General features: G+C 41.4%; 47 protein-coding genes and 1 riboswitch. Of the genes, 26 read left to right on the top strand and 21 right to left on the bottom strand.

Annotation, left to right across the window (positions count from 1 at the left end):
• The first annotated feature begins 170 nt into the window (after positions 1-170).
• Both sodC and CWC04_RS05840 read left to right on the top strand, forming a co-directional pair.
• A complete protein-coding gene (sodC, locus tag CWC04_RS05845) occupies positions 171-740 on the top strand; it encodes a superoxide dismutase family protein (protein ID WP_096740151.1) in 570 nt (189 codons plus the stop codon).
• 13 nt (positions 741-753) lie between these two features.
• A complete protein-coding gene (locus tag CWC04_RS05840; RefSeq protein ID WP_054982821.1) occupies positions 754-987 on the top strand; it encodes a ChaB family protein in 234 nt (77 codons plus the stop codon).
• 78 nt (positions 988-1,065) lie between these two features.
• On the opposite strand, the gene CWC04_RS05835 is transcribed toward CWC04_RS05840, so the two are convergent.
• Positions 1,066-2,394, bottom strand: a complete 1,329-nt coding sequence (locus tag CWC04_RS05835) for a sodium/glutamate symporter (RefSeq protein WP_004587582.1) — start codon at positions 2,392-2,394, stop codon at positions 1,066-1,068.
• 311 nt (positions 2,395-2,705) lie between these two features.
• Between CWC04_RS05835 and CWC04_RS05830 the strand changes: the two genes are divergently transcribed.
• The 4 genes from CWC04_RS05830 (at position 2,706) to CWC04_RS05815 (ending at position 5,622) form a co-directional block, all read left to right on the top strand.
• Positions 2,706-3,296, top strand: coding sequence for an acyl carrier protein phosphodiesterase (locus CWC04_RS05830; RefSeq protein ID WP_138684887.1), 591 nt, complete (start codon positions 2,706-2,708; stop codon positions 3,294-3,296).
• Between the two features lie 118 nt (positions 3,297-3,414).
• Complete coding sequence (locus CWC04_RS05825) at positions 3,415-4,224, top strand: NERD domain-containing protein (RefSeq protein ID WP_138684886.1); 810 nt, start codon at positions 3,415-3,417, stop codon at positions 4,222-4,224.
• A gap of 15 nt (positions 4,225-4,239) precedes the next feature.
• Positions 4,240-4,881 carry a hypothetical protein gene (locus tag CWC04_RS05820; RefSeq protein WP_138684885.1) on the top strand — a complete coding sequence of 214 codons (642 nt, stop codon included), beginning with the start codon at positions 4,240-4,242 and terminating at the stop codon, positions 4,879-4,881.
• 63 nt (positions 4,882-4,944) lie between these two features.
• Complete coding sequence (locus tag CWC04_RS05815) at positions 4,945-5,622, top strand: glutathione S-transferase family protein (RefSeq protein ID WP_138684884.1); 678 nt, start codon at positions 4,945-4,947, stop codon at positions 5,620-5,622.
• 66 nt (positions 5,623-5,688) lie between these two features.
• Here CWC04_RS05815 and CWC04_RS05810 read toward each other — a convergent pair whose 3' ends face one another.
• Positions 5,689-6,837, bottom strand: a complete 1,149-nt coding sequence (locus tag CWC04_RS05810) for a PA0049 C-terminal domain-containing protein (RefSeq protein ID WP_138684883.1) — start codon at positions 6,835-6,837, stop codon at positions 5,689-5,691.
• A 206-nt stretch (positions 6,838-7,043) separates the two neighbouring features.
• On the opposite strand from CWC04_RS05810, the gene CWC04_RS05805 reads away from it, so the two are divergent.
• Complete coding sequence (locus CWC04_RS05805) at positions 7,044-8,411, top strand: alkaline phosphatase PhoX (RefSeq protein ID WP_138684882.1); 1,368 nt, start codon at positions 7,044-7,046, stop codon at positions 8,409-8,411.
• A 250-nt stretch (positions 8,412-8,661) separates the two neighbouring features.
• On the opposite strand, the gene dps is transcribed toward CWC04_RS05805, so the two are convergent.
• Positions 8,662-9,177, bottom strand: coding sequence for a DNA starvation/stationary phase protection protein Dps (gene dps / locus CWC04_RS05800; protein ID WP_004587573.1), 516 nt, complete (start codon positions 9,175-9,177; stop codon positions 8,662-8,664).
• 612 nt (positions 9,178-9,789) lie between these two features.
• On the opposite strand from dps, the gene CWC04_RS05795 reads away from it, so the two are divergent.
• Positions 9,790-10,569 (top strand): nucleoside-binding protein, encoded by a 780-nt coding sequence (locus CWC04_RS05795; RefSeq protein ID WP_126008133.1) that lies wholly within the window; start codon positions 9,790-9,792, stop codon positions 10,567-10,569.
• An 88-nt stretch (positions 10,570-10,657) separates the two neighbouring features.
• On the opposite strand, the gene CWC04_RS05790 is transcribed toward CWC04_RS05795, so the two are convergent.
• On the bottom strand, positions 10,658-11,437 hold the full coding sequence (locus CWC04_RS05790; RefSeq protein WP_126008131.1) for a DUF2189 domain-containing protein: 780 nt from the start codon (positions 11,435-11,437) through the stop codon (positions 10,658-10,660).
• 256 nt (positions 11,438-11,693) lie between these two features.
• Here CWC04_RS05790 and CWC04_RS05785 point away from each other — a divergent pair, with 256 nt between their 5' ends.
• The 3 genes from CWC04_RS05785 to CWC04_RS05775 all read left to right on the top strand — a co-directional run bounded on the left by CWC04_RS05785 (position 11,694) and on the right by CWC04_RS05775 (position 15,408).
• Complete coding sequence (locus tag CWC04_RS05785; protein WP_004589490.1) at positions 11,694-12,527, top strand: mechanosensitive ion channel family protein; 834 nt, start codon at positions 11,694-11,696, stop codon at positions 12,525-12,527.
• Positions 12,528-12,757: 230 nt separating this feature from the next.
• Positions 12,758-14,830: a catalase gene (locus tag CWC04_RS05780; RefSeq protein ID WP_138684881.1), complete on the top strand. Its 2,073-nt coding sequence runs from the start codon at positions 12,758-12,760 to the stop codon at positions 14,828-14,830.
• Positions 14,831-14,937: 107 nt separating this feature from the next.
• Entirely contained in the window at positions 14,938-15,408 is a 471-nt protein-coding gene (locus CWC04_RS05775) for a GFA family protein (RefSeq protein WP_138684880.1), read from the top strand.
• A 66-nt stretch (positions 15,409-15,474) separates the two neighbouring features.
• Here the strand turns inward: CWC04_RS05775 and CWC04_RS05770 are convergent, their stop codons facing one another.
• Positions 15,475-16,491: a substrate-binding domain-containing protein gene (locus tag CWC04_RS05770; protein ID WP_138684879.1), complete on the bottom strand. Its 1,017-nt coding sequence runs from the start codon at positions 16,489-16,491 to the stop codon at positions 15,475-15,477.
• A 170-nt stretch (positions 16,492-16,661) separates the two neighbouring features.
• Here CWC04_RS05770 and CWC04_RS05765 point away from each other — a divergent pair, with 170 nt between their 5' ends.
• Positions 16,662-17,135, top strand: coding sequence for a VOC family protein (locus CWC04_RS05765; RefSeq protein ID WP_138684878.1), 474 nt, complete (start codon positions 16,662-16,664; stop codon positions 17,133-17,135).
• A gap of 31 nt (positions 17,136-17,166) precedes the next feature.
• Here the strand turns inward: CWC04_RS05765 and CWC04_RS05760 are convergent, their stop codons facing one another.
• A complete protein-coding gene (locus CWC04_RS05760) occupies positions 17,167-17,934 on the bottom strand; it encodes a DUF6515 family protein (protein ID WP_138684877.1) in 768 nt (255 codons plus the stop codon).
• Positions 17,935-18,371: 437 nt separating this feature from the next.
• A complete protein-coding gene (locus tag CWC04_RS05755) occupies positions 18,372-19,667 on the bottom strand; it encodes a YHYH protein (RefSeq protein WP_249326057.1) in 1,296 nt (431 codons plus the stop codon).
• Positions 19,668-20,042: 375 nt separating this feature from the next.
• Here CWC04_RS05755 and CWC04_RS05750 point away from each other — a divergent pair, with 375 nt between their 5' ends.
• The 5 genes from CWC04_RS05750 to CWC04_RS05730 all read left to right on the top strand — a co-directional run bounded on the left by CWC04_RS05750 (position 20,043) and on the right by CWC04_RS05730 (position 25,896).
• Positions 20,043-21,875 carry a tetratricopeptide repeat-containing diguanylate cyclase gene (locus tag CWC04_RS05750; RefSeq protein ID WP_138684875.1) on the top strand — a complete coding sequence of 611 codons (1,833 nt, stop codon included), beginning with the start codon at positions 20,043-20,045 and terminating at the stop codon, positions 21,873-21,875.
• Between the two features lie 246 nt (positions 21,876-22,121).
• Complete coding sequence (locus tag CWC04_RS05745) at positions 22,122-22,967, top strand: enoyl-CoA hydratase/isomerase family protein (RefSeq protein ID WP_138684874.1); 846 nt, start codon at positions 22,122-22,124, stop codon at positions 22,965-22,967.
• Between the two features lie 94 nt (positions 22,968-23,061).
• The gene (locus tag CWC04_RS05740; RefSeq protein ID WP_138684873.1) at positions 23,062-23,670 is read left to right on the top strand and encodes an NAD(P)H-dependent oxidoreductase; all 609 of its coding nucleotides are present in this window, start codon (positions 23,062-23,064) and stop codon (positions 23,668-23,670) included.
• A gap of 2 nt (positions 23,671-23,672) precedes the next feature.
• On the top strand, positions 23,673-25,520 hold the full coding sequence (locus CWC04_RS05735; protein ID WP_138684872.1) for a monovalent cation:proton antiporter-2 (CPA2) family protein: 1,848 nt from the start codon (positions 23,673-23,675) through the stop codon (positions 25,518-25,520).
• A 136-nt stretch (positions 25,521-25,656) separates the two neighbouring features.
• Positions 25,657-25,896 carry an HP1242/YdcH family protein gene (locus tag CWC04_RS05730; RefSeq protein ID WP_138684871.1) on the top strand — a complete coding sequence of 80 codons (240 nt, stop codon included), beginning with the start codon at positions 25,657-25,659 and terminating at the stop codon, positions 25,894-25,896.
• Between the two features lie 87 nt (positions 25,897-25,983).
• Here the strand turns inward: CWC04_RS05730 and CWC04_RS05725 are convergent, their stop codons facing one another.
• Positions 25,984-26,880 (bottom strand): LysR family transcriptional regulator, encoded by an 897-nt coding sequence (locus CWC04_RS05725; RefSeq protein WP_024033248.1) that lies wholly within the window; start codon positions 26,878-26,880, stop codon positions 25,984-25,986.
• A gap of 172 nt (positions 26,881-27,052) precedes the next feature.
• Here CWC04_RS05725 and CWC04_RS05720 point away from each other — a divergent pair, with 172 nt between their 5' ends.
• Positions 27,053-28,390: an MATE family efflux transporter gene (locus CWC04_RS05720; protein ID WP_138684870.1), complete on the top strand. Its 1,338-nt coding sequence runs from the start codon at positions 27,053-27,055 to the stop codon at positions 28,388-28,390.
• Positions 28,391-28,557: 167 nt separating this feature from the next.
• Positions 28,558-29,085, top strand: coding sequence for an acyloxyacyl hydrolase (locus tag CWC04_RS05715; RefSeq protein WP_024033246.1), 528 nt, complete (start codon positions 28,558-28,560; stop codon positions 29,083-29,085).
• Between the two features lie 37 nt (positions 29,086-29,122).
• On the opposite strand, the gene atzF is transcribed toward CWC04_RS05715, so the two are convergent.
• From atzF to CWC04_RS05660, 11 genes are all read right to left on the bottom strand, one after another.
• The gene (gene atzF / locus CWC04_RS05710; RefSeq protein ID WP_138684869.1) at positions 29,123-30,910 is read right to left on the bottom strand and encodes an allophanate hydrolase; all 1,788 of its coding nucleotides are present in this window, start codon (positions 30,908-30,910) and stop codon (positions 29,123-29,125) included.
• 4 nt (positions 30,911-30,914) lie between these two features.
• Positions 30,915-34,517, bottom strand: a complete 3,603-nt coding sequence (gene uca, locus CWC04_RS05705) for an urea carboxylase (RefSeq protein WP_138684868.1) — start codon at positions 34,515-34,517, stop codon at positions 30,915-30,917.
• A gap of 105 nt (positions 34,518-34,622) precedes the next feature.
• Positions 34,623-35,261 carry an urea amidolyase associated protein UAAP2 gene (locus CWC04_RS05700; protein WP_138684867.1) on the bottom strand — a complete coding sequence of 213 codons (639 nt, stop codon included), beginning with the start codon at positions 35,259-35,261 and terminating at the stop codon, positions 34,623-34,625.
• A 2-nt stretch (positions 35,262-35,263) separates the two neighbouring features.
• Positions 35,264-35,983 carry an urea amidolyase associated protein UAAP1 gene (locus CWC04_RS05695; protein ID WP_031289807.1) on the bottom strand — a complete coding sequence of 240 codons (720 nt, stop codon included), beginning with the start codon at positions 35,981-35,983 and terminating at the stop codon, positions 35,264-35,266.
• Positions 35,980-36,759 (bottom strand): ABC transporter ATP-binding protein, encoded by a 780-nt coding sequence (locus CWC04_RS05690; RefSeq protein WP_024033241.1) that lies wholly within the window; start codon positions 36,757-36,759, stop codon positions 35,980-35,982. The genes CWC04_RS05695 and CWC04_RS05690 overlap by 4 nt, the downstream gene beginning before the upstream one ends.
• Entirely contained in the window at positions 36,756-37,523 is a 768-nt protein-coding gene (locus CWC04_RS05685; protein WP_249326054.1) for an ABC transporter permease, read from the bottom strand. The genes CWC04_RS05690 and CWC04_RS05685 overlap by 4 nt, the downstream gene beginning before the upstream one ends.
• Before the next feature lie 69 nt (positions 37,524-37,592).
• Entirely contained in the window at positions 37,593-38,627 is a 1,035-nt protein-coding gene (locus CWC04_RS05680) for a putative urea ABC transporter substrate-binding protein (protein WP_138684865.1), read from the bottom strand.
• 56 nt (positions 38,628-38,683) lie between these two features.
• A riboswitch (guanidine-I (ykkC/yxkD leader) is annotated at positions 38,684-38,847 on the bottom strand.
• Between the two features lie 235 nt (positions 38,848-39,082).
• Positions 39,083-40,150: a cytochrome-c peroxidase gene (locus tag CWC04_RS05675; protein ID WP_138684864.1), complete on the bottom strand. Its 1,068-nt coding sequence runs from the start codon at positions 40,148-40,150 to the stop codon at positions 39,083-39,085.
• Positions 40,143-42,821, bottom strand: a complete 2,679-nt coding sequence (locus CWC04_RS05670) for a TonB-dependent receptor (RefSeq protein WP_138684863.1) — start codon at positions 42,819-42,821, stop codon at positions 40,143-40,145. Before CWC04_RS05670 ends, CWC04_RS05675 begins: the two co-directional genes overlap by 8 nt.
• 16 nt (positions 42,822-42,837) lie before the next feature.
• Positions 42,838-45,582, bottom strand: coding sequence for an Ig-like domain-containing protein (locus CWC04_RS05665; RefSeq protein WP_138684862.1), 2,745 nt, complete (start codon positions 45,580-45,582; stop codon positions 42,838-42,840).
• Between the two features lie 194 nt (positions 45,583-45,776).
• On the bottom strand, positions 45,777-46,469 hold the full coding sequence (locus CWC04_RS05660; RefSeq protein WP_249326052.1) for a hypothetical protein: 693 nt from the start codon (positions 46,467-46,469) through the stop codon (positions 45,777-45,779).
• 153 nt (positions 46,470-46,622) lie between these two features.
• Between CWC04_RS05660 and CWC04_RS05655 the strand changes: the two genes are divergently transcribed.
• The 7 genes from CWC04_RS05655 (at position 46,623) to CWC04_RS05625 (ending at position 55,274) form a co-directional block, all read left to right on the top strand.
• On the top strand, positions 46,623-47,984 hold the full coding sequence (locus CWC04_RS05655) for a TolC family protein (protein ID WP_138684860.1): 1,362 nt from the start codon (positions 46,623-46,625) through the stop codon (positions 47,982-47,984).
• Positions 47,981-49,126: an efflux RND transporter periplasmic adaptor subunit gene (locus tag CWC04_RS05650; protein WP_138684859.1), complete on the top strand. Its 1,146-nt coding sequence runs from the start codon at positions 47,981-47,983 to the stop codon at positions 49,124-49,126. Before CWC04_RS05655 ends, CWC04_RS05650 begins: the two co-directional genes overlap by 4 nt.
• Positions 49,126-52,311 carry an efflux RND transporter permease subunit gene (locus tag CWC04_RS05645; RefSeq protein WP_138684858.1) on the top strand — a complete coding sequence of 1,062 codons (3,186 nt, stop codon included), beginning with the start codon at positions 49,126-49,128 and terminating at the stop codon, positions 52,309-52,311. The genes CWC04_RS05650 and CWC04_RS05645 overlap by 1 nt, the downstream gene beginning before the upstream one ends.
• Entirely contained in the window at positions 52,311-52,994 is a 684-nt protein-coding gene (locus tag CWC04_RS05640; protein WP_029772931.1) for a response regulator transcription factor, read from the top strand. Before CWC04_RS05645 ends, CWC04_RS05640 begins: the two co-directional genes overlap by 1 nt.
• Positions 52,991-54,277: a sensor histidine kinase gene (locus CWC04_RS05635; RefSeq protein ID WP_138684857.1), complete on the top strand. Its 1,287-nt coding sequence runs from the start codon at positions 52,991-52,993 to the stop codon at positions 54,275-54,277. Before CWC04_RS05640 ends, CWC04_RS05635 begins: the two co-directional genes overlap by 4 nt.
• Positions 54,278-54,486: 209 nt before the next feature.
• Positions 54,487-54,945, top strand: a complete 459-nt coding sequence (locus CWC04_RS05630) for a hypothetical protein (RefSeq protein ID WP_138684856.1) — start codon at positions 54,487-54,489, stop codon at positions 54,943-54,945.
• A gap of 65 nt (positions 54,946-55,010) precedes the next feature.
• Entirely contained in the window at positions 55,011-55,274 is a 264-nt protein-coding gene (locus CWC04_RS05625; protein ID WP_138684855.1) for a PDZ domain-containing protein, read from the top strand.
• A 246-nt stretch (positions 55,275-55,520) separates the two neighbouring features.
• Here the strand turns inward: CWC04_RS05625 and CWC04_RS05620 are convergent, their stop codons facing one another.
• Together CWC04_RS05620 and CWC04_RS05615 are read right to left on the bottom strand one after the other, a co-directional pair.
• A complete protein-coding gene (locus tag CWC04_RS05620; RefSeq protein WP_138684854.1) occupies positions 55,521-56,468 on the bottom strand; it encodes an alpha/beta hydrolase in 948 nt (315 codons plus the stop codon).
• 107 nt (positions 56,469-56,575) lie between these two features.
• Positions 56,576-57,433 (bottom strand): MBL fold metallo-hydrolase, encoded by an 858-nt coding sequence (locus tag CWC04_RS05615; RefSeq protein ID WP_138684853.1) that lies wholly within the window; start codon positions 57,431-57,433, stop codon positions 56,576-56,578.
• Positions 57,434-57,671: the final 238 nt, after the last annotated feature.

Below are 57,671 nucleotides of genomic sequence, written 5' to 3'. Positions count from 1 at the left end.
AAGTATGTGTAGTGGTTAATTATCTAGTCTTGTTTATTTTATTTTTAATCAATGCGTTACGTTTAGCGCAGGTGAAATTTTTTGCCTACAGTGAGCTTGGTATAGAGATTGTACCTAATAACTGAGCAGTCGCGTTATTTACAAAACAGATACTACATAAGGAGAGCACGATGAATTGTTTACACTTTGATTCAACCGCTAAAAAAAGCGTAACACGTATTTTTAAACCAGCTTGCGCCATATTATTTACCGCTGCAATGCTACAAAATAGCGCATTGGCGAATGTAGATGTTGATATGCATGCAGTAAGTAAGTCGGGGCAAGGTGAGTTACTTGGCACCGTTACACTGACAGAAAATGAGCACGGGGTGGTATTTACCCCAGCGCTTAAAGGCTTAACGCCTGGGCAGCATGGCTTTCATGTTCATCAATATGCTAGCTGCGAGCCAAAGCAAAAAAACGGTAAAGTTGTACCGGCCGGTGCTGCTGGTGGGCACTTTGATCCTAACAGCGCTAAACACCACGATGAACCGTGGAGTAATGGCCACCTAGGCGATTTACCTGCGTTATTTGTAAATGAGCGCGGCGAAGCTAAATCGCCTGTTTTAGCGCCAAGGCTCAAGCTTGAGCAGCTTAAACAACACGCAGTGATGATCCACAAAGGGGGCGATAATTATGCCGACGAACCCAAGAAATTAGGTGGTGGCGGTAAACGTGTTGCGTGCGGCGTAATTAAGTAATACGGAAATTATTATGCCTTATCAAAACACAAACGAGTTACCGGATTCGGTAAAAAGTAACTTACCTAAACATGCCCAAGAGATATATCAAGAGGCGTTTAATAGCGCGTGGGATACCTACGAGGACCCAAGCGATAGAAAAAACGACGACGACCGCGAAACCACAGCGCATAAAGTGGCTTGGTCTGCGGTTAAAAATAGCTACAGTAAAAATGATAATGGCAATTGGGTTAAGTCGAGTAATTAGTTACTGGTAAAAGTAAAATACCAATGCATAAAAAAGCCGCTACAAAAGTTGTAGCGGCTTTTTTATAGCACAATTAGGCTACTCGCTTTTGTGTTTGCGGCGTTTATAAAAGGCAAAACCACCCACTACACAGGCTAATATAACCGCCATAATAATAGTAAATGCCCACGGCCCAAAATTAGCAATGGCAGGAAGTGCAAGGGCTGTAACAATACCGCCGCCAACCACGGGCTCATAAAGTGGTTGTTTGTAACTAAAGGGGCGAATATGCTCGCTTGGGTTTGAGGTAGCCTGTTTTAGCATTAACAGCCCAACCGCCGTAGTGCCCATAGATTGCCCAAGCTCGCCAATTCCTCTCACTTTCCAATCTTTTGGGAAAAACCACCCACCAAAGAAAAAGTAAATAGCCGCGCTATAGGCAACCCCCACCGCGCCTAAAATTAAAATACTTTGCCAATATTTAGCAAGTACCGATAAGTTAAGCGCACCCAGTGCGGCAATTATTAGTAAATCGAGGGAGAGGTTAGAAAGCAGATTTATTTGATAGTGACTAATTAAGTTACCCATGCCTGATTTATTAAGCACTATTTGCACCACTAAACCCACCATCATCGCAATGGGGAATAAAGGCATGTACTCAAGTATTTTTACCGATGAATCGGCAAAAAGGTTTTTTTCGGCTACTTGTAAGCCACTAAGAATAAGCCAAGCAACAATTACAACCGTGCCTAAAATAGCAAAGTGCAGGCCAAATGGGCGGTCTTTTACTTCTACTTTTTCGTCGTGGCTAATTTCAAGTTCTTGGTCGCCCCCATCGGTGCGGTTAGACATAATAGTCCCTAATATGATGGCGCTTATAAGGCCTATTGTTGCTATACCTAACCCCAAGTCCATACCTTTTGCAAAATCGATACTTTCAAAAGTGGATTGCAGGCCAGCTACGGTGCCATGCCCGCCCTGAAATCCCACCGCAATGAGTGCGCCGGCAACTTCGTTGGTATCAAATAAAGGGGCAAGTACTAATAATGCCGTGATCATACCCACCACATATTGGCCTATGGCAATGCTGTAGCCAAAGCTTAAATTGGGTAGGCTTTGGTTTAGCGATTGTTTAATTGTAGGTATTTTTTTACCTAAAAATAAACCTGCAAACACCACTACAATTAAATACCCTGGTAGCTCCTTCCATATGCTTGTGACCTTTTCATCTATCCATAAATTAGTGCCTTGGAGCGACAAATTAATATGCTCACCGAGTAATTGTGGCCCTAATAAAAGAGCCAATACGCCAGCAATTAACGATGAGGGCACAATTAAGCCCCTTAAAAGTGTGTACTTAATTAAATTACCTAGCGTTAAAAAAAAGGCCAGTAGTAGTAACGACTTAAAAAATATAGCTATATCCATAACTGATTTAACCTATGTTTTATGCTCCTTTAAACTACTCACTAATAAAAAGAACTATACATGTTTGAGTGCTAAATACGCTAAGTAGCAATATATATTCCAGCGATTTTTAAATTTTAAGTGATTGATAATTCTATTTTAAATATTTAATGCTGAATTGAGTGCAACGGCTTTACAGAGTGTTTGTATAATTTTCAAACTAAAGTGTTAGGTAAATACACAGAGAGTGCGCTAAACACTCGTGTGAGTTTCGCTTAAATGTGCGTTACTATTTGGCAAAATTAAGTTTGTTTAAACCCATTGGGATTACGTTGAATTATTTAGCTCACCTTTACTTAGCAAAGCCTACAGCCGATTCACACTTTGGCAATTTATTAGGTGATTTTGGTGGACGCAGGCACGCAGAATACCTGCCCAATAGCGTTAAAAGCGCGCTAGAAAACCATTACTTAGTTGATAAATTTACCGACTCACACGCTTTAGTAAAAACCACTAAACAGTACTTTTCGCCCGAGCGAAAGCGCTTTGCAGGCGTAGCGATTGACGTGCTGTTTGATCACTTTTTAATTAGGCATTGGCAGCAATTTAATAAACACCCTTTAAATGATTTTAAACGCAGCAGCTACGCACTTTTAAATGAGCGCATAGCAGTTATGCCACCGCGCATGCAGCATGTTGTAACCAGCATGACTACAAACGATTGGTTTAAAGAATACGAAACTATAGAAGGGGTAGGGCTTGCGCTTGATAACATAGCCAAACGCATTCGTTTTACTAATAACTTTACCGGTTCCGCTGAGGATATAGCGCAAAACTACCATGAGTTAGAATCGGTATTTTTAGCATTTTTCCCTGAGTTAATTGAACATGTTAATGAACACGCCTTAGAAAGGGCATATTAAAAACAATGCTTAAATGTGTTTAATATTGAACGTGCATTATTACGTGTACTGCTAGTTTATTTTTTAAATTTCGCGGCTCTATTATTGCCATTTGTATAGCTTAAAGGATTAACTAAATATGGGTTTTTCTACGATTTTGGTCACGTTATTAGGCCAGCTTTGGTATTTTATACCGCTGTTTATTTGTATTGGGGTTTTTAAAACACCTTGGTTTAAAGGAGCGATGGGAGAGTGGCAAGTTAATGTGCTAATTAAACTGTTTTTAAATAAGGCAGATTACACGTTAATTAAAAATGTGACACTGCCTACTTTTGAAAACGGCATTGAAAATGGCACTACGCAAATTGATCATATTATTGTGTCTGAGTTTGGTGTGTTTGTGGTGGAAACTAAAAACATGAAAGGTTGGATTTTTGGTTCAGCGAATCAAAAAATATGGACACAAAAAATTTTTAAACACTCATCAAAATTTCAAAACCCACTGCATCAAAACTACAAGCATTTAAAAACACTTGAGTCGTGTTTAAACATAAACAGTCACGCATTATTTTCGGTTATTATTTTTATTGGCGACAGCACATTTAAAACTAAACTACCTGAAAATGTTAGGTTTGCACGCGGCGGTATTGAGTACATTAAAAGTAAAACCGAGCGAGTACTTAGTGCTAATACTAAAAACGATATAGTAAATACAATTGAAAGCGGAAAATTAAAACCAAGTTTTAAAACAAATCGCCAACATGTAAGCCATGTAAAAACGCTTATTGAACAAAAGCAGGCGCTAAAAAAAGAACGCTCAGAAACTCAGGTATGCTCACGTTGCGGTGAGAAAATGGTACTACGTAAAGCAAAGAAAGGTACTAATATAGGAAATACGTTCTTTGGCTGTAGTGCATTTCCTAAATGTAGAAATAGTGTTGAGATTTAAAAGGAAGTAGATTTTATGCCTGATGTAACGGCACTGTTTTATATAGCTATTATGGCTTTTTATTTATTACACAAAAACGAAGAAGCCAAAATATTAGTTCCCGTTATTGGCTTTGCAGCAATCCCCCTTTTTAGTAACGATTACTGGCAATGGTTTCAGCTTAGTGCGGCACTGAGTGTTGTGGTTATAGTGATTGAAAAAGAGAAAGCAGGGTATACCGGCGGCGGTGCTGTTTCGGCATTTGCTGCATTTTTTATCGGCGCTTTATTAGTTAGTATTTTTATACACGCGACTTCGTCTGCGGTTACTAGTTTAAACTCTACAAACTTTAATTTTAAACATCCACTAAGTTACGCGTGGCCTAGGGAGGTTGTAATTTTATATGCGTCTGCGTTTATAGCTGCATTGCTTGGGATATTGTTTAACGTTCGTATGCTTGTAGCTTTTTATGGCGCAGTAATTATTGCGTGTTTACTTGCTGTTTTACCTCACTTTTGTGGCTCTTTTTTATATGGCTTAGCATTAAGTGTAATTATTATTGTAGTTACTTTTGCCGTGGCATTTATTAAAAAGGCACAAGAAGAAGCACGCTTTATATTTGCTTATATTGGTGTAGGGTTAATACAAGTGAGCTGTTTGGTTAAGTACTTTAGCTAACTATTTTTTGAACGACTGCTCAAGTTGTGGTTTAATTGTAGCTACTACTTTTAGGAGCGTTTTATGATCAAATTTTATTTTCACCATACACCTAACCCAATGAAGGTTGCTTTGTTTTTAGAAGAAACAGGGCTGCCGTTTGAACTTGTGCCACTTGATACTTTAAAAGGTGAGCAACACACACCTGAGTTTAAAGCCATCAATCCTAATGCAAAAGCACCAGCCATTGTTGATGGTGAAACTCGTGTGTTTGATTCGAACGCTATATTAATGTACCTAAGTGAAAAACACGGTAAGTTAGCAGGTAAGCCAGAGAATCGCGCCGAAATGCTTTCATGGTTAATGTTTATTGCATCTGGCCTTGGGCCGTATTCGGGGCAAAGTGTACACTTTAGACACATGGCGCCTGAAGGGCTTGATTACGCCGTTAACCGCTACTTGCGTGAAGCGCAGCGCCATTACGAAGTGCTTGATGCACACCTTGAAGGTCGCGACTTTATTGTGGGTGGTGAATACACCATTGCTGATGTATCTGCTTGGGGTTGGATTGATAAAGCGCCAGTAGTACTTGGTGAAGAAGGCCTAGCACCATACCCTAATTTAAAACGTTGGTTTGAAAGCATTGATAGCCGCCCAGCGGTTGCGCGTGCACGCAAAATTGGCACCGATGTCGCCTTTAAAAAAGAGTTTGATGAAGAAGCCAAACGTGCGTTTTTCCCATCTAACTACCCGAAGAGCTAACGCTTAAAAGTAAAAAAGGGCAATTAATATTGCCCTTTTTTTATGTATATTAATTGCTTAGCTTTATTATAATGCCACTAAGCTTTGCGTGAGCATTGCTTTAATTTGTTTAACTATGTTGGCTTCTGTTTCGGGTTCAAATTGTTGAATACGCGGGGTATGGATATGCCCAGTAGGAATGCTTGAATTTAGCGCGTCACGCAGTCGAATACTACGATACGATATTTCGTTAGACAAATAACCACCCCCGCCGCCATTTACCGCAACACTGTTTTTAAGCGCGCCGTACGAGCCCGCTTTAAAGGTTTTATTAAGTGTAGTTACTTCGAGGTTGTCGATTACTTTATATGGGCCTTTGGCGTTTTGCATGGCGCTTACTGGTAGGCTAAATTTTACAAATTCATTACCAGGCAGTGGGCGGCCATTTAACTTGGGAATAACAGGGCTTGTTTGCGTACCGCCGTAGACAATATTGGCGTTATCTGGCGCGGTTACGCTGCGGCGTTTACCAGGAAAGTGCTCTAAATCAAACTCGGTTCTGCCCATGCTAACCGTTACAACCATGTCGACGTTATTAAGTGCGTAGTAGGGGGCAAGGAGTGATTCTATTATACCTTGGTCAAAGTCTTCGTAGCGTACTGGTACCATAACCGTGTTAATTTCGGCGCTAACGCCATTGTAATTAATAACTTGGCCGTCGAGTAACAATGCGGCGACCCCAGATGGGTTACTTTGGTTGATATTTTTGTCGAGTAAAAAAGGGTCAAATCCGGTAAGTATAATTTTTTTATCACTACCTGATGAAAAAGCTAAATCGGTGCGGCCTCGGCTGCCCTCTTCAAGCATGCTTAGCAGCGTATTTATTTGCGCGTCAGATAGCTCAACGTTAGCTGCGGTTGTACGTATTATTTTGCTTGAAAGCAAGCGCGCCCAGTAAAGTGCTCGGTCGTCGTAATTGTTAGTTTTAATGATGCGTTGCTTAGCGCTTTCCCACAGCTCAAAACTATAGGTTTGAATGAGCTGCTTTGCCTCTTTAAAGTTATTGAGTGCTTTAAACTGTTGCTCAAAGGTGGTTACTTCTTTATTAAAGGCGTTTAACACAGTGGGCATAGCTGTTTGTGCTTTGCTGATGCGTTGTTCTTCAACGGTGAGTGGATTACTTAAAGCTGCGAATGAAGAGGCAATTAAGCTGGTTGCTAGTAATACTTTGATCATGATACTCCTAATTAAGCCGTTGTTATTTGAGTAACTTACTATCCTACTATTAAACAGTGAGGGCAATTATTTAAAGTTGAATTAACTGATATCTGGTACGGATGGAATGTTACATTATTACATTTTGATGAATTTAGCAAAGCGCCGCACTTCTAGCGGGTTATTTCCTTTACTATAGATTTAATAAAAAACACGGGAATAAAATAATGGTTTCTAGAAGAGAGTTTTTATTTAGTGCAGGCTCGCTTGCGTTTATCGGCTTATCGCGCAGCGCAATGGGTAACGCTGCTTTACCTGAAGTAACGACTAAGTTGCCAGCTTATGGCCCATTAATAGCCGACCCTCAGGCCTTATTAGATTTACCTAAAGGCTTTAGTTATCGGGTTATATCGGCACTTGGCGATAAAATGGATGATGGTTTAGACGTACCCGACCGTGCCGATGGCATGGGTTGTATTGCATTAGATAACGAACGCGTAGCCCTTATACGTAACCATGAGCTACAACCTAAACACATTAATAAAGCATCTGATTTAATTAGTAACCACAAAACCCCCTTAGCCTATGATTCATTTAAAAATGGTGTAGCTTTGCCTGGGGGCACTAGCCATATTATTTATAACTTAAAAGAGCAAAAACGCGAACAAGAGTATTTATCGCTGTGTGGCACAATAAGAAACTGCTCAGGCGGTGTAACGCCGTGGGGTAGTTGGCTAACCTGCGAAGAAACCGTTATGGATAAAAGCGATGGCTTGTCTCAATCTCACGGTTACATTTTTGAGGTACCAGCCAGCGCCAAAGGCTTAATTAAGCCTGAGCCATTATATGATATGGGCCGGTTTAATCATGAAGCCGCCGCAATAGACCCACAAACCGGTATTGTTTATTTAACTGAAGATAGAGGCGATAGTTTGTTTTATCGGTTTATTCCTCATCATCGCGATAAGTTAAATAAAGGCGGCATATTGCAAGCTATGGTAATTAAAAACCAGCCTCAGTTTGATAGCCGAAATTGGGATTCACCGGCCATGCCATTACACAGCGACCTTTTAGTTGAATGGATAACGCTCACAGATCCTAAAAGCCCAAATGATGACCTACGTAAGCAAGGTTATAAAAAAGGTGCAGCCTTATTCGCACGAGGAGAGGGAATACATTGGGGTAAAAATGAGCTTTATTTTTGCTGTACTAATGGGGGCAAAAAGCAGTTAGGTCAGGTAATGAAGTACACACCTTCAAAAAACGAAGGCACTGAGTTAGAGCAAAATGAGCCTGGTAAAATACAACTATTTGTAGAAAGTACAAACGAGTCGTTATACAACTTTGGTGATAATTTAACGGTAGCACCTAACGGGCATTTAATTGTATGTGAGGATCAATACACAGACACGGTGAATAACCATTTACGCGGGGTGACACCCAAAGGAGAGGTGTATAACTTTGCTAAATTGCATGCGCAAACAGAGCTTGCTGGGGCGTGTTTTTCACCTGACGGGCAAACCTTGTTTGTAAACGTATACATGCCAACTAAAACGTTGGCTATTACTGGTCCTTGGGATAGTTTTAAGCTTTAAAGTGGTAAAAAATACAAACGCTTAGTATAGGTATACTAAGCGTTTGTATTTTAACAATCCTTGTAGGTTTACCAAATCCGTTAGCAAGCTTTAATCATCCTTGGTGCATTTACTACATCCTCTATGTAATAAGCAACGAGTCCTTGTAGTTTGCACTTCATCCTGTACCTACTTTTGTAACGTGTCCTTGTATCTTTATTAGTCCTTTAACTCTTATTAACATTCCTTGTATGGCAAAGTGGGTAATAAATTAATGATTTAGTTTACCTGCAGACGATTCAATGTGTGCACGTACAAACCATTGAAACTGCTCTAAGTCACCTAGCTGGCTGGTGATCATATCCTCTGATACTGGGTCTAATTCAGACAGCGTGCCAATGGCTTTGCGGTGGTCGGCGTTTACGCCGCTGTATACTTTGTCTAATGCACCTAAATGCTCTACTACAAAGGCTTTACCTAATGAGTATTCTTCCCATGTGCGGCGATCTACAATTGACTTAGGTGTACCTTGTGGCGTACCGCCTAATGTAGCAATACGCTCTGCGATGGTGTCGGTCATTTCGCGAATAGCATCGACTTGTGGGTCTAACATTTCATGCACACCAATAAAGCTTGGGCCTACTACATTCCAGTGAATATGCTTTAAAGTAAGTTGTAAGTCTAAAAGCGCTACGAGTCGGTTATCGAGTGTTTCAATTGTTTTTTTTGCTGATTCGTTATCCATACCTGGGGCTGTAAATTCAATTGGGTGTTGTGAGTTACTCATAATGTCTCCCGTTGTGTAATTTGTTGTATGTAGCCATTGCTACCATTTAACTTGCAATACATGAAGCAAAGCCTATGCCTACCAAGTTTATTTGTTTAAATTGTTGATATTTAATGCTTTATTTTTGATTGGGTACGTAAGGTTAAAAAGGGAGAGACGTAGAATATGAATTTTATGCACTTATTTTTGTAAATTGTGCACAGTAGTAAAAAAGCTGTGGCTGTTTATCGATTGAGTTGAAATTTGTTTATGCTCAATAAGGCATAGTCTGTGTAATACAGCTAACTAAAGTACCTAGCCTTACAATTCATGCCGTTATTAAATTGCCTTTAAAAGCCCATCTTAATATTGCACGCGCTACAACCTCTAAATAAAACCCAGTAAATAAGCTATGCAAGGGTATACAAAATATAAAGGTGCTTATTTATTACCTGCGTAATGATTAATTCAGGTGTTTTATAAAGGGCTAACGCTGCTCTTTTAAAGCCGCGCTATTGGGCTTTACTGCTTAGATTTTAAAAATCAGCCTTTGTACTTATTTAATCTCTTTAGTTGGTGAATGCTCACTGATATACTCCCGCCGCATTTTAATTGGGGTTATGTAAATAAATCATGAATTTTTTAAAAACACTGTTTACAATATCTATACTGCTTTTGTCTCACTCAGCACTAGCAGAAAATTGGAGCGTCACACAGCTTCACACAAATTTTGGCGATGCCTTAAATCCCTTCACCGGGGAGTCGTCATTTACACGCACCTACACCATAGAGCATGCCTCAGAGCATGACTTAGGTGATAACTACTTTTTTATCGACTTTTTAAACGACAGCCTTAGTGATGGTTTTCAAGATACGGGTATATATGGCGAGTGGTACACAACGCTTAGCTTATCAAAAGCCTTTGATACCTCAGTGCGTTACGGTGCAATAAAAGACACAGGTTTAGTGTTTGGTATAAACGCCGGTGAAGAGGGGTTAATGAAATACACCCCAGGCATCAAGCTCAGTTGGGATGCCCCAGGCTTTGATTTTTTAACAACTACTTTTGCAGGTTACATTGATGCCAACGGCGGCGTGCAAAAAGATCAGCTAGCCAAGCAAGACAACAGTATTTTTATAGACCTTGCATGGGGTGCACCTTTTACACTAGCTAGCCAAGCATTTTATTTTACCGGCCACGTAGAATATATTTCTGGGCGTGATGACGAACTAGGCAATAAAGTTAATGAGTGGTTGCTTGCTCAACCCGCTGTGCATTGGGATGTAGGGCAAAACTTTAATTTAAACCCGCAACAGTTAATGGTAGGGGTGGAGTGGCGCTATTGGTACAACAAGTTAGGGACTAATAAAATAGAAAACCAGCCCTTTTTACATGCTATTTGGGTATTTTAAGCACAGCTTGCTTTGCTAGGTTGATAAAAAATAGCGCCTTTTGGCGCTATTTTTAGTCAGTGTGGTTGGAACTTTAAGTGGTTGGTTGTTACTCGTAACCGCGAGGTTTTTTGGTTTTAATAACTGCAATATAAGCATGCCAACTGGCGTAACTAAGCAAAGGCATAATTACAATAAAGCCCGTGGCGCCGGTAGCAAAACCAACAGCTACCAATACAAATATACAAATTGACCATACCACCATAGCGGCAAAGTTAGTTTTTACAGCGTTCATAGAGCTTATTACAGCGGTCATAATATCTACTCGGCGCTCCATCATTATTTGTGGAGCAAAAGCAGAAAGCGAAAATACAGTCACCAGTAATACCCCTCCTATTATGCTGCCTAACGTTAAAAACGCCGATAACTCTTCAAAGGTGGGATTGGCGTGGCTAGGATACAAAGCATGCACAAGTGCGGCTAAACGCATCCAAGCAATCATGATAACCATTAGCATTATTGCAAAGCCCCATTCGCCTACTGGGTTTCTAAACATCGACTTTATAGAGTGGCTAAGTGTGGGTTTATGGCCTTTTTCAAGCTCCCATGCTACATCGTAAAGGCCTGCCGCAAAGGCTGGGCCTATCAATGCAAACGCCACGGTTGCAGGCAGTATTACTAAATATGTACCTGTAAACATTGCCCAGTAAACAATAGCAACAGGAATAAGGGTAAATATTACCCCGTAAATAAGGCTCAATATGGGCGCACGGGTCATGTCTTTAAATGCCAGTGCTAGCCAGTGAAAAGCCGCAAATGTGTTTACCTTATTGCATTCAATGCAGCGGGCAAATTCAGAGTGTTTATTAATCGTGTTTGTTGTTGGCATAACAACGCTCCTTAACAAGGTGTCTCTTAAAGGTTTAGAACACATTGGCTTTATTTACAAATTGAACAATATATACGCAATAAAAAATATTTTCGGTCAGTTTATATACTGATTTGATTTTATAACTGTTATTGGTGATAAAAATGAAAGGCAAATACAGCGAATAAGTAAAAATTCGTAATTTAGTTAATAAAAAGTTAATATTAAGTGTTTAATATGCTTTTATATTTACAACCAGTCTAATAGGAACAATAAAATGGACGAGATAATAAATAATATTGATGTAAATCAGTATTTGCCGGCAGCAGTAATGTGGGCAACAAATATTCTAATGGCAATTGTCATATTACTAATAGGCTTATGGCTTGCGGGTAAAGTGCGTAATATGATTATTAGTTTATGCCATAAATACACTCACTTTGATGACACGCTGTTTCGCTTTTTAGGCAGTATGGCGCGCTATGTTATTTTAGCGTTTGTATTTATTGCCGTGTTAAACCGCTTTGGTGTGCAAACAGCTTCAATAATTGCGCTATTAGGTGCGGCAGGTTTAGCTATTGGGTTAGCGCTGCAAGGTGCTATGTCTAACTTAGCTGCAGGTGTAATGTTACTTATATTTAGACCTTACAAAGTAAACGACTTTATTGAAGCCGCAGGGCGCTTTGGTAAAGTTACCGAGGTTGATATGTTTACAACTATTTTGCAAACGTTCGATAATCAGCAAGTTATTATCCCAAATAGCCAAATATGGGGAGCGCAAATTATTAATCATTCGCATCATCCTATTCGTGGCGTAGATATGCACTTTGGTGTGGCATACGATGAAAACACCGACGCTGTTCGCAAAGTTATTGATAGCGTACTTGAGGCTCATCCACACATACTAAAAGACCCAGCTCCTTTTGTTGAAGTAGAAACACTAAACAATAGCTCGGTAGACTTTTTAGTAAGACCTTTTTGTAAAGGCGAGCACTACTTCGAAATTTTATACACGGTGCCAGAGCTGATTAAAAAAGCCCTTGATGAAAACAATATCGAAATTCCATTCCCACATCGTAAAGTTATTTTAGTTAACGAGAATAAAGATTAAGGCTTAAGCCTAAGAGCACTTTATAAGTGCTCTTTTTTTGTCTGAAAAAGTTACACGCCTGTGTAATTTTTTCTTTTATAAATTACCTCAAATACTACTTTTTTGTCTGTACAGCCCTTTTTTACTAGGTTGGATGGCTGGTCTTTATTTTGCATTTGCATAGTCGCTTTTAGTTTTAAAGCTCATAAAAACTATCGACCCATTAAATCAAATTGTATGAAGGACTAAACATGGCTGAATCATTTAAATACTCAGGCAATAAAGGGCATGGTGGCGAATTACACCAAAAGGCTTCTGATGAATACCCAACGATGACCACCGCGCAAGGGTGCCCTGTTAGCGACGATCAAAACTCATTACGTGCAGGCAAGCGCGGCCCAGGTTTATTAGAAGATCATGTAATGCGCGAAAAGCTGTTTCACTTTGATCACGAGCGCATTCCAGAGCGTGTGGTACATGCCAGAGGCTACGGTGCTCATGGTTATTTTGAAACCTACGATACGCTTGAAGATTTAACCTGTGCTGATATTTTTCAGCGCAAAGGTGAAAAAACACCGGTATTTGCACGGTTCTCAACTGTGGCAGGGAATAAAGGGTCCCCCGATTTAGCACGTGATGTTCGCGGGTTTGCTGTTAAATTTTACACCCAAGAAGGAAACTGGGATTTAGTGGGTAACAACATACCTGTATTTTTTATTCAGGATGCGATGAAGTTTCCTGATTTAATTCACTCAGCTAAGGCTGAACCAGACCGTGGTTTTCCACAAGCGCAAACCGCGCACGATAACTTTTGGGACTTTGTAAGTTTATCGCCTGAGTCAATTCATATGATTATGTGGGCCATGTCAGATAGAGCCATACCGCGCTCTTTACGCTTTATGGAAGGCTTTGGTGTTCATACCTTTAAATTTATTAATGCAAATGGCGATGAAAAATTTGTTAAGTTTCATTGGAAACCAAAAGCAGGTATGCAGTCAGTAGTGTGGAACGAAGCACTTAAACTTAATGGTGCAGACCCTGATTTTCATCGCAGAGATATGTGGGAATCTATTGGTAAAGGCGACTTCCCAGAGTGGGAGCTGGGTGTACAAGTGTTTGATCAGCAATTTGCTGATGAATTTGAATTTGATGTTTTTGATGCCACCAAGCTTATACCTGAAGAGCAAGTACCAGTAAAAATTGTGGGCCGCATGGTGCTTGACCGTGTAGTTGATAACTTTTTTGCCGAAACAGAGCAAGTGGCTTTTTGTACACAAAACATTGTACCTGGGCTTGATTTTACACCCGACCCATTACTACAAGGGCGTAACTTTTCGTATTTAGATACTCAAACCAAACGCTTAGGCGGTCCTAACTTTACGCATATTCCGGTTAATGCGCCTAAATGCCCAATGCGTCATTTTCAACAAGATGGCCACATGGCAATGCATAACCCTAAAGGGCGTGCTAACTACGAGCCAAACTCGTGGAGCGGCGATGAGCATAACCCCCGCGAATGCCCAGTGCATGGCTTTAAAAGCTCAAGCGAGCCAGAAGTAAGCGGTGGAGATAAGCTGCGTTATCGCTCAGAAACATTTAGCGATCACTACAGCCAAGCGCGCCAATTTTACTTAAGCCAAACAGAAGTAGAGCAAGCGCACATTCAATATGCGTTTGTATTTGAGCTTTCAAAAGTAGAGCATGTGCCGATTCGTGAGCGTGTGGTTTCGCACTTATTAAATGTAGATAACACATTAGCGCAAGAAGTTGCAAAAGGCCTGCGCCTGCAAGATATGCCAGAGCCGGCTGAAGCTGCTATGCCAACGCGTAACGATTTACCTGTATCGGATGCGCTAAGTATTTTAAAAAATGCGCCAGATACCTTTAAAGGTCGTAAGTTAGGTATTTTAGTGAGCGATGGCTTTGATGCTGATATTTTTAGTTCGGTTACAAATGCCTTAGACGCTGAAGGTGCTAACTACGAAATTGTGGCCGCACAAGTAGGTGGTGCGTGTTGTAGTAAAGGTAAGCATGTAGCAGCGGATCAAGTAATCAATGGCGGCCCTTCGGTGCTTTACGATGCGGTGATGGTACTTGCAACGCAAGAGGGCGCTAAGAAGCTTGCTGGTATTCCTGAGGCAAAAGACTTTGTGAGCGATGCGTTCGCGCACATGAAATACATAGGCTACACAAAAGATGCCATGGCATTATTTGAAGCCGCAGGGCTTGATGGTAAAGCCGACGATGGTTGGATAGATTTAAACATGCACTCTGCAGATAAATTTATTGAAACATTGCGCAATTTAAGATTTTGGCAGCGTTAGAACAAAACGCTTTAGCAAATAAAAACCACACCCTGTAAAGGGTGTGGTTTTTTTATGGCTAACTGGTTATGGTATTAACTCTTAAACAGTAACTAATTGGATTTATTATGAAGCTTAAAGGCGCTTGTCACTGTGGCAAAGTAACGTTTAGTGTGAGCTCTAAACACCCTTATCCTTATAACTTATGTTACTGCTCTATTTGTCGTAAAACGGCCGGCAGTGGCGGGTTTGTTATAAATTTGAACGCACAATACAGCACGCTTGAGGTTACAGGGCGTGAACATATTACTATTTATCATGCCAAAGTGGGTGATAAAACCAGCCCCGCTGAGCGCCATTTTTGTAAGCACTGCAGCAGTAACTTGTGGTTATATGATTCGCGATGGCCTGAGCAAGTTCATCCCTTTGCTGGCGCAATAGACAGCGAATTACCCATACCGCCAGAGCGCACCCACTTAATGCTTGCCAGTAAGGCCAATTGGGTCACCCCGCATATCCAAAAGAATGATAAACAATTTGATGAATACCCCGATGAAAGCATTGCAGCGTGGCACCAACGCTTAAACTTAGAGCAATAATACGCTGGCTAAAGTGCACTGCATCGTACTTAAAAGGGCATAACTCCCAGTTAACTGGGTAAAATTTTAATGATTAACAGTGCACTGTGAGGCGTTACTTTGTGTACAGTAATGAAAGTCGGTGTAGTAGTGAGATTGCGCAGGCTTTTTATTATATAAAATGTAGTCGTGCATTAGCTTGGTGCTCAAGCGGCCCATTTCAAAAGGGTTTTGCCCTATGTTAGCCGAAGATAGACCCCTGCTTAACACATTGAGCTGTATTTCTTCTGTATCGGCAGAAACAATAATAATGTCTTTATCGGCAATACGTTGCTTAAAAGGCGCTAAGGCATTTACGTAATGAGGGTTAAATTGTGCAAACCCCGCCACAGCTAAAAAAATGGGTGGGTTGTCCATTTTTAATAAATGCATTAACTGCTTTAGTGACTCTTCGCGCTTACCTAAACTAAATAAGGGGCAGCGACTATGTTCGCGCCAGCCGTTTTTACCTGATAGGTGCGCTGTCGCTTGATCAGACAAGGCATACCTAACCCCAGCAATACGCTTGTTTAAATTAGGGGTAGTATGGTGCCCTGACTGCATGCAAAGCGTATTATTTGCTTTGTTGGTCAATTTTTTTACTTGCTCGCCTAAGGCAACGCCAAAGTCGAAGTTGTTACTGCCTACGTAGGCTAGGCGGTACTGTTGGTGTTTTTCTAGCAGGTCAGAATCAAACGTTATAACAGGAATGTTTTTGCTTTTAAGCGCCATTAATGAACGAGTGACCAAATGCTGAGAGTCGGTTGTTGCTACAATTAACCCATCTATTTTTTGATCAACTAACCTATTAATGACCATAGATTGGCTACGAATGTCTTGAAAGTCTTTTGGTCCATCGTACTTGCATTCTATTTCAGGGTGCTCATTACTAAAGTGCAAACAGCCTTTAAAGGCTTGCTGATAAAAGGTGTCGTTTTTTGTTTTACCTACAATGGCAATCACAACTTTAGCCACGCTTTGGTGGGCGAATAAAGCACACCAGCTTAAAACTAAATACTTCAGAACTTTATACTTTTTAGCGGCTAAGCTAATTTTAGCTAACATTATAAAAGTCCTAAGCAAATAAAAGTAAGATATATATTACAGCTAGTATAGTTATTGACCACAAATTGGCTAATTTAATTATAGTGACTTAAATGAGTTAACACGTTGAAAGAAGTGTTTTTAACCTATAGGCTAAATACATACACCCATAAAAAATAATGGAGAGCGTTATGACTGTTTCAGCAATTCCCAAAGGGTTTAGTTCGATAACACCGTACTTAATTATAGAAGGTGCTCAGCAAGCTATTTGTTTTTATCGTGATGCATTTAATGCGCAGCTAGTAATGCAAATGCCGCTGCCAGAGGGCGGTATAGCCCATGCTGAAATTATAATTGGCGACTCCCACATTATGATTTCGGACTCATGCCCGGACGAGTCATTTAAAAGCCCCAATGCACTTGGTGGCACACCGGTAAGTTTAATGCTTTACGTAGAAGATGTAGACAGCGTATTTAAAAAGGCAATTGAACTTGGCGCTACAGAAGTACGCCCAGTGCACGACCAGTTTTACGGTGATAGAGCCGGCACCCTACAAGACCCATTCGGGCATATTTGGACCATAGGCACCCATAAAGAAGATTTAAGTGAGCAAGAAATTAACCAACGAATGGCCGACTTAATGTCAAAAGAGCAAGATGCATAAAGCAGCTTGCCCTGCGTTTGAGCTAAATTGTTTACCCTAAATTTATCGCTAAATATTTTATTTCGTCACCGTTTATTTGCGGTAAAAAATAAATATCTTGGTACTTAAAATATTGTTGATCGTTAATCGTGACAGCCTCTGCCGAAATAGGGAGGGTGTCGTAGGTTTGCCCTAAATCATAATTTTTAGCACTGCCTACCTTAATAGCCTGATTAACCACTATTTTAGGCTCATCAACTACTCTATAACCATTATTATCTGCCACGTAATATACATTTTGATAGGTATAGTAAGTGGTATTATGGCGTTTAAAGTGTGAATAATGCCTTGGTAGTGAGTGTATTCTTAAGCCTCTTGGTGGCTTAACTACGTGGTAGCCTCTTTTTGCTTTTCTGTAGTAAATACCATCACTAAATGTAAACGTAATGCCATTAAATCTGATTGAAGCACTATTGCGCGGTAAATGATTAAAATAATGCCCAGGCCGGTAGGTCACTACGTTGTGGCGATTATGTTTAAAATAATTACGAGTGCGTTGCTGCTGTTTGTAATGGGCAACTTTGCGCTTTTGCTCTTTGCGGTGCTCGCGTTTGGCTTGTTTGCGCTCTTTACGGTCGTTTTTTTTATATTCTATACGCTGTTTTTTGTCATCGCGGCGCTCATCTCGTTTGTATTCGATGCGTTTTGCGCGCTCATTATTAAAACTTTTTGCGTGTTCTCGCTCATTGGGTGCTGCATATGCAGCGCCAGATACTGCACTTATGGCAAGTAGAGCAGGGAGTAATTGAGTCAGTTTCATACTAGTGCCTCGTGTATGTTGTTACATAACTGGGTTCAATACTAGCGCTTTAAACTGAATGGTAACTGACATGTAACCGATAACAGGGGCGTGTTTACAGCTTTTTACTAACGTTTACTGTTCTTGACACAAGCCAACGTTTTCTTACATTTTTGACGATTTTAGGAACTTTTATAGGCTATAAGTTGCGTAACTAATTGTTACAGCAAGTGCTTTTAACACTTGCCGTAATTTATAATTAGCCTGAATTATTGGATAATAAATCTATCTCGAGCAGCTATTTTCAGTGCTAACCGCGTTTAAATTACTTGCAATAGGCAAGCTATTGACGCGTAAATTTACCTTATTTTCACTTAAAATCTCTGGCTAGAGACAATAAACTTAAATATCATTATGGTTCAATATGTTAGTAAATCTCTAACCAGAGTTCAGGTTAATTAGCGTTTAGGTTTTTCAGGTAGGGCTGTTTTTAGTTGCTCCGGTGTTACGTTAAGTGCCTTTGCTACAACCGTTAAATCGGCATTAGGGCCGCCGGCTTTTTGCATTGCTTGCATAAGCGCTTCTTCGCTAACGCCTAGTTTGTTAGCTGCCTCAGCAAACCCCGGTGGCGACATGCCGCCGTTAGGGCCACCCGCTTTTGGACCGCCTCCACCAGGTGGTTCATGGCGAGTTATTTTAGTGCCTTCAGGTGGCTTAGCCCCTACACCCGCTTGTGCTGTGGTCGTAAAATTATTTTGTGCAACCACGCCTTTTAAGCACTTAGGTAAGTTAGGGAATGTATTACTTGCATGGTAGTGGTAAGTGACTATGCCGCTTTCGCCTGCGGGGCCTGTGTGGCCATTACAGCTATCAAGCTCGCTTGGGGATGTACCATCAATCTCTTGGCTTCCGTAAATTGGGTAGCCATCAAAGCCATAACCAAATAGGGCGCTTGGCTTTTGCGCTAAATTATTACAGTTGGCGTTTACATGTTCGTGTTTATATACGCTGTCTATATCACTGGCGGTGCCGTGGTAGTGGTACCAACCGCCCGGGTCAATATGACCTGCGCAGGTATCAAGCGCGGGTAAATGCCCTGTATGTTGCACACTTGGCGCATCCGAAAAAATAGGCACACCCGCAAGCGCTATACCCACTTTAGATACAGTGCCCAACGCTGTTGATTGTTCAGACATAACAGGGTGCAGTGGTAAAAGGGCGGTAATTTCCACGCTTTTATCTACCGATACATTAATACATGCATGATCAACGGTTGGGCGAATGGTCGCGTTATCAACAATATGCACTTTGCCGTCTTCATCGTAAAAGGTAAAACCTTGCTCGTTAAGCATGGTTAAAAATGCTTTATCTAACCTATATAGCCCCGCATCGGTGCCATCCCAATCCCAAATTCCGCCTACGTCGTCGAGTGTTTCTGGGCAAAAAGGGCCGACTTCAATGTTGTCGGGCTGATATTTTAAAACCACTTGAGCACACTGGGTTTGTAAGCCGTTTTCAAGCGTACACTCTACAGTTTGTGGCAGCTTTACCATGGCTTTAATATTAAAATCATCGGTATTAATAAGCGTGTTTTTAGCGCTTTTAGCTTCTGGGGAGGCAGGTGTACTTTCGCTTTTTATCTGCTCGCCACATGCAGTTAAAAGTACCGTGGCACTAAGCAGGCAAAATGCGAGCTTAGTCTTTGTAGTGTTAACACTAGGCGCTTTTAAACGACTTCGTTTAATTGTTCTCATACTTACCCCAAAACGATTTATATACGTAGGTTTTAGTATGGCAATAAATTGTGCAAATAAAATGAAAGTTTCATTTAATCTAATTAATAAGCCGAGCTCTTAACCATTAATGTTTATTAGATAAAGCACTCTGAGAAAAGCATGCTCAGGCCAATAATAGCCGCATGGCATCCACGAACCAATAACAGCCCAAATCATAAGTGGTTGATAGAGCAATTACAAAACCTATAACAGCAAACTTTAATGCAAGTATTAATATAAGTATTAAAGCAAATACTGTTACCATAATTAACAGTAGGTATTAAAGATTGTCGTCAGCTAATTACAGTGTCCTACAATTGTGTTTTAAGTACGGTAAAGGAATTATAAAGCTAAATGTTTAAGTTATTTATTGGTGTTTTTTACTCTCTACTTTGTTTTAGTACTTTTGCTAATGCAGTAAAAGAAGATGTTGGAAAAATACTAAGTGGACATTTAACGAGTAGTCAAAGTCGTGAGCTTATGGATAAGTTAGAGCGCAATTTACCTTATTCTTCAGTGCTCGATACTGCTCGTGTTAAAACTGTAAAGTGTTGGTTTTATGACCCCCAAAATGACAAAAATCATATAGCATTAAATGATTTACTGACAGATGCAAATCAAGCAATCAAAAAAGCTAACTCGCCTAAATTAAAACTCGATTTAGAAACATGCCACGCATTTCATTTATACCAACAAGGCAAAGTAAGTACAGCCACTTCAATGGCTAAAAATGTTATTAGTGCCACCTCTAAAAATCCAGAGCTTTATTATCAACATGCAACAGCTAACTTAATATTAGGGATAATTTTTCGTTCACAAGGTTCGTACCAGCAAGCTTTTTTGGCATTTCAACAAGCTTATAATTCCTATGAGCAAGGCGGCTTTTCTTACGACAAAGCGCTTATACTTAAAGAGATAGGGCTTATCCACGCCGATCTTCACAACTTTTCGCTCGCTGAAGAGCAATTGCAAAGAGCGATTAATGAGCTGACAAATTATAATGAGCAAGAGTGGTACATAGCCACAGATAGCCTAGCCCAAGCTCATGAAGCTCAAGGTAATTATCAAAAAGCGATACTGTTGTACAACAGTATACTCCCAGCGGTTACTAAGTATGAAGACGATGAAGGGAATGCTTACCTACTTTTTAAAATCGCACAAATAAATATTCAATTAAATGAGCTGCAAGCGGCTAAGCAATACTTAAATAAAGCCAGGGGTTTAACACTAAATAGTGAGTGGATTAAATTTATTCAATCAATAACAACAGCTGAGTGGTTAATTAAAAAGGGCCGCCTAGATGAGGCGGAACTGCTTTATTTAGACTTTGAGCAAAATAGTTCTCAAGTATGGTCAGTTGACTCTTTAACACGTTTTTTAGAATTTAAGCGTGAACTAGCAATGCAAAAAAATAACTATCAGCAAGAAGCCTTAGCTCAAAGAGAGTTATTAAAAATCGCAGATAGAAAAGTGCAAGAAATTGCAGATAATACATTACTATCTCAACGTTTAGCGTTTGACTCGGAACAGCAAAAACGAGAAATAACAAGACTGAAAGAATCGTCAGAGGTAAAAGAGCAGTTATTAAATTTAGCTGATGAAAAAGCGTTTTGGCAAATTGCATCTTTGCTGTTTTCTATTGGGCTAATATTGATTTTAGCTTACATAACTTATAAACAAACTCAGCATAAACAGCGATTTAAAACACTTGCATTAAAAGACGAATTAACAGGTATCGCTAATCGTAGAGCAATATTTGAATTTAAATATAATGCGATTAAAAAGAGTGAGTTTTTAGGGAGTGCGTGTTCACTAATTGTTATTGATATAGACCACTTTAAGCAAGTAAACGACACTTACGGACATGATATTGGTGATGAAGTTATTATTTCTACTGTTAAATTTATAGAAAAAAACATTCGTCAAACAGATTGTGCAGGTAGGGTTGGCGGAGAAGAATTTTTAGTTGTTTTACCTAATACTCCTCTTAGTTTTGCACATGAGGTGGCCCAGCGTATACGTGAAAATATTGAAAATGTTACTCATACCTCACTCCATATAAAATCAACAGTAAGTATTGGTGTAGTACAAGTTAAACCAGGTGAAGCCCCAAAAGATGCATCCCGACGAGCTGATGAACAATTATACGCAGCTAAAAATGCAGGCCGTAATAAAGTAATGGTTTAATAACTCAATAATTATTGAGTTATTAAACGGCTAGAATTTTTTATTTATTATTAAAAAATATACAGGTCTAATTACTAATGAGATGGTAGTAATACCAATTATTATCAAAAATAACAGTAAACTAATTCGTTTAATATCAATATTATCAAATTTATCTTTAGTTACTAGAATGTAAATCGTTCAGTTGATTGTTGCTAACAACATTTAACGTTTGCTGATTTATACAAAATAACAAAGGGTAACGCTATGAAATACGAAGGGTTTACTACATTCAATACCATTGCAAATAATGGAATTTTAACGGTTACTTTTGACTACGCACCGGTAAATGTTCAAGGTTTACCAATGCTTGCAGATTTAACAATGTTGGCACAAAAGTTAGAAGCCGATAAACAAATTAAAGTAGTGGTGTTTCAATCGGCCCATCCAGAAATATTTGTTTCGCATGCCGATACCGACTTTTTAAAGGATATGTCTGATAAGGCTGTTCCACGTAACGAAGTAAAACTGCTCGACCTACAGGTTGTGTTAGAGCGCATTAGTAAATTACCGCAAGCAACCATTGCAAAAATAGAAGGCTTTGCCCGAGGAGGCGGCCATGAGTTTGCGCTCGCATGCGACATGCGCTTTGCAGCTCGTGGTAAAGCTAAGTTTATGCAAATGGAAGTGGGTATGGGGATTTTACCTTGTGGCGGTGGTGCATCGCGTATGGCACGTCAAACTGGTTTAGGCCGAGCGCTTGAAATAGTACTAAGCGCCGATGACTTTGACGCAGACCAAGCCGAATTTTACGGCACCGTTAACCGCGCACTAAACCCAGACGAAATAGGCCCATACGTTGATAAACTTGCAAAGCGCATTGCGCTTTGGCCAAGCGAATCGATTAATGCCACTAAACAAGCAGTGTATGAGTCAATCGACTTACCTATTCAAGAAGCGCTTCGCGCTGAAGCTTATTGGTTATACCAAGCGACAAGCCAAACACCTGCGTTAAGGCGTTTTAAATACGCCGATGAGCAAGGTGCCGAGTACAGCATGGAAAACCAACGTAATTGGCCCGACATGGTGGTTTCAATTCAAGACGTTAAATAACGGTTTTAACTAAGGCGCAGTGCATGGCAGTGCGCCCTAATTTATTTAACTTCAGCTGTAGGCTTTGATTTTACAGTGCAATAGGCGATAAACCATGAAAAAAATACTCATTATTTTTGCTCACCCAGCGGCTGCTCGCTCAAATATAAATAAAGGGTTGCGCAGCGCAGTAGAAGACCTTGAAGGCGTTACTGTTAACGACTTATACGCACATTACCCCGATCTGATGATTGACGTGCAGCGCGAGCAAGCTTTATGCGAAGCACACGACATTATTGTTTTTCAACATCCTTTTTATTGGTACTCAAGCCCAGCCATTATTAAACAGTGGTTTGACCTAGTACTTGAACACAATTGGGCGTATGGCTCAAAAGGTGATGCATTAAAAAATAAATTGGCGCTACAGGCCATTACAACCGGGGGCGATGCCGATACCTATACGCCCAAGGGCATAAATAAATTTACCATAGAGCAACTCACTTCGCCTTTTAAAGCCACTGTTAATTTATGCAAAATGCAATGCTTACCGCCGTTTGTAATTAGTGGCGTACACCGTGGTTTAGCACCAGAGCAGGTACATAATTATGCTCAGCAATATCGCCGCGCTATTTTAGCACTGCGAGATAGCAAGCTAGATGCAGCGCAGTTGGCGGACAGTGAATTTTTAAACTCTGATTTAAATAAACTTATCAGGAGGGACTAGCTATGGAAGGTTTTTTACTTCAAGTATTTATATTTTTAGCCGCTGCGGCCATTGCGGTACCTATAGCAAAAAAATTAGGCTTAGGCTCAGTGCTGGGTTATTTAATTGCCGGTATTATTATTGGGCCTTTTGGCGCTTCGTTAATTGGTGATGTAGAAGCCATTATGCACTTTACTGAATTTGGCGTAGTGATGATGCTATTTTTAGTTGGGCTTGAACTTAAACCGTCCTTACTTTGGCAGTTAAAGCTGCCTATTTTAGGTATTGGTGGCTCGCAGGTAATTGCTACAAGCATTATTATTACTGCTATTGCGCTAATATTTTTACCGTGGCAGCAAGCATTGGCGGTTGGTTTAATCGTGTCGTTATCGTCTACGGCTATTGTGCTACAAACCCTTCAAGAAAAAGGCCAAATGAATACAGAAGCAGGGCGCAGTGTGTTTGCTGTATTGTTGTTTCAAGATTTAGCGGTTATTCCTATGCTTGCAGCACTGCCGTTACTGGCAACATTTGCTATAGCGGGCGGCTCGCACCACAGCTCTGTGCTATTTGATATAACAACACTGCCTAATTATTTGCGAGTGATACTGACTCTTGCGGCTATTTTTGCGGTATTTTTAATAGGTAAATTTGCCAGCCAACCTATATTTAGAGCCATAGCAAAAACCGGTATTCGCGAAGTGTTTGTTGCTGCTGCGCTTGCTTTGGTTATTGGTACCTCTTTGTTAATGCTTGCGGTAGGGCTATCGCCGGCGCTTGGGGCATTTTTAGCTGGTGTGGTACTTGCCGACAGCGAATTTAGACACGAGCTTGAAAGCGACATAGAACCCTTTAAAGGCTTGCTACTGGGTATATTTTTTATCTCCATTGGGGCGAGTTTAAACTTTACGTTAATTGGCGATAATCTATTACTAATCCTTGGTTTAACAACAGGCTTAATTGCCATAAAGTGGTTGGTATTAGTAATTGTTGGCAAGTTATTTAAAATTAGCTCGGGAGCGCGCTCGTTATTTGCCATTGCCTTAGCGCAAGGTGGGGAGTTTGCGTTTGTGTTATTTCAGTTTGCAAAAAATAACGGTGTATTAGCCAATAACGTCATTGACCCGCTTATATCGGCGGTGGCTATTTCAATGTTTTTAGCGCCGTTGTTATTTATTTTTCATGATAAGTTTTTAGCACAAAACCAAGCAATACCAGCACAAAGCTCAGAACCCGATACGATAGCACAACAAAATCATCGTGTTATTTTGGCAGGCTTTGGCCGTTTAGGCACAGACCTTGGCCGCTTTTTAATATCTTCAGGTATTAAACCCGTTATTTTAGATAACGATGCTAACAACGTTAACTTACTCAGAAAACTTGGCTTTGAAGTTTATTATGGCGATGCCACGCGTTTAGATTTACTTCATGCAGCAGGAGCAGCATCGGCAGAGCTACTGGTAATTACCATGAGCAATACCGAACAAGCCAAACATTTGGCTGAGCTGGCTAAAAAGCATTTTCCGTGGCTTAAAATAGTAATTAGTGCATACAACCGCGAAGCCGAGTTTAAACTCATGGATAGCGGCCTTAATAGCATTCACCGAGAAACAGTTGGTAGCGCACTAGAAATGGGGCAAGCCGCTTTAGAAGCGTTAGGAGTAGAGCCCTATGAGGCTTACCGGTTACAACGTTTGTTTAAACAAAAAGATGCTCATGTAATGCCTGAGCTTTATAAAAATCGCAACGAGCAAGAAAGTTATATATCGGCGTATAAGCAGCATCATCAGCATCTTGAGCAAGTAATGAGTATAGATAGCGAAAACCTAAGAGCGACCGATAACGCCTGGAAAGCTAAAAACCCAACGTAGCGGTACGTTTATATTAGCTATTATCAAATTATTGAATAAAGTAACTCTGCTAAAATGGGTATTATAAAAATAAAGGTTAGTTGCTACTATTTTTACATGCCCAAGGGGTTACCTATTAAAACAACGGAGAACAATTATGTTAGGCGAAAATCACTCAGTAGCAAACGAATTCCCACAGTACACAGACACACTCACATCGCTTATTAAAAGTGATGCAGAATTTGCACAGCAAGTTGAAAAATACAACGCACTGGATACACAAATTCGCGAGTTAGAACTCGAAAATGCGCCAATTGATGACGAAGCAATGCATCAGTTAAAGCATGATCGCGCAGTACTAAAAGACATAATCTATAAGCGTTTAAACAGTAAATAACGGTTTTATTTAACACTTTAAAATTAAAGCTTAAAACGCAAAAAGCACAAACCTAGGTTTGTGCTTTTATATTTTACGGTTAAATAATTATATTTTTTCCCAGTAGGGTTCGTCACCAAAGTAGCCGCTAAAGTAGTCTATAAAGGCCCTTACTTTTGGCGCTAATAAACGCGAACTTGGGTAAACACTCCAAATAGCGGTGTCGGATGCAAGTGGGTAGTCTTGTAAAATTTGTACCAGCTCACCACTTTGTAGTTTTTTATAGGCACACCAGCTCGACATTAACGTAATACCTAGGCCTTGCACGCACGCATCGCGCACCGCTTCACCGTTGTCAGCTTGTAATACGTTATTGGTTTTAATGTTTTGTGTGCCCTCGGGTGTAATAAACGACCACGTAGTTAAACCATGTAAATTAACGCAAGTATGATTTTTTAAATCTTGCGGTGTTGTTGGGGCGCCGTGTTTTGCAAGGTAATTAGGTGATGCGCAAATTAAGCGTTTATCGCGGGCAACCTTTCGGGCTATAAGGGTTGAGTCGTTTAGGGCTGCGTCGCGTATTGCTATATCAAAACCACCGCCGACCATATCAATAATGCTATCGCTTAAGCGTAAATCAATTGTCAGGTCGGGGTATTGCTCAATAAATCCAGCCAATGCAGGAATAATATGCATACGCCCGAACGAAGCAGGGGCGGTAATGCGCAATTTTCCTTGTGGAGTTACACTGCCTATACCTACCGAGGCGCGTGCCATTTCAACATTGGCAAGCACTTCCTCGGCGTGGGGTAAAAAAGCCTGCCCCTCTTCGGTTAGCGATACTTTACGCGTTGTACGATGAATAAGTTTAACGCCGAGCGTTTCTTCAAGCTTATTCATTTGGGCACTAGAAACCGCAGCCGACAAACCTAACTCCTTGCCAGCTAAGCTAATATTGTGTGTTGTTGCGATTCTGACAAACAGATTTAAATGGGCAATGTTCATTATCAAATTTTTCAATAAACTGATTATTTAAACAACTATATTATCAATACTTAGTTGTGTAAATATACTAGCAGCTTATTCATTGTGACTTTTCCTGTGGCGCTTACTATAAGCGCCTTTTTTTTCGGTATTTTTCTCGTTTAAATTTTTAAGTTTAGAGTGAGCCTGCCTTATGAGCCGTAATACATCATTACTTTTAAAGTATTTATTTAAGCAAACTTGGCCTATGTTGGTTGGCTTGTTTTCTATTATGGGAAGCCAGCTGGTAGACAGTATTTTTATTGCTAAGCTAGGCGCTGAGCCGCTCGCTGTAGTTGCCTTTAGTATTGCTATTTTTCAGGTAATTGTGGGAGTACAAGTAGGCTTAGGTATTGCGGCAACTGCGACCATTTCTACTGCACTTGGGGAAAATAAAGTTAACTATGCACGCTACTTAGGTAGTTTAATCGTACTTATTGGCACCGTAATTGTAACGCTATTGTGCTTGGCGTTGTGGCTTTTTCAGCAGCCTATAATTTTAGCGCTGGGTGCAACGCCTTCGTTATTTAATTTAACCGAGCTTTACTGGCTACCTTGGCTAATAAGCTGCTGGCTTGGAGCGCTTCTTTATTTTGGTTACAGCATTTGCCGTGCCCATAACGAAACCTTATTGCCTGGGCGAATTATGGTGCTAACCAGTGTGTTAAATATAGCGCTCGATCCATTGTTTATGTTTACCTTTGATATGGGGTTAGCGGGTGCTGCATGGGCAAGCTGTGTTGCTTTTTCAATAGGCTTAGTAGTGGTGTTTTACACGCTTATTAAACGAGAACTTGTAACCTTTGACGTTTTAAAAAACCGCACCGAGCAGGCAATAAAAGCCATTGCCAAAATGATGGCGCCGGCTTTACTTTCACAGTTTATTCCGCCTATTTCAGCCATGATAGTAACGGCATTGATTGCCGCGTATGGTGGGTTTGCTGTAGCAGCTTGGGGGCTTGCAAACCGTATTGAATATATTGCGATTATTTTAATTTTAGCGCTTACCATGGCGCTGCCCCCCATTGTTGGAAATTTAAAAGGGCGGGGCGAGCTTAGGCAAATATTAAGCGTAGTAAAACTTGCGTGCGGTTTTGTAATTGGCATACAAATTTTATTAGCGGTTATTATGCTAGGTGTGGCTAACCCGCTTGCAAATGCGCTTAGCAATAATAGTGAAATAGTAGCTAACCTAACAGATTACTTTGCATTTGTGCCCCTGAGCTACGCGGCTTTGGGTGTATGTATGATCACGGTATCGGTATGTAACGCGCTGGGGTTTGCGACCACGGCCTTATTTATCTCTATATTACGGCTATTTTTGTGTTTCTTACCACTACTTTGGTTAGGCTCGTATTTTTACGGTTTAACAGGGTTATTTATCGGTATGGCATGCGGTAATACCTTATCGGGTATTGTGGGTTGGCAGCTTTTTAAGCAGCAATATAAGCGGTTAACAACACACGTTAGCGTGCGCTCAAACACTGTTTAATTATCAATATATTAAAGAAAGTTATTCCACTTAAATTGCAATTATCAAAATAGTTAAATGCAATTAGTATGCACCTCATTGAATCATTGCTTAATCTAGAGCAGCTAAATTTGCTGTGTTTAGGTCAAGCAATTGCAATAAAAATAGAGCTGCTTGAGGTGAATAACATGAAACTTTATAAATTATTTTTAATAGCTATAACGCTATACGCAGGCGCTGCAACGGCTGCACAAGATTACTTTTCGATGAGCTATATTCAAGGCGAAGGAGACGTGCGAGGGATTAAGGTGGCTTATCAATATGCCTTAGATTATCAAATAGAAGGCTTTGAAGAGCTAGAGATTTACCTAGAAGCCAATGCCAACTTTTTTGAATACGATGACCCAAAACGCTACGACGCTAATTTAGGCTTATCGCTTTCGCCTGTTATTTTTTATCCTATTGGCAGTATTGCTGGGAACCGCGTTTTTGCCGAGTTTGGTATTGGTTTAAGCTTATTAGATGACACCAAATTTGCGGGTAAAAACATAAGCACACATTACCAGTTTGAAGACCGCCTAGGCATTGCCATGAAATTTGGTGAGGCTGAGCAACATAGCGTGTCGCTTAAGTATTTTCATTATTCAAACGCTGGTATTAAAAAGCCCAACCCAGGCCTCGATTTTATATCGCTTAGCTACTCACGCGCACTTTAACTAAAAGCAAAAGCCCTAAATTTAGGGCTTTTATGTTTTATTTAGTGGCTATATATTTTCGCCAACTACCGTACTCGCTAATATCTTTACCCGATTGTGCATGGCTTTGCGCAATAAAACCGGTAACTAGGCTTTTATCGGCAAGTGTTACTTGGCCTATACCGAGCGGGTCGCTAATACCTTGTACAAAACTTGCAAAGTGTTGAGTGGGCATTCGCCATACTTCTAGTTCAAAGTCGTTAGCATCTCGCTGTGTTTTAAACAGTGCAGGGCGCTCTATGTTGCCCTCAACAGCAAACATTTTATAGCTCTTAGCGCTACGTGTTTTAGTAATTAGCTGAGCATTACGCTCAATTAGCTGGCTGTTTAGTGGCATACCTGATAAATGCGCGCCACATACTGCAATATCAATAAAGCCCGTATTTTTAGAAGTATCCAGCTCGGTGCTAATGAAAGGGTGTTTAGTTGCCCCTAATGGCAATGCATTGTGCTGCATTATTTTATCGGCATAGCTAAGTAGTTTTTGATCTTTCATTGCAAAGCTAAATAACGTAATACCAAAAGGCATACTCTCGGCTGTAAAACTAGTAGGTACGGCTACTGCAGCATAATCTAACAAGTTCATAAAGTTGGTGTAATAACCAAGCTGAGAATTAAGCTCAATAGGGTTTTCGCGAATTTCATCTCGTGTAAAGTGCCTGCCTGCGGTTGGCGTAACAACAAAGTCAGCTTGCTCAACTAATAAATCAGCTTGCTGCTTAAAAGCTTGTAGTTTGTATAACGCGCTAAAACAATCAATAGCCAGAGGTTTAATACCGCCACTTATAATAGTGCGGGTAACATCTAACAGTGCTTGTGGGTTATTTTCCATTAAATCTTGAGTGGCTAAATAGCGCTCACTTACCCAAGGACCTTCGTAAAGCAGTGTTGCAGCTTCAAATAAAGGACTAAAGTCGAGCTCCTTTTTAACCCCGCCCATTTTTTGTAATTCGTTAACTGCTTTTGCAAATTCACTTTTGTAACCTTCGTCACCAAAAAATTTCAGCTGCTCAGGAAGTGGTACAGCAAAGCTAAATGCGCTATTTACCAATACTGGTTGCTGGTTAGCTGGCGGGTTTTTACGTGAGTAGCAATCATTGGGGTCGTATTTAGCAGCTACCTGAAGCACTTTATTAGCATCGATTGCATTTAACGCAAATATACTCATGCAATCAATACTCTTACATGCCGGTACCATGCCGCTATTCGATAGCAACCCTTTACTCGGTTTTACACCCACTAGATTATTAAAACATGCGGGTACTCGACCAGAGCCTGCGGTGTCTGTGCCTAATGCAAAGCTTACAATACCAGAGGCTGTGGCAACGGCTGAGCCACTGCTTGATCCACCCGAAATATAATCAGGATTAAACGCGTTTGGTGTTTCACCAAAAGGAGAGCGCGTACCCACTAAGCCTGTGGCAAATTGATCAAGGTTAGTTTTACCAATAGGGATGGCGCCTGCTGCAATGAGTTGCTCTACTACAAAGGCTGAACTTTTAGGTGTATAGGTAAATTCAGGGCAGGCTGCGGTAGTGGGAATACCGGCTAAATCTATATTATCTTTTATAGCAAAAGGAACCCCATAAAGAGGATGCGTTTTTAACGATTTAGATTCTAAGGCTTTTAAATAGGGCGCGAGCTCTTGCGCCGAAAGTACATGTAGCCATACGGCTTCTTGTTGTTTTGCTTGTTCAGTTAAATGGCTAATCAGAGTGGCCGGCGATAACTCACCACTACTGTACGCGTTATGTAATTGGCTAATTGATAAGTTAATTTGTGACATTCCATTACCCCTGTAAAATCATTAAAGCTTGGCCTGCATGAACTTGCTGGCCTTCTTTTACTAAAACCTGTACTACCTTTGCACTTTCGCTGGTGGTTAAATCAATTTCCATTTTCATAGACTCTAAAATCACCATAGACGCGTTAGCGTCAACTGCTTGGTTTTGCTCGGCATTTATTTTCCACACACTGCCTGCGGCCGTGGCCTCCATTAAGTACTGCCCAGGCGCGAGTTTAATTTGTTCACCTTGCTCGGTTTCGCTTTCTTCAAATTTATAATTTAATTGGCCTGTACGTTTCCACTGTTCCATTTCTTCGGCAAAAGCTTGCTCACGCTGCTGGGTAAATGTATTTATATTTTTTTGGTTTTGTTGCCACTGCTTTTGTAGTTCAGGCATAGAGACAACAGCTTGTTCTATTTTTGGTTGCCATTTACCTAACACAAAGTCTTCTCTAGTTTGCATTAGCTCTTCATGGCTTACAGGGTAGTATTTTATTTGATCAAAAAAGCGTAATAACCAAGGTTTGTTAAACACATCAGTTTTACGATAGCGGTTCCACATTTGTACTGTGCGTCCCACAAACTGATAGCCACCTGGGCCTTCCATGCCATAAATACACATGTAAGCTCCACCAATCCCCACGGAGTTTTCGGCGGTCCACGTGCGAGCAGGGTTATATTTTGTTGTAACCAAGCGATGGCAATGATCAAGCGGCGTAGCTACAGGTGCACCTAAGTAAACATCGCCTAAGCCCAGCACTAAGTAGTTTGCGTTAAAAACAATGTTTTTTACTTCCTCAATGCTATTTAAGCCATTAATACGCTTTATAAATTCAAGGTTAGAAGGGCACCAAGGCGCATCTTTTCTAACTGATTGATGGTACTTATCAATTGCTTCTTGGCAGGCTTTGTCGTTCCAACTTAGTGGTAAATGTACAACACGCGATTCAAAGCTCAGCTGACGAGTGTCACCCAAGTTTAGGTCGAGCTGTTTAATGGTGTTTACCAAACTCTGTACTGCAATAGATTGATTATCGTAATGTATTTGCAAAGAGCGGATACCAGGTGTGAGCTCTAGCACCCCATTTAACCGCTCTTTTTGTAATGCCTCAAGAAGTGCTTGTACGCGGGCGCGTAGGTTTAAATCTAAAATAAGCTCGCCGTATTCAGCAAGTAAAAACTTATCGCCTGCTTGGCGAAACACTAAATCGGGCTCGCCATCATCGGTTACTAAGGTATCTATTATTGGGGAGCTTGGCTCACAGGTTTGATAATTACACTCAACACGCTCTAGGCTGGCTAATTGCGAGTTTTGTGCTGTTTCGATAAGTTGTGCATTAATGTTATCAACCACTTCAAAACGCAGTGAATCACCCGCTTTTAGTTGGCCGAGCTTCCATAAATCGGCACTAATTACGGTAAAAGGGCAAACAAACCCGCCTAAGCTCGGGCCATCGGGGCCTAAAATTACCGGCATGTCGCCTGTAAAGTCGACTGTGCCAAACGCATAGGCATTATCGTGAATATTAGAAGGATGCAGGCCTGCTTCGCCGCCGGTTTCGCGTGCCCAATCTGGCTTAGGACCTATTAAACGAATACCTGTACGGCTTGAGTTGTAGTGAATTTTCCACTGATGCGCGTGTATGGTTTTAATGTCATCTTTAGTAAAAAAGTCTGGCGCACCATGGGGGCCGTACATTACTCGCAACGTCCAATCGTTTGTAACAGGAGTAACAACGTGCTCGTTTAAGCTGGCTAACGGTTGTGCTTGTATAAATGTTGGTAACGATAAAAAGTCGCCCATGCGCAGGGCTCTGCCGCAGTGTCCACCAAATTGCCCTAACGTAAACGTACTTTTGCTACCTAAATAATCAGGGCACTGAATACCGCCGCTAAATGCTAAATAAGCACGGGCGCCAGCTTGCGTTACGTTGCCAGTTTTTAGTACTTGCCCCGCTTTAATATTAATTATTTGGTTACATTGCTGGGCTTTCTCGTCAAGCCACAGCTCAATAGGTGCACCGGTAATAGCTACTTGGCAGTCTTGGTAAAACTTAAGGCTTGGCCCTTGTAATGTAATTTCTAAACCGGCTGCGTCAGCTGGGTTATTTAATAAGCGGTTAGCAAGTTTAAATGAGTAAAAATCAAAAGGGCCTGAGGGCGGCACACCAATATCCCAATAACCAGTACGGGCAGGGTAGTCCTGAATGGTGGTCATAGTGCCTGCTTTTAGTACTTCGAATCCTGCAAAATGAGCTTTAAAATCATTTAAAGTACGGGTAAAAATACAGCCTTGTACAAACTCCTGATGCGCTAAAATTTGTTGCACGTAACTTATATTGGTTGTTACACCATATACTTTTGAATTATTAAGAGCAGAGTTTAGTTGCTCAATGGCTTGCTCGCGGGTATCTGCATGAACAATCACTTTAGCCAGCATAGGATCAAAAAAAGGTGAAACGGTTAATCCGGCTTCTATCCAGCTATCTACACGTACATTATCCGTGGGCCACTGTACTTGGGTGAGTAACCCCGCTGAAGGTTGAAAGTTTTTAGCTGGGTTTTCGGCGTAAATACGCGCCTGAATAGCATGCCCTGTAGGTTTAATACTATCTAAAGCGGATAAATCTAACGCTGTATTTTTTATTGATTCGCTATAGGCTATTTTTAGCATCCAGCTTACTAAGTCTACGTTATAACACGCCTCTGTAACGCCATGCTCAACCTGTAAGCGGGTGTTTACTTCTAAAAAGTAAAAACGGTCGTGGTCGTTATCGTAAATAAATTCAACGGTTCCTGCGTTCAAATAGTCAATTGACGCCATTAAGTTTTTAGCTGTGTCTAGCATTGCTTGACGTGTGCTTGCTGGCAGGTTTGGTGCCGGTGTTTCTTCAACTACTTTTTGATTACGACGTTGGCTTGAGCAATCTCGCTCGCCAAGTGTCACTACTTCACCAAAGCCGTTACCTAATACTTGCACTTCGATGTGGCGGGCTTTTTCTACAAATTTTTCAACAAATACACCGTCGTTTGAAAAGTTTTGTGCGCCTAAATGTTTTACGTTTACAAAAGCTTTTTCTAACTCGCTTTGAGAGTCGCAGCGCTGCATGCCAATACCGCCACCACCCGCGGTGCTTTTAAGCATAACTGGATAACCAATTTTTGCTGAAAAAGCAGTTAACTCGTCTAAGTCGCTAATTAAACCACTACCAGGGACTAGCGGTACATTTGCTTGCTCGGCTATATCACGCGCTTGGTGTTTAAGCCCAAACTCAATCATTTGCTTAGCGCGAGGGCCAATAAAGCTAATGCCATGTTGTTTTAGTTTTTCTGAAAAATCGGCATTTTCGCTTAAAAAGCCATAACCTGGGTGTATTGCTTGTGCACCGGTTTGCTTGGCTATATCAATAATTTTTTGCTGGTTGAGGTAGGTCTCGCTTGCGCCGCCTTCACCTAAGCTGTAAGCCTCATCGGCTTCGCGTACGTGTAATGACTCTTTGTCGGCTTGCGAATATAAGGCAATACTTTTAATGCCAAGCTTTTTAAGGGTACGAATAATTCTGCAGGCTATAGCGCCTCGGTTAGCTATTAGAACGGTATTAAACATAATTTTTACTCGTTTTCGCGGGTCGTCCCGCAGCAAATTTGTAAAAGTGATTGGGTCGTCCCAAACACATGCCTTGCGGCTAATTAATTAAATAGTTGATATAAGTTATTGCCAAATAAGCACTTCAACGGGGGTTGGGTTATAAGCGTTACAGGGATTATTAAGCTGTGGGCAATTGGAAATAAGCACAATGCAATCCATCAGCGCTTCAAGCTCTACGTATTTTCCTGCGCCACTTATGCCATCGGCAAAGGTTAGTTTTCCGTCGTTGGTTACAGGTACATTCATAAAAAAATTAATATTGTGGGTTATGTCTTTTTTACTTAAACCAAGCTCTGGTTGTTCGTTGATTGCTAATAACCAGCTATCGCGGCATGCATGCATGGTTTTTTTATCAAGAGAGTATCGCACTGTATTACTTTCACACGAACACGCCCCACCAACGGTATCGTGTCGACCACATGTATCGGCAACAATTTTAAGCATAGGATTACATTCATCTGATAGTAGTACGGTACCTGTTGTTAAATACACATTACCTTGTTCACGAATTGTATCGGTAGCGCTGTAACGCTCACTTGGTTTGTTCGCATTATAAAAAAGCGTATCGGCGGCTTGGTTACCTTCTAAGTCTAAAATGCGTATGGTTTCGCCTTTTTTGACCACATGTAAGTAATAGTCGCCGGCATCAACAACTTGGCGATTAATAGCGTCTTGTTCTAGTAGTTGGCTTGTGGTGATCATTATTAAACTCCTTCTAACCCTAAGTGATAAATTCGGTTGTTTTCGTAGCCGCGCTGGTTTTCGCTACAGCTGTTTTTACATTCATCGTCATCGCTTACAGGTTCTGATGGCAGTATTTGATACTCAATTTCAAATTGCGGATATTCGCTGGCGCTATCAAGCGGGTGAGGGCAGGTGTGAAACAGCACTAACGTGTCCATTTCAAAGCGTAGTTCTATATAATCGCCGGCTTTTGAATGCCCACTTTGATAGTTTAAGTCGCCGCTATCACTGGCAATTACTTTGCTAAATAGATTCAGGTTAGCGGCCAGGTCTTGTTTAGTTAGTCCGTATTTAGCCGCTTCAACTAAAAATGCATCTAAGCCATTTTGCTTGAAGTTATTACGTTCGTTTTGGTAGTCGCGCTTGCCCCATTTTTTTTCAACTGATTGAGCGTTACTGTTGCCGCTTAAGGTATCGTGCCAACCGAGCGTGTCGTCGGTAATCGCGCAAAAAACACGTGCCATATCTGAATATAAACAATGGCCTTGGGTTAATTTAAAGGTGTGTTGGCACTTTAGAGTGTCGGGGGCGTTGTAGCGCTCGAGTAAATTTTCGGGGTTGTAAAACAACATCCCTACATTTGCGCCACCAGTTTTATCAATTAACCGTAAGCTAGTACCGCGACGCATACGCATAGACCAGTGTTTACCTGAGGTTAAAGTATCTTGATACAAAATCATGCAGTGACTTCCTTTTTTGTAAATTGCTGAGCAAGTGAGTGGTTTTGAGCTTTGGTTTCGCTATTAAGCGGTAAATCGTAAGTAATTTGTGCTCCATACGCGTTAGGTGCTTGTGGGTCATGGCGTACTTTGTCAAATACCCATAAACGAGAACCCAGCTCAAAGCCTTCTTGAATGTCATGAGTAACCATAAATATGGTGAGGTTGTTTTCTTTCCATACTTTACGAATAAGCTGGTGCATGTCTTTTCGAATACCGGGGTCTAGTGCACCAAAGGGCTCATCGAGTAAGAGTATTTTTGGGGATTTCATTAATGCTTGGGCAATAGCCAAGCGCTGCTGCATGCCGCCCGATAATTCGTGTGGGTATTTATTAATAGCATGAGATAAACCTACTGCTTCCATAAATTTAAGCGCTTTTTGTTTTATCTCGCGTTTTTGTTTGCCAAAGCAGCGTCCTAAAAAACGACTGGCAGAAAACTCATCGGCAATCATTACGTTTTGCAAAGCAGTTAAATGCGAGAATACAGAGTACTTTTGAAATACAATGCCGCGCTCTTCACTTGGCTCGCTAGAAATAGGTTTGCCGTCTAAAAGTATTTCGCCTCGTGTTGCTTGCTCACTGCCCAATATCATTTTAAGCAGGGTGGTTTTACCGCACCCAGAAGCGCCCACCATAGAAACAAATTCACCTTGCTCTACGTTAAGCTGTAAACGCTCTAATATTTGTACATCAGCAAACGATTTCCACACTTTGTTTATTTGTAATAGGCTCATTTTCCAGCCTCCTGATGGTGATACCAAGGGAAGCAAAGTGATGATAATTTACGTAAGCTAAAGTCCATCAAAAAGGCAAGCGTAGTGATCCAAATTACATAAGGTAAAATGACATCCATCGACATATAGCGCCTTACTAAAAAGATGCGATAGCCCAGGCCTTCTTGCGCGGCGATGGCTTCAGCGGCAATTAAAAATAGCCATGCAGTGCCAAGCGATAAACGCACAGCAGCAATTAAGCGCGGCATTATTTGTGGTAAAACAACACGTATAGCAACCAGCCATGTGGAGGCGCCCAAGGTTTGGGCTTTTATTAAAATTTCGCTGGGCAATTGGCGAACATGGCCCTGAATATCGCGAATAATGACAGGGGCAGTGCCAATAATTATGAGCATTACTTTTGCAAGCTCTCCTAGGCCAAAACTAATAAATAAAATGGGTAAAATGGCCATTGGCGGTATAAGCGAAACAATAGTAATGAGCGGGGAAAAACCGGCTCTAAACGGCGGCAGCAGGCCCGATAACATGCCGATTAATAAACCTAGCCCCGCGCTAATTGTGATACCTAAACAAATACGATACACACTCGCAGCGGTGTCTTTCCAAAACAGGTAGTCGCCACTGCGTTTATCAGGGGTAAATGCAAAGCGCTCGACGGCATCGGCAATTTGCGTAAAGCTTGGCAGCAGTTTATCGTAAGGGTTAGCCTCAAGACGTTCGTTAGAAGCGCTAAAGTAAAGTAGCAACAAAATTACAAACGGCAAAAAAGCCAAAAATCCTTTCAGTGACCGCGAGGGTGCTAAGTTCATTAATTTTTTCATAGTGGGTTCGCTTTATAAGCTGTTGTTAACGGCCATTTCCATAAAGCTAGGGTCAAAACGCAGCTTTATATTTTGCGGGTTACCGACTACGCCACTCGGTGTTTCAATACCTATAAAGCCAGCGTCAGGTGCGCCATCTCCTAATAGGCCATGCTTAAATGAAAACTCAGCAACGTATTTCATGGTTTTGCTAAGGTGAGGGCTTTGCGTAAATTCCACCGCTTCTTTGGCTTTATAAAACATTTTGGTGCTGGCAAGTTGAGCTTGATAGCCGGCTAAATCAGTACCTGATGCTTCGGCCATGTGTGAAAGCGCATTTTGATCAGCACTCATTTTTTCCATGATCTCGTACCATGCGCCTACTAAGGCTTTACCTAGTTTTGGGTTTTCTTTTAAGGTTTGAGTGTTTACTACTAAAAGGTCGATGATTTCGCCAGGGATGTTTGATGAGTCGAATACTTTGCTAGCACTAGGTTGTTTTTCTATTTCAGAAAGTAGTGGGTTCCATGTAACAACAGAAGTTACATCTTCAGTTGTATAAGCGGCGACTAAGTCGGCATCTGAGGTATTAACTACATTTACGTCACGCTCTGTTAAGCCAATCGAGTCTAAACCGCGTGCTAATAAATAATGAGATACGCTTAGCTCAACGAGGTTAATTGTTTGGCCTTTAATTTGTTTTAAATCGGTTTTATCTTTCAAAACGATACCGTCGTTACCATTTGAAAAGTCGCCAACAATAAGCGCGGTACTATCTACAAAGCTAGCTGCCGGAATTGTTAACGCATCCATGTTGGTCATGGTGCATGCATCAAACTGGCCTGAGGTATATTGGTTAATCGATTCGATGTAATCGTTAATTTGTACTACATCAATTTCAATATCGTATTTATCGGCCCATTTTTTTACTATGCCTGAGCTGTCGCCATACTCCCATGGCATCCAGCCTACATAGATTGACCAACAAACAGAAAATTTATCTTTAGCGAGCGCATTTGAACTGCAGATTAAAGCGAGGACTAACGTAAGTGTTTTTATCGTTTTCATTTCGTATTCTCCAAGTTTTACACGGTTTTTGGGCGCAGGAGTTCCAAGCTAATTGAACCTCCCGGGCTTTTGTCCCGCCGTGTAACCCTTGCATACGCAAATATAAAAACTAAACACCTTTGGTGATTACTTGTTATATAGCTAGGTTGGCAACTCTCGGACCAGTCGTTCATTTTACTTCGTTAAGTACACATGAACCGGAACCCTAGTCGCCTGTTTAGCATTAAATTGTGCTGGTTCAAAAATCCTTGAACCCCTACACTTTTTAATAAGCATGAAGCTAGCCAATATTTAAATGTTGGTTTAAGTTAATGAAATTAAAGCGCTAAATTTATTTTTGTGTTTTTTTAAATTATAAAAGCGATGTGGAATGTTTTAATTTGGTGCGATATTTAAGTGCATTGAAATATATTGGTGCAATGGCACTGCTGAAAAAATTTACTCAGCAGTGCTTGTTATAATATGCGTAAAAATGCCACTAGGTCGGCTTGTTCTTGCTTGGTTAAATTAAGCTTTATAAGCAGGTCGGTGGTTTTAGGGAAGTGTGGGTCGTTTAGTTGGTTTTTTCGTGGTCTGGGCCTTACTCCTCTATGGTTATATAAGGCGACAATGCCGGCTAAATCGTCAAATAAGCCGTTATGCATCCACGGAAATGTTTGCATTAACCCTAATAGCGATGGGGTTCTAAATTGGCCAATATGCTCAGGGTTGTGGGTGGCATCGTAGCGGCCTTTATCTTCAAAACGGCGGCCGTAATAATGCAGCCCTGTGCCATGGAATTGGTTGTCGCTGAGTAGTGCGCCGTTATGGCAAGTCATGCATTTAGCTTTAGTTCTAAATAGGTGCAGGCCATTTAACTCACTATCACTTAGACTACTAACTGCTTGTTGTGGATTTTTATTAAGCTGTGTTAAAAAAGTTTTATAGCGGCTATTTGGCGCTGCTAATGTGCGTTCAAACGCAACTAAGGCTTTTGCCATTTGCTCGGTGGTTAACGTGTTGCTATTAAAAGCGCTTTGATTAAATGCACGGTAACTCTTATCTTTATTTACTCGGGCTAAAGCTATTTTTGGATCTAAGTCCATTTCAATCGGGTTTTCTATTGGCATAAGTGCTTGCTGCTCAGCGGTGCTTGCGCGTCCATCCCAAAAAAAATGTTGCCATTGATCAATACCAAAAATAGCGGGGGTGTTACGTGTGCCTACTTGCTCGTCAATGCCTATGGCAGTTGTACGGCCATCATGAAAGCCTTTGTCGCGTTCATGGCAGGTAGCGCAGCTAACGGTATTATTACGTGAAAGCTGCACATCATGAAAAAGCTTATCGCCTAGTGCAACATGCTCCGGTTTAGGCGATGCTACAGGCAAAAGCGACATGGGCTCAACGTTTCTTCCGTCACTAGTTTGAATAGCAGGCCAATGAGCTTGGCCTTTGCTATAAAGTGAGCGTAAATCGTTACTACTTGTTGATTTGGCGTTTAAGCTAAATGAGCACAGTAAAAAAATGCTTAATAACCTAATCATAGTTATAGCTAACTCCTACCCAAAACATACGCCCGGGCTCAATACCTGATGCTCCTTCGTTTACTGTGTAAGTGCGGGCATTTAATAAATTAGAAATATCCGCTCTTATGTCAATAGATTGGGTTTTTGTGAGGTTATGGCTATAGCGTAAACTGAGCCCTAGCATGGTTCTGGCGCGTATTTCTTGCTCTTCGTATACATCAACTAAGCTTGATTCTACAGGACAACTTGTACAGCTTTGCTCAAGCCCAATACTTTCGCTAGCCCCGGTACTTACCGCGCTGGTGTAGCTGTCACTGTAGGTAACATTTAAGCCTGTACTAAATGAGCTGTTCCAATCAACATTCCAGCCAAGCGCACCTGTCACTGGGGTGCCAAAGTTGGTGCGTATTTGCTCTAGCTGCCCAAGCGTTACAAGCTCGCCTTCGCCTTGTGCATTGAGATAATAAACGAGTTCATCAAGGGGGGTATTTTCTGCGCTAGCGCTGTATTCGTCGTTTGAAATTTTGTTTTCAGCGTAGGAGGCATTGGCCCATAAAGAGTGTTTACCAAACTGTGCACTCCACGAGATAGAGTAGCGCTCTGAGCTGCCATCACCCTCGTTAGTCATATAAATGTATTTATAGCCATCACTAGCTGCTTCTTCATCGGTAACCTGAGAAAATTGCTGATGCTTTTTACGTTTTACATATTTGAGCGATATATTGCCTGCTTTTTCAAATGAATGCGCAATGCCTAATGCGAGTTCGTCATCGTAGGGGGTATTTACATCATCAAAGCGGTATTTAAACGCGCCGGTGTAGTTAGACGGTAGCCACCCTTGAAGGTAGCCGTTTTCAATTGGGCGGTACTCTCGGTATGAAAAACGCTGCTGCTCTTTTACTTTATAACCAATAATGGCTGAGTCGTAATAGCGGTTAACCCCTGCGCTAATAATAGTGCGGTTGTTGTTAAATACATCGTAACCAAGGGATAGACGTGGCGCAATATTGTGATTAGCTAAAAAGTCATCGTATTCGTAGCGCATACCTAAATTTAAGCTTAATTGCCCTAAGGTGATGCTATCTGTTGCATAAAACGAGGCGCGATTTAACGCTACATTTATATACTCTGCTGGGGTTACTAAGCGGCCATTAAAATACTGCGCGGTGGCTGTTACATTGTTGCTGTACGCTGTTATGTGATCTTGGTTGTTAAAATCAATTTCGCCCCCTAGCTGCGCTGCAAGTTCGTCAATAGATATAGTGGTTTCAAGCGCTTGGCAGTCAAGTGTGTAACCACTGCAATTAAGTGGTGTACTAGCGCTAGACCATATAATAGGGGAGTCGTAGCTGTAGCTATTTTGTATGCGTTCGCGCTCTACTTCTTGGCGAATAAGCTCTATACCGGCCTTAATATTATGCTCAGTACCTGCTAATTCAAATGAATTGAAATTTAGCGTGTTTTTCCAGCTGGTGGTGTATTGGGTGTTATCTAAAGCGCCATAGCCTCCTTGGCGAGAGTAGCGCGTTTGCGCATCGCCTTGGTCGGCATATTGTCCCCAATCTTTGCCTTTAGCTTGCAGCCAGTTATAAAAGTGCGCAGGGCCTTCTCGGCTGCTATCACTCATACTAAAATTAAGGTTGCTGCGCCAGGTTGCAAAATCAAAGTGCTGGGTAAGTGATGCGACCGCGCCTACAGCGCCGCCTTCTAAATGGAAGTCGCTGTCTTTGGCGTCGGTTATAAAGTCATCTACTTCGTAAGGTGAATACATTAGAGTTAAATCTAATGCGTCTACCCAGCCATTGCGATAACCATATTTAACAATGGCATTTATGTTTTTACGGCTTTGCGTTTTGACTTCCCCTAACGACAAATCGCTGATGTCGCTGGTTAAGTAACTAACACTCATCATTACGCCATGGCGCTTATTAATTTGTTTATTAGCACGCAGGTTATAGCTGATTTTTTCATACTTGGGCGTTTCAAGTGTGCTTTGATCAACATTTTGCTGAGAGCTGTCTTGATCGGCTTCTATAAAGTGATAACTCCCCCAGCTACTTTGATTACCCCGCACACCAAAGCTAAAACTGTCATTGGTAAATACGCTTTTGGTTTTACTATCAACAATGCCACCCGAAAAGCCACCAAACTCAGCCGGAATGTTATGGTCGTACACTGTGATTGATTCAACTACATCGGAGTTTACATTCATGCTTTGCACGCCGCCCGATACATCGTTTGATGAAGAGCTTAAGCGGCTACTACTACCCGGGTCTATGCGGTTATTGTAGTTTAGTCCATCTAACGAAAAGCCAGTTTGCCATGGCTGCGCGCCTGAGATTGATATTTCTGGTGCGCTGATTTCTGCCAAACTACCAATAGAGTAAGCCTCGTTGCTTAGCTGTACACCAGGGAGCAATGCAATAAGCTCGTTTATATCGCCGTTGCCTTTAGGTGTGGCATTTATAAAGTCACGATTTAAGTAAGAACGCCCAATAACTTCGGGTACTTCTATGCCTATGTACTGGCCTTTTACTTCAATGTGCTCAAGTGCTTCACAACGCTCTTTTTGCTCATTTTTAAGGTCGTTACATGGCTGTGTTTTTGGTTCGGTCTGCTGTTGCTGCTCTGCGGCGTATACACCCTGAGAAAGCAAAAGCAGACACGCGAGGGTAGTCGGTGTCTGCATTTATTACGGCTCTTAGTTAAATACCTAGTGGGGTAGTGTCTTCGCTATCAATTACGCCATCGTTATCGGCGTCTTGGTCGGCAATTAATCCAGCTAAGGCTATATCTTCATCGCTGGTGTTAGGTAAAAAGAAGTTAGGTAAGCCGTCGTGGTCAGTATCTACGCTGGCAATAGCTATGCCTTTAAAGTCATCACGAGAGGCGACTAAGTTGGTCATGCCTATGTAAAGCTCAAGCTGATCGGCTTCGCCATTAACGCCATTATTTATTAAGCTTTGTGCTTTAGTGGTATCGTTAATTAGCGTAAAACTGTTTACTAAATCTTCCATGTTGTCGGCAATAATTGTATCGACAAAGTTTAAAATAAGAGGCTCAAGCGTATTTAAAAGCGTGCTAGCTTGTGTTTTTGCATTGCTATAGTTTGCTGAAAAATCGCTAATATTCGCCGCGTTAGTGCCCATACTTGAAAGCATAGAATAACGTTCAAATTCACCTGTTTGAGCTTCTTCTAAGCCAATTACTTCGGCTTTAACAGCGGCTAAAATAGTTTCTAGCTGATCGCTTGTTAATGCATTTAGCTCAGGGGTTATTTCAGTAATAGCATCATTTAAAGTGGTACTTGCCAGTGATGTTTGGTTTGCATTAACTAAGTAACCTAAGGTTTCTAAGCGGGCTTCAAACCTATCTTCGGTATCTTCATCTAGGGCAATGTAGCTAAGTAGTTGATTGTGTACACCAGCTACTTGCTCCGATAAGCCGCCTTTAATAAGCGATACTATTACTTGATTATGAGCTGTAATTGATGAGGTATTACTTAGCGTACGTATATCGCCTGCATTGAGCGTATTAAGCATGGTTAAGCACTTATTAGCGGCATTTACTGTATCACCACCGACTTGCGCAGTTAAATCAACTAACAATTTACAGCCCTTGGAACCGGTTAAAAGCGTGGTTGATGATTCTTTGCTTATGTAGTCATTCGAGGCTATAAAGTCGCCAGCATAGGTAAATACTTGCTGTGCTAGGTCGTTTCTGCCAGCTTCACTTAAAATTAGGCCTGTGCCAGGGACGTTATCAAGCGATGTTAGCGCTCTAAAAAATTCGTTGTAATCACCATTTTCTGTAAAAAAGCTGCGAGCTTGAGCTGCGGCACTCGTTATATCTTCACCACCAAGCAGGCGATTAGCTATATTAAAACCATACACTTGCTCTTGCGCGTTGTTTATATCGGTTTCGCTGTCTGATAGCGTTATTGCTGGATTTTCGTCGCTTTGGTAAAGGCCTTCAATTAAGCCTGCTAAAAATTGAATAGGGTAAGTGTAGTTATCTAAAGTAGCGGCGCTATAAGGCGATGCAGAGTAAGCGTAGTTACTATCAAAACCCGTTGAACCATACATGGCAAGTACTTGGTTAGTATAGTCTTTTGCCGCTTCAAATTCGCCAGCTCTATAAAGGTATTGCGCAGCCCATGCACCATGTAGCGTTTTGTATTGCTCGTATGGTTGGCCTTCGTATTCGCCGCTACGTACTAGCCTGTAACCTGTTTTTACTGCAAGTTGCGCGTAGTTATTAGCAAGCAATTTGGCTTGCGTTAAATCGCTTTCATCTAGGCTTTTCGCATAGCTTTGTAGGGCGTCATCTATTGATAAGCGTACGCCATTTAAAAAGTAGCCATAGCTTGAGGTGTATTCGTCTTCGCGTACTTGCTCTGCGTATAATGAAATTGTATTTAACAAATTACTTGCTTGCGAAACTTGATCAGCAGCTAAATAGCTTTTTACTAAAGAATAAAGCGCTGATGCGTCTGATGAGGCAATGTTATCAAAGCCTTTATCAGCTAAGTATTGGTTGTAGGCCGCCACCGCTTGGTCACGGTAATCGTTTGCTTGTTCTGTTTGGCCTATTTCGTCTAGTGCTTGTGCCACATCTTTTAGTGCTGAAGAACGCGCTGTTTGCTCGTTTATAAGCGCTAAATAGTCGTTAGCAGTATCTAAAAATCCTGCACGTGCATAGGCCGCAGCTTGGGTTGCGTATACCTCATATCGAGAAAGTTCATCGGCAATATTTGCGCTCAACTCGTCGGCTTGTTTTAAGTGCGACAGACTAGAACTGTAATAATAATTAAGTTTATCTTCGTTAGTTACATAAGACGGGCTTAGTGAAATAATTGCAGTTAACGGCTCGCTAATTAGGCCATCTGTGTAGCTAATTTCAAATTGCTCATCAATGCTGCTTAGAGATTGAGCCTCATAGGTAAATTCACCCGTGGTGCTATTTATGCTCATTACGCCATTACTCGGTGGTGTTATTAAGCTAATAGTTACGGTGTCGCCATCTAAGTCTTGTGTAGTAATAACCCCTTGAGTGGTGGTTGAAGAGGTAACAAATACATTAGTAGTTAGTAGCTGCGGGGCATCATTAACATTTTCTACGCTAAAACGTATCACTACATTTGCCGTTAAGCTGCCATCGCTTGCGCTAATGGTTGCTGTGTCTTCTCCAAAATAATTACTAAATGGTGTGTAGGTAAATTCACCGTTTGCTTCAACTGCTATGATGCCATTGCTTGGTGCATTAGCAAGCGTATAGCTTAAGGCGTCATCGTCGGTGGCTGTTACTTGGCCTGAAAAAGTGGTGTCTTCGTTTACAGTAAAACTTAAATTAGGTTGAGAAAACTGTGGAGCAGTATTACCCGAGCCACCGCCACAACCTGCCAACGCAAGCGCGCATAATATTGGGGTAAATTTAATTAGCTTGTTCATTATTGTTAATATTAAAAGTTAATGATGTTGCGAATGATAACGCATATCAATTAGATTTTAAAGCGTGTAAAGTATTTGTCATATTAATAGTGAGTATCCACAAAGTACTTATAAGGCAGCTAAAACACAAAACCCTGCTATTAACAGGGCTTTATTGTGAGTAAAAATGAGATTAGTAAAGAGGAGGATGGTTGTTAGTTTAAGTCGCTAATAATAAGCAGCGGAAAGTTTTTAACTGAACGAGGTTGCCAATTATTATAGCTAATATTGCTAATTCCAAAATAGTTAAGCACCTTAGGTGAGTACGTCCAGCCACGTGCTCGTTGCTTTATGGCGGCGCTGCGTAAACTGGGTTTTAGCCCTACCGTGAGTAGGTCGTGATTTACATTTAGCTTTGTGTAAAAGGCTTTTTCGCGCAAGCTTGCTTTAGCAATTACCTCATCGTAATGGGCGCGTAATGCCTGCCACTTTTTGCTTTTTTGTGGCTCTTTTAAGTGCTTTACCATGGCATCAATATCACTATCTAACCATTTAGCTGAGGCTGCATCCCCATGCCAGCCAATAATCGTATTGGGCTCAATTGTAGTAGGGTGCCCAGCAAGCAACACATAATTAGCACACGACGAAAAGCAAAACTGCTTTATGTTTACCGTTAGCTTATGCGCCAAAATTAACTCGGCTAAGTCCATCCCTAAATCTATGTTTCCGCCGCCGCTGGTAATCGTAAATGTATTAATTGTAGGGTTAGTTTTTAAAAGCTCAGCTGCCGTATTGTTATTTTGTTTGTTGATTTGGCCACTGTATATAATGGTTTTATCACTTAAGGTTACTTGAGCCTGCAATAACGTGGGGAGTATTAAAAAAAGGGTAAAAATTAATTTATGCATATGAGTTTTAAGTGAGTATTTTTGCCAAAGGCTACGTAATTTGGCTAAACGAGGCAAATACTAATTTGTCTAAAGTAAGTTAACCCCTTTTAACCCATCCTTAACCCTTGCCCTAATACACTGTGTGTAATGATGTAAATTAGGCACAGTTAAATGGTTTATTTTAAAAAGCGCTCATTGGTTTTATTGCTTGCACTTAGCTGCACGCTTGCTGCGTGTAGTAGCCAGCCAAGCTATACAGGTAATAGCACCGAGCAATCGCTAAAGCAGCATGCAAATTGGCAATACACACAAGATGATGCAACCGAGGTAAGTTATATCACTGATTTAGTGAATATAGCGGGGCTTGATTCGCTTATTAACCAAGCCGTTGCAAATAACCCTTCGTTTAACCAGGTGCATGTGGCGCTAAAACTTGCTTATGCGCAGCGCGATGTTACCGCAGCAAGCCAGTGGTTTAGTGTAGATGCCGATTTTGACGCTCAGCGCAATGAAACAACTGGCACACAGTACAGCTCATCGCTAGGGGTTAGCTGGGAGGCCGACGTATGGCAAAAAATTGCTGATAACGTAGCCGCGCAAGACATGACCATAGCTAGTAATCAGGCCACTTACCAAGGCGCTAAAGACACCTTAGTAGCCAGCGTGATGCGCACGTATTTAAACATTATTTTGCAGCAAGATTTACTTAACATTGAGCAGCAGCGCTTAACGGTTTTAGAAAATAACGAGCAAAGCATTGTTGAGCGTTACCAATACGGCTTAGGTGATTTAGAAGCCCTTGATACCGCGCGTACAAATACCGCCTCTACCCGAGCCACTATTGCCGATTATCAAGAACAAATAGCGCAAGCTAAACGTGCTTTAGTATTATTAGTGGGCGTTGATAAACTTGAAAACTTACCTACTACCTCTGTTTTACCTGAGGTTATTGAGCCGCTAAGCGCGTTACCAGAGCAAGATTTAGCGCGTCGCCCCGATTTACAAAGTGCCTATTACAATATTCAATCTAAACGTTATTTAGTGGATGTAGCTTACAAAGATTTACTGCCAAGCATTACGCTTTCGGCATCGCTTAGCGATTTAGCAGCTACACCCAGCCAAGCATTATTAACCAGCCCAGTTTGGAACTTATTAGGCACTTTAAGTGCGCCATTGTTTCAAGGCGGGGCACTTCGAGCACAAGTTGATATTGCAAAATTAAATGCCGAACAGGCGTTTTGGGAATACCAAGACACGCTACTTAGCGCCGTAAACGAAGTAGAAAACGCACTAGGTCAAGAGCAATCATTAACACAGCAGCAGCTACAAATTAGTAAAGCACTTGCCAGTGCTAAGCGCAGTTATAGCAACTACCAAAGCAAATACCAGCAAGGTTTGGTTGATATTTTAGACCTACTCACTGTGCAGCAGCAGGTGTACGACCTACAAGCTCAGCTTAGCCAAATAAATTACACCCTTTTAACTAACCGTATAGATTTAGGCCTTGCCTTGGGCCTTGGAGTATCGTCATGAAAATTTCGCCAGTACCTGTTGTTGTAACTCTTGTTGCCATTGTTTGTATAGGGCTTGCTATTTCATATAACGGCCAAAAAATGGCGCAGCAAGCAAATGGCCCAAAGCCAGAGCCGGCTAAATCTGTGGCACCCAATGTATCGGTTATTAACGCTGTGCCAAGTACGTATCAAGCCTATGTTAGCGGCCACGGTGAGGCTAAAGCACACTGGGCGCTTAGCTTAAAAGCGCAAGTTAAGGGCGAAATAACCAATATGAGCGAGCAATTTGCTACCGGTAATGTAGTTAAAAAAGGCCAAGTGCTTGCACAAATAGATAACACCGAATACTTACAAGCAGTCGCGAGCGCTAAAGCCACATTAGCAGATGCCAAACTCGCCCTACAAGAAGAGCAAGACTTAGGAAACCAAGCAAAGCGTGAATGGCAGCGCTCGGGTGTAACGCAAGCACCAAGCTCGCCTTTAGTATTTAGAACGCTACAGCTAGAAGCCGCCCAAGCAACGGCCGATAACGCCCAATACGCACTACAAACTGCGCAGCGTGATGAAAAAAACACCCATATAAGTGCCCCGTTTGATGCTGTTATTTTATCGCGCGATGTAGATTTAGGCACTTACGTAAGCATCGGCGATACACTGGCTACATTAAACAGCACCGACAAAGTAGAAATTAGCGTACCGCTTTCATTAAGCCAATGGCAAAACCTGGCAAGTGATAAGTCGGGGGAGGTTATTTTAAGTGATGTAACAACACAGAATCAGTGGCAAGGTTACATTGCTCGTTTTGAGCAGCATCTTGACGATAGTTCACGCCAGCGCAGTGTAGTGGTTGCGCTAGACAAACCTTTTGAGCAAGCTACACCATTGCTACCAGGTACATTTTTAGCGGTACAAATTGCCGGCAAAGCGCTTAACAACGTAATTAAATTACCCGCCTCAGCAGTATCGCAAGAAGGCTTAATTTGGTACGTAAACGAGCAAAACATGCTAATGAGCATTCAAGCGCAAAAACTATTTGAGCGCGGTGATTACGTTTATATCTCTCCTATTGAAGGACACACTAATTTACGTGTGGTGGCTCGCCCACTCGTAAGCTACTTAAACGATATGTTAGTAAACCCAATTGTTGAGGAGATGCCATAATGAGCCCGCATCAAGCACCGCAACTACCTAATAATACTAACCCTTTGCACGGCATTATTAGCTGGTTTGCTAACAACTCAGTGGCCGCCAATTTATTACTCATTAGCGTAATAGTTATGGGCATAATGTCGCTTTCTACTTTGCGTAAAGAGGCGTTTCCAAGCCTTGAGCCAGATACTATTTCAGTATCGGTGGTTTACGACAGTGGCGATGCCTTACAAGCAGAAGAAGGCATCGCCCTAAAAGTAGAAGAAGCCCTTGAAACCGTACCGGGTATTAAGCGCATTACCTCTACATCTGATGCCAGCGGCAGCCATGTAAGCATTGAGAAAAAAACCGATTACTCGCTTGATGAGCTACTCACCGATGTTAAAAACCAAGTTGATGCCATAAATAACTTTCCGGCAGATGCCGAAGAGCCGGTGATCGACAAAGCGCGCAGGCAAGATCACGCATTAACCTTACAATTGTTTGGTGATGCCGACCGCCATACGTTGCAAAACCTAGGTGAAAAACTAAAAGCCGATTTATTAGCTAAATCGGGCATTAGCGATGTAGAGCAATCGGGCGTGCTTGACCCTATGATGTCGGTAGAAATCGACGAAGGCAAACTACAAGCCTACGGCTTAACTATTAGTGATGTAAGTGAGGTGATTAACAACGAATCATCGAGCCCGCTTTCTACTAGTTTGCGCGATAGCAATAAAATTATGCGCCTAAAAGCGGCAGAACAAGCTTACTGGCAGCGCGACTTTGCCAATATTGTGTTACGTACAACGCAATCAGGCACACAAATTAAATTAGGTGATGTAGCAACCGTTACCGACACATTCGCAGAAGATACCAACTCACTAAGTCGTTATAACCAACAAAATGCCGTAGGCATTGAAATTTTAATGGATGAAAATAGCGATATAACCACCATAGTTGAGCAAGCACAAAGCGTAATTGATACATGGCACGAGCGCGGCTTATTACCGCAAAATGTAGAGCTTGAAAGCTGGCACGACAAAAGCACTATGATCACCGAGCGCCTATCGCTGCTTACTAAAAATGCCGTAACCGGTATTATTATGGTGTTTGTTATTTTAGCGATATTTTTAAATGTACGCGTTGCGCTATGGGTTGCAGGTGGCTTGCCATTTGTATTTTTTGGCACACTGTACTTTATGACCGACAGCTACACCGCGCTGACCATAAATGAAATGACCACCTTTGGTTTTATTATGGCACTGGGGATCGTGGTCGACGATGCCGTGGTTGTGGGGGAGAGTATTTACACCACTCGCAAAAAACACGGCGACACCCTTAATAACACGATTTTAGGCACCATGAAGGTGGCTGTACCCACCATATTTGGCGTATTAACCACGGTAGCTGCGTTTGTTGCGCTTTCGAATGTATCTGGCAATTTAGGTAAAATTTACTCTCAGTTTGCGACCGTAGTGACGATTTGTTTACTGCTTTCGGTTGTTGAATCAAAACTTATTTTACCGTCGCATTTAGCCCACGTAAGCACTAAACGCCAGTTGAAATCGGGCCTTAGTGGCTTGTGGTCAAAGGTGCAGCACGGCGCCGACAGCGGCCTAACTTGGTTTAGCGATAAAGTGTACCGCCGCGTTATTGAATACTCGTTACGCTTTAGGTACGCCATTGTTGCTGCATTTGTGGCCTTTTTTATTCTGGTTGTTGGTATGCCTATGACCGGTGCAGTAAAAGTAGGTTTTTTCCCAAGTATTGCCGGCGACACCGTAACCGCAGAGCTTGTTATGCAAAACGATGCAGCGTATGGGCAAACTAATAAAAACTTGTTAGCGCTTGAGCAAAGTGCACTACAAGCCCAGCAAAATTTAATGGATAAGTTTGACTCGCAAGAGAGCGAAATAACGAGCTTACAATTAGTGAGCAGTAGCGATACTAGCGGTACGGTAAGTGTTGAGCTATTAAACGAGGGCGACTTTACAGCAAGCGAATTTGCACAAGAATGGCAGCGCCTTGCCGGTATGCCAGAGGGCAGCAAAAAACTACAAGTATTGGCTACACGTAAAATGGTCGATAACTTTAAAGTAGAATTAAAAGCCTGGGATGACGAAACCGTAATGGCCGCAGGCGCACTGTTTAAAGAGCGCTTACAAAATACTGCTGGTGTTAATGGCATAGACGATAATTTAAACCCAGGTCAGCCACAGCTTAAATTTACCTTAAACGCACAAGGGCGCGCCTTAGGTATGGATACGGCGAGCCTATCAGAGCAGGTTTTACAAGCTTTTGGTGGAGCAATTGTACAGCGTTACCAGCGCGATAAAGACGAAGTAAAAGTACGTGTGCGTTACCCAGAAAACGCCCGTAAAACACCAGCCGATATAATGCAATCGCGTATTAGGTTACCCGATGACACCGTAGTACCTTTGGTTAACGTAGCCAATATAAGTAGCGAATATCAGCAAGATGAAATAACCCGCATTGATGGCCTACGTGCAATTTACTTAAGCGCACAAGTAGATAAAAACATTGTGGCATCTAACGAATTAGTTGCTAACTTAAGCCGCGACTTAGTACCTGAGCTTAACGCGCAATTTCCTAACTTAAGTATTCACTTTGCCGGAGAAGCCGAAGAGCAAGACGAAACAACAGGCTCAATGGCCACTATGTTTATAGCCGCGTTATTAGTTATTTACGTATTGCTGGCGATTCCGCTTAAATCGTACATTCAACCTATGTTGATTATGGTGGCGATTCCCTTTGGTATTGTGGGGGCTATTTTAGGCCATTGGTGGAACGACTTAACCATCAGCATACTTTCTTTAAATGGTATTTTGGCGCTCAGTGGGGTGGTTGTAAACGACAGCCTATTATTGGTATCGCGCTTTAACGAGCTGGTAAAAGGTGAAGGCATGAGCACGCACGATGCCATTGTAGAGTCGTGTACAAGCCGCCTGCGCGCGGTAATGCTTACCTCAATTACAACCTATGCGGGCTTAGTGCCGTTATTAAGCGAAACCTCAATGCAGGCACAGTTTTTAATCCCTGCTGCGGCATCACTTGGTTATGGTATTTTGTTTGCCACGGTTATTACGTTAATCCTTATTCCGGCATTATTAATGATTCAAATAGACATTAAGCGCTTACTTGCCAATGTGTTAGACTTTTTAAGTGGTAAACGCACCCAAGGAGCTGCCTCTTAATGATAAACGTACTACTGGTTGAAGACGACATAGACCTGGCAACAACAATTGTTGATTACCTCGATATAGAAGACATTGAGTGTGACCATGCAAGCAACGGCGTTTTGGGCTTAAATTTACTGCAAATTAATGATTATCAAATGATTATTTTAGATGTAAACATGCCCAAAATGGACGGCTTAACAATGTGCAAAACATTGCGTGAACAAGGTAAAGATATTCCGGTATTAATGTTGACCGCACGCGATAGCCTCGATAATAAACTTGAGGGCTTTGCCGCCGGTAGCGACGACTATTTAGTAAAACCCTTCGCCATGAAAGAGTTAGTAGCGCGGGTACAAGTGCTGGCAAAGCGCAAAAGTGGTGAGGCAAAACGCCTCACCTTAGCTAATTTAAATTTAGATTTAGCAAAGCGCAGTGCCGATGTAGAGGGGCAAACATTAAAGTTATCGCCCATTGCATTTAAATTGCTAGAAACCTTAGTACGCCATGCGCCGCAGCCTGTTACGCGCAGTAGCATTATGCAAGCTATATGGGGCGAAGAGCAGCCCGACAGCAACAGTTTAAAAGTACATGTGCATCATTTACGTAAGCAATTAGAAGCCACCACACACCAAGTTACACTTGAAACCATTCCTAGTGTTGGCTTTGCAATAACAGCAAATGAAGGGCAACCACAATGAAAATAAGGCCTAGCTTAAGGCTCTACTTTTTTGCCAGTATGGTGGTGCTTAGCTCTGCTATGGCCATTGGCTTTTCGTTTTTAAGTGTAAATTACTTTATTGATGGGCTAGATAAAGGCTTAAACGGGGTTATGTTAAAGCTTTCGCAAACCACAGAAGTAAAGCCAGGGGAAACAAAAGAGCTGGTGGGCTTTAATATTGCAAGCCGCTGGGAAGACATGCCTGCGTCAATTCAGCAGCGTTTTAAAAAACCAACAGAGGTGGGGCTTTTACATAAAACAAAAGACAGGCCATCGATGTTTTCTATGCCGCAAAATTTATTTTTTGTGGTGTATTATCCAAACCCCGAAGGCGAGCCGCGTTATATATCGCGCATTATGCTCGAAAAAGACAAACCCCAATTGCTCGCTAATATAGAGCCCGAACAACGTATGCTATGGATTGCCATTACAGGCATTGCGGCCATTGTATTATTTGCGTTTTTTTTGTTTATGGTAATGAAAAAAATAGCCAAGCCAGTGGAGTCGTTAAGGGGCTGGGCTAAATCGTTAAACCAAACTAATCTGCAGCAAACACCGCCCGATTTTACATATAACGAACTAAACACTTTAGCCACATTAATACGCAGTAGCTTACTTTCGGCGAATGAAAGCGTAGAGCGCGAGCAGCGCTTTTTAAGCTATGCCAGCCACGAGCTGCGTACGCCAATTTCGGTTATTCGCAGTAACGTTGAGCTACTCAATCGGCTGAGCGAAAAAGCCCCGTTAAGTGATAAACAACAGCTTACACTTGAGCGTATAGAGCGCGCCGGTTTAACCATGAGCGATTTAACCGATACGTTATTATGGCTAAGCCGCAACGAAGATCAGCAAAGTAGTCCAGAACCTGTAAACCTTAGTGATAAAATAACGACCCTGAGTAACGAGCTTAATTACCTGCTTAATGCTAAGCACGTTGAGGTGGTTTTAAACACCCAGCAAGAGAGTGTTATTACCACCGATGCTACTGCGTGCCACATTGTACTGACTAATTTAATTCGTAATGCCTACCAACATACCCAATTTGGCGAAGTACACATTACGCAGCAAGGCAGCAAAGTGACTATTGTTAATTGTAGTAAGCAAGACGAGGCCCCTAAAGCGAGCTCGCCTTTAGCAAAACACGCCAGCATAGGGTACGGACTAGGCCTGCAATTAAGCGAAAAAATAATTAAACGCCACGGCTGGGTTTACGATGTAAACGACATGCCAGGGCGCTATGAAGTGGTGGTCGATTTTAGTTAGTTAATTGGTTAATTAGGTTTCAAGTATTAATAACCGCGCTAAGGCTTTTTTTAAAGTGTTAGCGCGGTTTTTTATGTGAAATTAAACATTTGATTGAATAGTATGCGATAGTGGAGTGTGAAACTGGGAATGGGAAATTGCTCTATAGTAATCAGGGCAATCCAGTACAAACTAGTTGCGATTATTGAATGTTTTATTTTAGGAGATGTATGCAGATACTTTTAGTTTTTATATTACTTTGCCCATTTTGGGTATGTAGTGCTGAAAACATATCGCTTGTTATTTCTGAAAATGTACTGAGCTCAGATGAAGCAAAAAAATTACACATTCATCGACTAGTTGATGGAAATAGTGAAAATTTGGACGATAGCTGGATAATACTAATGTATCCCGAAGTTGATCAGCAAGGCCAACCAATATCTGAGTTATGCATAAGTATTAATAGTGGTCCAAAGAAGTTAGCTTCGTTGTGTGCTGCTATAAACAAGTCTGAAATTAGCGGGTTTAATCGTTCTGATTTTGAAATAGGGGAAAGTGTTTCTGTTTCAGCTGATTTTACATATGGTGCGGCTAGTTATACTTTACAAAATGTTTTATTACTTGAAAGCGAAGACTATGAGTCATTCAAAGAGCGATATAACAAACGCGGCGACCCAGAGAATGATTAATAGTCATATATTTAGCAAACAATACAAAAAACGATACCAACATATTTAGTGTTGGATAACATGGAGTGTTTATTTTTATGTTCAAAATTATAATTATTTTAATATCAATTATTTCTTTTAATGCCTTGGCAGCAGAAGAAGTGAAGCTTGGAGTTGTAGGGAACGTTGGGGCGGATGGCTTTTTTAGCCCAAAAGTAATGTCATTTATTATTGAAAACATAAAGCCTAATTCACCCGCTGAAAAAGCAGGGATTGTTGCAGGGCAAAAAATTATTTCTATAGAAGGCTGTAAAATTCCGGGCTGCCCTGCCAGTAAAGCAAAAAATTAATGCGAAAGGAGTCAGGGGACATCTTACAGTTAGTTTTAGAAAATGAGGATGGTAGCCAAGTTCCTTTAGAGGTTCCTATGAATGCTTGGTAAGACTAATGAGCTTTAAGCGCCGTTAATTGTCGGACGGTGCTGCGCTTCCGACCTACGTTTTAAAACGGTTTAAAAGTCTATTAAAAAAGCGGCTTAACGTAGTAAACGTTAGCCGCTTTTTTGTGATTACTGATAGGATAATACTTGTAAATGATTACTCGGCTGCAGCTTGTTTGGTTTTTCTAAACATAAACTCAAGGGGAATGTGTAAGCGTTTTGCCCACGCGTTTTCGGTGTGATCTTCCCCCGGGAAATACTGGCTTTGCCATAGCTTTGCTGGGTATTGTTGCGCCATAAATAAATCATCAATTTGCGCTTGTAGCTTAGGGTACATGGCATCTAAACTGCTGTCGCCATAATCAAAATACACTTTTTGGTTACTCAGCTTTTCGATGTTGTTGGCAATGTAATTTTTAAACTCGGCAAATACTTCGTCGTCGTGGCTAAAAATACCCGGCCAGTGGGTCGACATACAAATAGCACCTGCAAATTCGTTAGGGTAATTAAGTAGTGTATACCACGATATAAGCCCACCCATGCTAGAGCCACCAATATAGCGGTGCCGCGCGCCTTTATTTACGTTGTAGTTAGACTCTATGTAAGGAATAACTTCTTTAACTAAAAAGCGTGAGTAGTTGTCTGAGTACACCTTAGAGGCAAATAATTTGTGGCCTGGGTATTTTTCTAACTGGTATAGGGCGTTTTGCTTTTGCTTGCTTAAGGCCTCAAACGGTTGCTGTGGGTAGTATTCGCTGTGGCGGTTTTCAACGGCGTTTGGAATGCCTACCACAATAAATGGGCGTACTTTGCCTTGCTCTATTAATGAGCCGGCTACTTCATCTACGCGCCATTCTTGCTTGTTCCATGTGCTATTGGCATCAAACAGCATGCGGCCATCGTGCATGTAAAGTACATCGTAGGTGGTGTTTTTGTTGTAACCTGGCGGTAGCCATACATTTAAAAAACGGTTTTTTACAAACTGTGATTCTATATTGTCGATCACCTCAATGTGGCCCTTGCTTACTTGCACTGTGGGCGTATTTGCATAGCTGGTATGCACTACAAATATTGATAAGCTAAACAGTAAAGCAACTAATTTCATGGTGGCGCCTTAGCATACAAAAAGTGCACTATCACAAGCTTGCGTTGTTAATTCAATGTGAATACGTATGCACTTGTATTTAAGCTATAAATGCATACACATACAATTTATAAATCGCTGCGCCAGCCCATGCCCGACTCTTCCATAAGGCGCTCGTATACGCCCTCAATATTAAGTGGCAGCCATGCTTTATATTGCTTTAAATCTGAAAATTCATCGAGCTTAACGTTTTGTTTTATTTGCTCTAGGCTTTGCCCTGCAAGTGCGCCTGCGGTTACTTGGCTGTAAAGCTTCTCTATATAGCGTAAGTAACGTGCTACATCGGCTTTATTACCCATATCGGCATGGCCGCCCACAAAGGTATTAAAGTCGTAATTTAATACCGCTTGGGTTGAATTAATCATACCTTGAATATCGTAGCTCCACAGTTTTTGCCATGGCATTCTGCCAATGACTATCCAATCGACTACAAATAGTGTTTTTTGTTTTTCGAACAGCATACTTACTGAGCCTCGGCCATCGTTAGGGCCGTGGTAGTTAAGTTTTAAGGTTGAGCCGCCAAGGGTAAGTATTAGTTCGTCATCAAAGGTAAGGTTAGGGGTAACCGTTTTTATTTTTGTGTTTTTAATATCTTGCGCGGTAAGTTTGTGCGCAACAAAGGTTGTGTGCTGGCTTTTAAATACCTCTGCGCCGTAAATATGGTCGCTGTGATTATGGCTATATACAACATATTTTACCGGTACGTTATAGCGAGTTTTAATTTGCTCCTTTAACCACGTGGCAGCTTTTTTATTAAGTGGGTCGGTAACTATTGCACCTTGTGGAGTGATTAAAAATACCGAGCGGTGTCTGTCGTCAATAAAGCGGTGGAGGCCATCGCCTAAATCTTCAATTTCGTAACTTTGCGCCATAAAACCTGTAAATAGTAGGCTGGTGGCAAGTAGTGTTTGTATTAAGCGAAGCATGCACAATCCTGTTTAATGTTCTAAGGGTCTGTTGACCTTTGCGGATTAAAATTTGTTCAAACTAGGGGCTATTTAATCGCGGCGCGAGGTTTGTAACCTAGTAGGCTAAGTAAAAGCCGAGCAAAGCTTCCGCGTCCTGCTCACGCCCTTTACCTACATCCATGTAGGCAACAAAGAGTAAATAGCCCCTAGGAAGAACCCTTTGGGCAGCGCCTGTTTGGCATTAATGCTACGTTAT

Source organism: Pseudoalteromonas sp. S2893 (assembly GCF_005887105.1).
GTDB lineage: Bacteria > Pseudomonadota > Gammaproteobacteria > Enterobacterales > Alteromonadaceae > Pseudoalteromonas > Pseudoalteromonas atlantica.
Note: the sequence above shows the minus strand (reverse complement) of the source record. Positions and strands in the feature narration are given on the sequence as shown.

Bases quoted from the DNA above. Each gene is read 5' to 3' on its own strand.
- sodC (WP_096740151.1), top strand. From the start codon at position 171: ATGAATTGTTTACACTTTGATTCAACCGCTAAAAAAAGCGTAACACGT.
- CWC04_RS05840 (WP_054982821.1), top strand. From the start codon at position 754: ATGCCTTATCAAAACACAAACGAGTTACCGGATTCGGTAAAAAGTAAC.
- CWC04_RS05835 (WP_004587582.1), bottom strand. From the start codon at position 2,394: ATGGATATAGCTATATTTTTTAAGTCGTTACTACTACTGGCCTTTTTT.
- CWC04_RS05825 (WP_138684886.1), top strand. From the start codon at position 3,415: ATGGGTTTTTCTACGATTTTGGTCACGTTATTAGGCCAGCTTTGGTAT.
- CWC04_RS05820 (WP_138684885.1), top strand. From the start codon at position 4,240: ATGCCTGATGTAACGGCACTGTTTTATATAGCTATTATGGCTTTTTAT.
- CWC04_RS05815 (WP_138684884.1), top strand. From the start codon at position 4,945: ATGATCAAATTTTATTTTCACCATACACCTAACCCAATGAAGGTTGCT.
- CWC04_RS05810 (WP_138684883.1), bottom strand. From the start codon at position 6,837: ATGATCAAAGTATTACTAGCAACCAGCTTAATTGCCTCTTCATTCGCA.
- CWC04_RS05805 (WP_138684882.1), top strand. From the start codon at position 7,044: ATGGTTTCTAGAAGAGAGTTTTTATTTAGTGCAGGCTCGCTTGCGTTT.
- dps (WP_004587573.1), bottom strand. From the start codon at position 9,177: ATGAGTAACTCACAACACCCAATTGAATTTACAGCCCCAGGTATGGAT.
- CWC04_RS05795 (WP_126008133.1), top strand. From the start codon at position 9,790: ATGAATTTTTTAAAAACACTGTTTACAATATCTATACTGCTTTTGTCT.
- CWC04_RS05790 (WP_126008131.1), bottom strand. From the start codon at position 11,437: ATGCCAACAACAAACACGATTAATAAACACTCTGAATTTGCCCGCTGC.
- CWC04_RS05785 (WP_004589490.1), top strand. From the start codon at position 11,694: ATGGACGAGATAATAAATAATATTGATGTAAATCAGTATTTGCCGGCA.
- CWC04_RS05780 (WP_138684881.1), top strand. From the start codon at position 12,758: ATGGCTGAATCATTTAAATACTCAGGCAATAAAGGGCATGGTGGCGAA.
- CWC04_RS05775 (WP_138684880.1), top strand. From the start codon at position 14,938: ATGAAGCTTAAAGGCGCTTGTCACTGTGGCAAAGTAACGTTTAGTGTG.
- CWC04_RS05770 (WP_138684879.1), bottom strand. From the start codon at position 16,491: ATGTTAGCTAAAATTAGCTTAGCCGCTAAAAAGTATAAAGTTCTGAAG.
- CWC04_RS05765 (WP_138684878.1), top strand. From the start codon at position 16,662: ATGACTGTTTCAGCAATTCCCAAAGGGTTTAGTTCGATAACACCGTAC.
- CWC04_RS05760 (WP_138684877.1), bottom strand. From the start codon at position 17,934: ATGAAACTGACTCAATTACTCCCTGCTCTACTTGCCATAAGTGCAGTA.
- CWC04_RS05755 (WP_249326057.1), bottom strand. From the start codon at position 19,667: ATGAGAACAATTAAACGAAGTCGTTTAAAAGCGCCTAGTGTTAACACT.
- CWC04_RS05750 (WP_138684875.1), top strand. From the start codon at position 20,043: ATGTTTAAGTTATTTATTGGTGTTTTTTACTCTCTACTTTGTTTTAGT.
- CWC04_RS05745 (WP_138684874.1), top strand. From the start codon at position 22,122: ATGAAATACGAAGGGTTTACTACATTCAATACCATTGCAAATAATGGA.
- CWC04_RS05740 (WP_138684873.1), top strand. From the start codon at position 23,062: ATGAAAAAAATACTCATTATTTTTGCTCACCCAGCGGCTGCTCGCTCA.
- CWC04_RS05735 (WP_138684872.1), top strand. From the start codon at position 23,673: ATGGAAGGTTTTTTACTTCAAGTATTTATATTTTTAGCCGCTGCGGCC.
- CWC04_RS05730 (WP_138684871.1), top strand. From the start codon at position 25,657: ATGTTAGGCGAAAATCACTCAGTAGCAAACGAATTCCCACAGTACACA.
- CWC04_RS05725 (WP_024033248.1), bottom strand. From the start codon at position 26,880: ATGAACATTGCCCATTTAAATCTGTTTGTCAGAATCGCAACAACACAC.
- CWC04_RS05720 (WP_138684870.1), top strand. From the start codon at position 27,053: ATGAGCCGTAATACATCATTACTTTTAAAGTATTTATTTAAGCAAACT.
- CWC04_RS05715 (WP_024033246.1), top strand. From the start codon at position 28,558: ATGAAACTTTATAAATTATTTTTAATAGCTATAACGCTATACGCAGGC.
- atzF (WP_138684869.1), bottom strand. From the start codon at position 30,910: ATGTCACAAATTAACTTATCAATTAGCCAATTACATAACGCGTACAGT.
- uca (WP_138684868.1), bottom strand. From the start codon at position 34,517: ATGTTTAATACCGTTCTAATAGCTAACCGAGGCGCTATAGCCTGCAGA.
- CWC04_RS05700 (WP_138684867.1), bottom strand. From the start codon at position 35,261: ATGATCACCACAAGCCAACTACTAGAACAAGACGCTATTAATCGCCAA.
- CWC04_RS05695 (WP_031289807.1), bottom strand. From the start codon at position 35,983: ATGATTTTGTATCAAGATACTTTAACCTCAGGTAAACACTGGTCTATG.
- CWC04_RS05690 (WP_024033241.1), bottom strand. From the start codon at position 36,759: ATGAGCCTATTACAAATAAACAAAGTGTGGAAATCGTTTGCTGATGTA.
- CWC04_RS05680 (WP_138684865.1), bottom strand. From the start codon at position 38,627: ATGAAAACGATAAAAACACTTACGTTAGTCCTCGCTTTAATCTGCAGT.
- CWC04_RS05675 (WP_138684864.1), bottom strand. From the start codon at position 40,150: ATGATTAGGTTATTAAGCATTTTTTTACTGTGCTCATTTAGCTTAAAC.
- CWC04_RS05670 (WP_138684863.1), bottom strand. From the start codon at position 42,821: ATGCAGACACCGACTACCCTCGCGTGTCTGCTTTTGCTTTCTCAGGGT.
- CWC04_RS05665 (WP_138684862.1), bottom strand. From the start codon at position 45,582: ATGAACAAGCTAATTAAATTTACCCCAATATTATGCGCGCTTGCGTTG.
- CWC04_RS05660 (WP_249326052.1), bottom strand. From the start codon at position 46,469: ATGCATAAATTAATTTTTACCCTTTTTTTAATACTCCCCACGTTATTG.
- CWC04_RS05655 (WP_138684860.1), top strand. From the start codon at position 46,623: ATGGTTTATTTTAAAAAGCGCTCATTGGTTTTATTGCTTGCACTTAGC.
- CWC04_RS05650 (WP_138684859.1), top strand. From the start codon at position 47,981: ATGAAAATTTCGCCAGTACCTGTTGTTGTAACTCTTGTTGCCATTGTT.
- CWC04_RS05645 (WP_138684858.1), top strand. From the start codon at position 49,126: ATGAGCCCGCATCAAGCACCGCAACTACCTAATAATACTAACCCTTTG.
- CWC04_RS05640 (WP_029772931.1), top strand. From the start codon at position 52,311: ATGATAAACGTACTACTGGTTGAAGACGACATAGACCTGGCAACAACA.
- CWC04_RS05635 (WP_138684857.1), top strand. From the start codon at position 52,991: ATGAAAATAAGGCCTAGCTTAAGGCTCTACTTTTTTGCCAGTATGGTG.
- CWC04_RS05630 (WP_138684856.1), top strand. From the start codon at position 54,487: ATGCAGATACTTTTAGTTTTTATATTACTTTGCCCATTTTGGGTATGT.
- CWC04_RS05620 (WP_138684854.1), bottom strand. From the start codon at position 56,468: ATGAAATTAGTTGCTTTACTGTTTAGCTTATCAATATTTGTAGTGCAT.
- CWC04_RS05615 (WP_138684853.1), bottom strand. From the start codon at position 57,433: ATGCTTCGCTTAATACAAACACTACTTGCCACCAGCCTACTATTTACA.